This window comes from Acinetobacter sp. YH12131 (assembly GCF_013418635.1).
Taxonomy (GTDB): domain Bacteria; phylum Pseudomonadota; class Gammaproteobacteria; order Pseudomonadales; family Moraxellaceae; genus Acinetobacter; species Acinetobacter towneri.
Window position 1 is genome coordinate 1 of sequence record NZ_VPBQ01000018.1, and the last position, 48,064, is coordinate 48,064.

Sequence of the window (48,064 nt, forward strand, 5' to 3'; positions counted from 1 at the left end):
TCAACAATACAAAAAATTTCTGTAAAATCGTACATGGTAGTTAGAGCCTTTGGGTTGTGTCGTAACTTTCTAAATGGCTCTAACTACCTTTTTTTCAAGGGCTTTTCTTATCCGTAATTCGGGTTAAGTAATATTGCTGAACACACTACTGAAAGAACTAAATAATTTTTTTCATGTTTGCTTCCTTCTAAGCGTAAAAACTACAAATGTATATTGATGCCAATTTGAAATCCGCGACCAGGTAATGGTGCAATATATTTCAATGGTGAATTTTGTGGGCGTGCCTCTTCATTTAATAAATTTGAGCCATGTAAGAAAAAGTCAAAACTGGCATTTTTTAATGCAACTTTCTTTTTAATCGACATATCTAACAACTGATAACTTGGTAAAGCAACCTCATCAAAAATATTTTTACCTAAATATTTAGGCTGATCATAATAGGTACTCGTCACATTTACAGACCAATCTAACCAATCCCAAGTTAAGCTCGCCCCATAACGATTTGTTGGCATATTGAAAAAATACTGCCCTTCATTATTAGAGTCTGTATTGTCTGTATTTAATTGGGTCTTATTCTTCACTAAATCAGCGAAAGCTGAAACACTTAAATCACCGTATTTTTGTAGTGAAAATGTATGTGCTGCATCCACCTCAAAACCAGTAATTATCGTATCTGTTTGCGTCCAATATTTTAACGGTAAACGATTACGCATCGACATTCCTGTATTGCGTAAATATAAATAATTATCAAAATTCATTTCATACACTGTGGTTTGTAAACGTGATGCAGAATTAGAAAAAATTGCCGTTAATTCTTTCGCTTTTAGTTTCTCAACTTTTAAATCTTGATTGCCTTCTTCTTGAGCTAAAACCGAATAATGCGGCTGACTACTATATAACTCATTAATTTCAGGTGCACGTTTAGCTGCACTATATTTTGCTTTTAATTCTAAATAATCTGTTAATCGAGTCCCCACACCAACAGAAAAACTGTTTAAATCAAAATTTCTATTTTCTAATGTTGTATTTTGTGCATTCCGTGCCAATTTAAAGCTTTGATCCTGAATTTTATGCTGCAATCGCTCGGCGCGATAACCTGCATCCAAGTAAAAACGATTAAAATCCAGCTTTTGTTGAATAAAATACGCAAAAGTTTCACTTTTGACATTCGGTAAATACTTTAAATCCCCTGCTCCTGTTACATCACTGTTAAAGTAAATCGTTCCTATTTCACCACTCAAGGTATAATTATTCAACAACTTCAATGGCGTTGTTGAATACTTAATTCAGCCTGTTGAGTATTAAATTGATACTGATTGGCATTTTCCGCCGCAATATATTCACCCGAACTATTATTGAGTTTTGCTGCTTTAACTTGTATCGACTCTACAAAATTTGCAGGCTGCTCCCATAGTGCATCTAGCACAAAACGGTTCTGCTTGGTGTGTACACTAACTGGTAACAACTCAGTATAGCTACTTTGAAATGACTTATTTTCTAAAGAAAAACCCGGCACACCATATTGACTGCTTTTATGATCTGCACTGAAACCAATATAGCCTTGCTCCATAAAATAAGTTGTGCCAATCGCATAATGATCTTGTGTTGAGGCTGAATTGGCCAATTTTTTATAATAATTGGGTGTAACATCCTGGTTTATTTTTTGAATTGCTTCCTTACTCTCACCTGCAACATAGTCGGGATTTGGTGTATTGACATAATCTACATATCTGCCATTTACATACCAAGTTGATACAGGTTTATCGGTATATTTAGCCGACTCCTGACTATCATAATAATCTGATAAATTACTTGGATTTTGTTGAATATGTTCAAGCACATAATTATTTAAATAAGGTTGATAACGCGTATTAAATATTTTTTCGATACGAGTATCTTTTTGACACTGGCTGGCTAAACCTGTGTTTACCCCACCACGCTCACCAAATACTTGCGTTTCACACACAGCCGCCTTACTTGCGCCAAGAATATCATACACATCTATTTCCTGCTGCGAAAATTGCAACGTGGTTGCCCAGTTTTTTTGATTATTCAATTCTATACGCATGCCTTTTGCATCAAACTGATTGAATCCTTTACGCAAAACAACTTCCATATAATGTGATTTGTTGGCAATTTCTTTGGGTATTAAACCTGTATCAATATCAACACTCCCACCAATTGCCTGCCCACCATGTCTCACTGCATCCGACCATTTATTTACAGTGATGTTTTGGCTGAATAAAGAATCAAACGGAATGGCTATATCACCACTCATGGTATTTAAACCTTGAATACTTAATCCATTTTCCATTACACCAACACGATGCCCGCTCAAACTACGAATGACTGGCGTACCTGCATGTGGCCCAAAACCACTGCTTTGTACACCCGATAAATGCTTTAAAGCATCTCCCAAAGTATTTGCCGTTTGAATTTTTTCTTTTCCCACAACATGGTCTGAGTTTTCTTGTTGTGCCTGCAAGCTTATGATTTCAAGTAAAGTTGTTTCAGCATGAGCTGTATGCATCATATAAAAAATGGATAAGCCGAGTAGCGTCAAACGCATTTAAAAATCCCCCAATACAATCTATTGTTATGTTATAACATTTCAATAAAGTGGTGTGATTTTTTTATCAACGGTAAATTTTTTATGCATCTAAATGCTGAAAAACAAATCGAATTTTAATAGTTTTTTTATACAATTCGCCTTATTTTGATCTTTATAATAAAGGTCACTTTTGTACATAAAAATAATGACTTATCTTAATAAATACTGCGCTAGTCTAAATTTTAGACAAAAAAAATCCCACATGGGAATGTGGGAAAACTAAGAAACTACAGCTATGTTTCGTTCATTTATTTTATCGTCATCTGACCGACAAACAGTGGCATAAAATTACTTTTTTAAGTCTATTTTTCACCTTTAACATATCCCATTGGATCCGCATCGAAGTATACGATTTACACCTAGATTATTATTTCCGATCTAACTCTACTAGACCCTGTCTTGCTTCTGTAATGATCAGCTGAATTTCTTCATTTTGCTTTCTCTTTTGTTCAAAATACACATAAATGCCTAGAGAAAATCCCACAGCTAAAATGATCAGCGTCATCATGATAATTGCATTATGATTCATTATATTTAGCCCCTTTAAACTTCCTCACTATTGTGAGATGCAAGGACTATACACAGCAATAACAAAAATGCTCAATTCCAATAAAGAAAATACACTGTTTTTTTTAATTTTATCTAAGAAAAACACTTTATTATTTAACAATATAATAAAAACCAAAATGTAACACGCATTCAAAAAATACGTTAAAATTCAATTATATTTTGTTCTATCTGTCATGATTATATTTTTAAGATATTTTAATTAATTTTCTCTCTATCTCAATTATCAGTCTGTTTAAATAAAAATTGATCTAAAAAACATAAGCTTATTTAAGCCATTACAGCCCGTTTGAAAAATGCTAATCTACAAAAATACCAACACAAATATGTGACGTAGTTAGCATTTTTAATCAATTCTTCAATTTTTACTTGTGATGTGAAATACAATTTTTTGCATCCAGTGACTAAAAAAACACCAACTTCGATACGCTCCACTGATGCTCAATCATTCTGCTGTTATATTGAAGCTCTGACTAATCTAGATTGAAATGACTTTAAATCACCAAAACTCTGACAATGATGGTTTGATGTTCTTCATTTTCCTCAATCAACTGTAAACGCTTTTGTTCTTTACTCACCACTTTAAAGCGCAAGTTTTGATATTCAATAATGCTTGGAATTTGGTCAAAATATTGTGCATCAGCATCAATTTCATCCTCAAATAATGATGTACCAAGTTGATAGTCCAAACTTTTTAAAACGATATATTTCACCGTTGTTTTCATCACAGCATCCTTTTTATTACTTTTTGCTTTACTTTTATTTGTATCACCGTTCATGCCATGATTAAACCTATAATTGTAAATTTTGCTGTATTTATAGGCAGTTAAATCGTGAACATTCTTATTTTAGCATTTCACTTTTTGATGTTTTTTTCGCACAAGTCGACAAAATTCAGTACACTTGAGCAACTTATTCTATTCACTTGCAGATTTATCATGCTCAAACAATGCTGTGCCATACTTGAACAACGCCAACAGACTGTGGCTTTTATTGAAAGTGCCAGCTCAGGTTACTTATGTAGTCAGTTTTCTATTTATAAAAATAGCGGTGCCAATATTTTACTTGGTGGATTAGTCAGTTACGACCCAAGCATTAAACGTGAGATTTTGCATGTGAATAGTGACTTAATTGCCACCTATACCGCTGAATCCGCAGAAGTCACACAAGCCATGGCAGTTCAAGGCAAAAAACTATTTCAACATGCTGATTTTATTGTGTCATGCACAGGGTTACTGAAACCAGGCGGCAGTGCCACACCAGAAAAACCTGTAGGGACATTTTTTATCGCCATTCATTATCAGCAGCAAACTTTTCAGTACAAATATTTTTTAGATGGCAATCCATTACAACGACTAGAACAGCTCACTCTGTTAGTCGCTCAAGACCTGATTGATCTAATGCAAGATACAAACACTTGTACTGCACCCTGAAGTAAACCTATCTTTTTAAGTCTCTATAAAAATTCTCATGACTGCCCAATTTTAAAAGATAGAGTGTCATGATTTCGTCATCACTCACAGAGTAAGCCAGTAGCACAAGCTGTTTGTCCATTTTAAATTTATAAACAAATACTCCTGCTAAATCCCCCACTTTAGCTTCTCCGATATCAGGATTATTCCAAACGGTTATTACGGCATTATCAACATCTTTTTTCTGCTGCTTGGTTAGTTTTTTCACTGTCCGTTCAAATAAGGGAGTTTGTTGTATATTCATTGAACTCAACCAAAGCTATATGGTGTTGTATTCCCTGCTTTGACATGCGCCATACTAAGCAACAAATCTGCTATATCTTGAAAAGTTAAATCGGGATTGTCTTGTGCGATTTTTCCAATTTTAGCCCAGTACTCAATTTGTTTAGTTGCACTTCTACTTTCAGCCATCCCGTAAATCTTTGCTGATTCAACAATATCGCTGTCGATTTTAACTGCTACATGTGACATTGCTTTTTCCTCATATTAATTATGGAATAAATTTTAGCCAATCATGCAACCATTTACAACCTTAAGAAACAAAATACAACAACCTTCTTTTATGATCAAATATTTAAAAATGCGCTATCGTACGCCCGATCTTTTTTAATTCTCTAACGCTTCAATAATTACTCATTGTATTTTTGACTACCCTCATCCAAACCTCAAAAAAAATAAGGTTCCATTGCTTAACAATGAAACCTTATCTTCAGCCTAAACTGCTGCATCACATGATGTTCATGCACGGTACAGCTTTTTAGACAACCAATTAAGCAGCCGAACGCTCTGCAATTGGTACAACTTTACGCAATTCTGGGCCTGTATAATCTGCACTTGGGCGGATAATACGGTTATCTGCACGCTGTTCCATCACGTGTGCTGCCCAACCTGTTACACGGCTCATCACAAAGATTGGTGTAAATAGTTTGGTCGCAATACCCATAAAGTGATACGCAGACGCATGGAAGAAGTCAGCATTACAGAATAATTTCTTCTCACGCCACATCACTTCTTCACAACGCACCGATACAGGATAAAGTACTGTATCACCTACATCTTGCGCTAAACGCTCAGACCAGATTTTGATGATGCCGTTACGTGGATCATTGTCTTTATAAATCGCATGACCAAAGCCCATGATCTTTTCTTTACGTTCCAACTTGCCTAGCATTTCACGTTCAGCTTCTTCTGGCGATGTCCAATTTTCAATCATTTCCATCGCTGCTTCATTCGCGCCACCGTGTAATGGGCCACGTAATGAACCAATCGCGCCTGTAATACATGAATGCATGTCAGACAAAGTTGATGCGCAAACACGTGCTGTAAATGTTGATGCGTTGAACTCATGCTCTGCATACAAAATTAATGACACATTCATGACTTGTTCATGCAATTCATTTGGTTTTTCACCACGTAATAAATGCAGGAATTGTGCGCCAATTGAATCATCATCCGTATTTTCTTCAATACGTACGCCATCGTGGCTATAACGATACCAGTAGCAAATAATAGCTGGCAAAGTCGCCAAGATGCGGTCTGCTACATCTTGTTGCTGTTCAAATGACTGTTCGGTTTCTAAGTTACCTAGCATTGAAACACCTGTACGCATCACATCCATTGGGTGTGAATCTGCAGGAATACGCTCAAGCACTTCTTTGAGTGCTTGAGGCAATGCACGTAAAGATTTCAATTTTGCTTTATAGGCAGCCAATTGCTCTGAAGTCGGCAATTCACCAAAGAAAATCAAGTATGCAACTTCTTCAAACTGACAGTTTTCTGCCAAGTCTTGCACATCATAACCACGGTAAGTTAAGCCTGCGCCACTTTTACCAACAGTTGAGAGTGAGGTTTTACCTGCCACTTGTCCACGCAATCCTGCGCCTGTGAGTACTTTTCCTTCAGCCATTTTTTTAATTCTCCTGTTTGAACAGCTTGTCTAATGTATTTTCAAAAGTATGATAATCAAGGAATTCGTATAATTCTTTACGTTGTTGCATTTTGTCTAAGACATTCACTTGCGTGCCATCTTTACGAATGGATTGCATCACTTCAAGTGCTGCTTTTTGCATAGCACGAGTTGGTGAAAGTGGATACAACACCATGCGAATGCCCTGCTCAGCCAATTCTTCAGTGGTGTAATAAGGGGTATCACCAAACTCGGTAATGTTTGCCAATACAGGTACACCTACGGCATCACATACAGTTTTATACATGGTAATATCAGTCATAGCTTCTGCAAAAATTGCATCTGCACCCGCTTCCACACATGCGCAAGCACGGTCAATAACCGCCTGTAAACCTTCTTTTTGCAAGGCATCAGTACGTGCCATGACTACAAAGTTTGAATCGGTTTTCGCATCAACAGCCGCTTTAATACGATCAACCATTTCTTGCTGGGTTACAATTTCTTTGTTTGGACGATGTCCACAACGCTTTTGTGCAACCTGATCTTCAATATGAACTGCAGCAGCACCCGCAGCAATCATTTGTTTAATACTGCGGGCAATATTGAATGCACCGCCCCAACCTGTGTCAATATCCACCAATAATGGTGTATCAACACGCTCAGTAATACGACGTACATCTTCCAAGACGTTGTCTAAACTGGTCATGCCCAAGTCAGGTAAACCGTAAGAATAGTTGGCAACACCTGCACCAGATAAATAAATGGCTTTATAGCCCACTTGTTTTGCCATCATGGCAGCATAAGCATTTACCGTGCCGATAATTTGTAATGGCTTTTCGACTTCCAAGGCTTGTCTGAATCTTAAGCCCGCAGATGTTTGTTCTGTCATCTTCCTTTCCGCTTTTCTTACTATATTTTTCGAGATTCGAGTATATCGAGAATGCGAGATCACGCCATGGCTTTTTAGAATCTATACTCTAAAACTTTAGTCAAATAATTTTCAAATTTATTGCACAATAAATTTTCGTGATGTTGGTTATTCTTTATTTTTGATAAACACAGCTTTTCAGTACACTAAATGAGCAAAATTTAAACTATTTTCTAAAAATATGGCTTTTTCAGCTCAAATCATGCCATGTGCAAGTACACTTCGACACAGCACGCTGTACATATATTTGTTATAATGACAATCTCCCTTCTATTTAATTGATGATTTTTTACTCAATATGCACGAACTCGCCCATTTCGCTCCTTTAGGTAAAGATATACCACCAACCAAGCGTGGTCATGAGCGATGTGTAGCGTTATTAGTCAGTGCAACTGAGCTATTTTTAGAGCGTGGTTACGATGCCGTATCCTTAGATGATATTGTGCAACACGCAGGCGGTTCTAAAGCGTCGATCTATAAATACTTTGGCAATAAAGAAGGGTTATTCAAAGCTATTTGTGATTATCGCCGTGATAAATTTTTTCAGGATATTCACATTCCCTTTGAACAAATTGATTCAAATTTACGTGGTTATTTGATTCAAACCTTATTGAATTTTTATCATCATATTTTGGAACCAGAAAATGCAGCCTTTATGCGTCTGGTATTAGAGCAAAGTCAGCGCAATCCTGATATTGCCTTACACATACATGAGCGCGGCCCTTTGCATGTGCAACTTTGTATTGCCAAAGTATTGGAACATGCCAGTCAGCAAGGTTTAATTTGCTGTGAACAGCCTATTTATTCTGCACAACTGTATTTTGGTATTTTAAGAAATTTTGAATGGCGTATCATCATGGGTATTCCAAAACAAGAAACAGAACAAGAAACAACCAATTATGTAAGTTATTGTGTAGATCGCTTTCTAGACGCTCATCAAAAAGCTTAGATTTTTTGCAATTTCTGCATCCTATAGTATATTAGCCGATTCCCTTTTTCACTTAACCAACCAACAACTAATTGTTGTTTTTTCTCATTCAGCAATTATTGTGGAGTAACGAATGGCTCTACGTCACTTTCTAACATTACGCGATTTATCGACTTTAGAACTGAATCAAATTTTGCAACGCGCCATTGAGCTCAAGCGTAAACAGCATAACAATGAAGTTTTCCAGCCTTTTCCTGGCAAAGTCATGGGTATGATTTTTGAAAAATCCAGCACCCGAACCCGTGTATCGTTTGAAGCTGGCATGAGTCAGTTTGGTGGTAGCGCAATCTTCTTATCATCACGTGACACGCAATTAGGTCGCGGTGAGCCAATTGAAGATTCTGCTCGCGTCATTTCAAGTATGCTTGACATTGTGATGATTCGTACCTTTGGTCACGACATTGTAGAACGCTTTGCTTCTTACTCTAAAGTTCCTGTGATCAATGCCTTAACTGACGATCATCACCCATGCCAACTCCTTGCAGACATGCAAACCTATGTTGAACACCGTGGTTCAATTGAAGGTAAAACTGTGGCGTGGATTGGTGATGGCAACAATATGTGTAACTCATATATTGAAGCAGCACACATGTGGGGCTTTAATTTAAAAATTGCGACACCGAAAGGTTATGAGCCAGAACAGCGCTTCCTGTCTGAATTTGCACACTGCGTAGAATTGGTCGATTCTGCTGAGGATGCAGCAGTGAATGCTGATCTGATTGTGACCGATGTTTGGGCAAGCATGGGACAGGAAGAAGAACAAAAAATTCGTGAAAAAGCGTTTGCAGACTATCAAGTGAATGAACGCCTGATGGATTTAGCACATCCTGATTGTTTATTTATGCACTGCTTACCTGCGCACCGTGGTGAAGAAATTTCTGAAAATATGCTCGATCACAAAAATGCTGTAGTGTGGGATGAAGCAGAAAATCGCTTACATGCTCAAAAAGCATTGGTTGAGTTTTTATTGAATGAAAATCTTAAAAAAGACTAAGCTTTAAAACCCGTCTTAAAAATTCGCAAAACTTTGATGAGTTTTGTTACAAACAGCACCAAAAGGTGCTGTTTTTTTATTTGGCTCGCTATAATCTTGAGTTATGGTCTATTTTTCTAAAATTTCTAAAAGAGCCTAGATGAACAATATGATTTATAAAACACTTGCTACAATTACGCTGTGCACCACTACACTGATCGCGAGTGCTTCACTCTATGCCAAAGCCAGTGAATTAGATCAATATTTAGTCCAACAAAAGATTTTAAGTGCAGATTATAAAATTCAAAATGTTGCTGCATTAAATGAAATTTTAGATGTCATTAGTGATGAAGATTCTCGTACTATGCCTTATCAGGTCGATCAAAATACAGTGATTGAACAAAGTACGGCGACAGACAAACAAATCAATATTCGTGGCATGATTATTTCACCTGACTTCAGGCAGTTTGTAGAAAGTACGGGTTATTACAATGTCAAAAATATGATTAAACAAAACTTAATTCATAATTGTGAATCTATTTTTGAGCATCAGTTCCAACGGGTAAATCCCTATGTATTGAACTTAAAACTCAGTGCAGAAAAAACCCAGTTTAATGTGCAATTGGCAAATAGCGAGTGCCAATTTAAAGCAGACTGAACTGTATTTAAAACTAAAACAACCTCAGCTTTAAGATTTAATGCCTAAGGTTTAATGCGTAAACCCAAATATAACCTAACGTATTAAACCTTGCGGTTGTAAAATAATGATCAATGCGCCTAAAACTACTATCATTCCACCGAACATATCCCAACGTGTTAAATTGACTTGATCTACATACTTTAACCAAATCAAGGCTGTACAAATATAAATACCACCATAAGCCGCATAAATTCGCCCCGATGCCGCAGGATGCAAACTCAACAGCCATACAAAAGCCGCTAAAGCCAAAACTGTTGGCACCCAAAGCCACTGCGATTTTCCCTGATTCAAAATTAAATAAGGAAAATAACAACCTAATATTTCCATTACTGCTGTTATAAAAAACAAAAGTACGGTACTGGCAATTTTTGTGATCTGAACATCCATAAGCGACTTTACTTAAAAGTGGAATACATAAAAAATAACCCATGTTGAACATGGGTTATTTTCATTCATGGTGATGCAATATAAAAGTTAAGCTGGTTCAGCAGTTTGATCTTCAAATACTTCAAGTTTCAAACCAACCGCTTTACCATTCTCTTTCTTCACAGAAACAGCGACATTACCGCCCTGTTCAGCCAATTCACCGAATAAAATCATTTCTGCTAATGGTTTCTTCAAGTGTTCCTGAATCAGGCGTTGCATTGGGCGTGCGCCCATCAAGCGATCATATCCATGCTCAGCCATCCATTCACGTGCATCTTGATCAACCTCAAGAATGACTTTTTTATCATCCAATTGAGCTTGTAATTCAGTTAAGAATTTATCTACTACATTTTCAATCACGGTAGTTGGTAGAGCCTTAAATTGAATCACACCATCTAAACGGTTACGGAATTCTGGTGAGAAGGCTTTTTTCATTGCTTCTTGGTTGTCATTACTGTTGTCTTGATCCATGAAACCAATGCTCACGCGGGAAATACTTTCTGCACCAATATTGGTAGTCAGTACTAAAATCACATTACGGAAATCTGACTTACGACCATTATTGTCGGTCAATGAGCCATGATCCATAATTTGCAGCAATAAGTTAAATACATCAGGATGTGCTTTTTCAATCTCATCTAGCAACAACACACAATGCGGGTTTTTATGAATCGCATCGGTAAGTAAGCCGCCCTGATCAAAACCTACATAACCCGGAGGCGCGCCAATTAAGCGTGAAACTGCATGACGCTCCATATATTCAGACATATCAAAGCGTACTAATTCCACACCTAACAATTTGGCCAACTGCTTGGTCACTTCAGTTTTACCCACGCCAGTAGGGCCAGCAAAAACGAAGCTACCGACTGGTTTGTCTGGTGTTTTTAAGCCAGCGCGTGACAATTTAATTGCAGATGCCAAAGCTTCAATGGCTTCATCTTGCCCAAACACCACACGTTTTAAATCACGCTCTAAATGTTCAAGTACGCTCTTGTCATCTTTAGATACAGTTTTAGGTGGGATACGTGCAATTTTCGACACGATATCTTCAATGTTTTCAACTGTGATTAAGGTGTCATCCTGCTCGGCTCTTAAACGGCGCTGTGCACCTGCTTCATCAATCACATCAATGGCTTTGTCTGGCAAGAAACGGTCATTGATAAATTTAGCCGATAGCTCTACCGCAGACACCAAGGCTTTATCGTCATATTTTACATGGTGAAATTCTTCAAATTTGGATTTTAGCCCACGTAAAATATCAACCGTTTCTGAAATTGAAGGTTCATTGACATCAATTTTTTGGAAACGGCGTGACAGCGCATGATCTTTTTCAAATACCTGACGATATTCTTGGAATGTAGTCGAGCCAATACAGCGTAGAGTGCCATTTGCCAACGCAGGTTTGATTAAGTTTGACGCATCCATAGTGCTGCCCATGCTCGAGCCTGCACCAATAATCATGTGAATTTCATCAATAAACAAAATTGCATCAGGTTTCTTTTTCAAGGCATTTAATAGTTGTTTTAAACGCTTTTCAAAGTCACCACGGTATTTCGTACCCGCCACCAATGCGCCAATATCTAAGCTATACACTTCTGCATTGGCCAATGGTGCTGGTGCTTTTCCATTCACAATTAACCAAGCTAAACCTTCGGCAATTGAAGTTTTACCCACGCCTGGGTCGCCTACCAACAATGGGTTATTTTTACGACGACGACATAAAATTTGTGCGGCACGCTCAATTTCTTTTTCACGGCCAATTAAAGGATCAGTTTTACCCTTTTGAGCTTCGGTATTTAAATTCAGCGTGTAAAGCTCAAGTGGGCCTGCATTGGCAGAGCTTGAACTTTCACCATCTAACTCTTCAATTTCTTCTTCAGCTTGTGTTTCATCTTTACGTGTACCGTGTGACAGGTATTGCGTTAAAGTCAAACGGTTAATTTGATGACGTTTAAGCAAATACACCGCAAATGAATCTCGCTCAGAGTACATTGCCACTAAAATATCTGCACCTTCAACGGTGCGGTCACCACCGCTAGATTGCACATGGAAAATACCACGCTGCAAAATACGGTCAAAACTTTCGGTTGGATGTGGCGCCTGATCACTATTTTCAGCAAGTTTAGGGGTATGTTGTTCTACATATTCTTCTAATTCTTTACGCAGCACCACAACGTCTGCGCCACATGCTTTTAACGCATTAACCGCAGAATCGTTATCTAATAAAGCCAATAATAAATGTTCAACCGTTAAGAACTCATGTCTCTTTTGACGAGCCATGCTAACAGCCAAACGTAATGATACTTCTAATTGACGACTGAGCATGCAACCCCCTTAATCTTTAGGCTCAATCTGACAAAGTAATGGATGACCTTGTGATCGAGCGTAATTATTGACTTGGTTCGCTTTCGTTTCCGCAATGTCCCGCGGATAGACCCCTGCGACACCTTTTCCTTCATAATGTACAGTTAGCATTACTTGAGTCGCTTGGTCAAGATTCATTGCAAAGTATTGTTGTAAAATTTCAATTACAAAGTCCATTGGGGTGTAATCATCGTTCATTAAAACGACAGCATACAAAGGTGGACGCTTTAATTGTGGTGGTGCAGTCTGTACTGCAATGTCGCCATCATCTTCATGCCCTTCATCATCCACCGCCAAACGTGGGCTTAAATGCCAATCGACATAGCCAGATTGATGAAAATTATTTTTAATTTCGTTTAAACAAATAGATCGTTTCTGGGTTCGCATAAGTTTTACATATCACACATTATTGAGCACTGGCTTCTGCTTGCGGAATTTCAGCAATAAATGCTGAATCGGCTTCCACAGCTTTGCCCTTACTCCAACTGAAACGCTTGATGACAGGCGTTGAGCCATTCACACGGACTTCAATAAAATCTGGATTAAAGCCTTTTGGCATTGTCCAGCGTCCCGTTAAACGCTCATAATTATCAAAATTAAAATTACTGTCTTCCATCGGAATAACCAGTACTTCTGTGCCCTGAATTAAACGCAACTCGACTGTACCGCTTGCACGGCGTTTATTTGGGCTGACTTGTACTAAATCGACCTGATATTCATAGGCATTTTCAGGTAAAGGTTTTACCCCTAAATTCTGTACAGTCAGACTCAAACCTCCACGCTGACGCAACACTTCACGATAGATCGTACTCATTCCCTCAGTACGTTGCTTATCTTCAGTTGCTTGCGTAAATGCTTGATACAAATCATTGGAGTTACTGACCGCAACATCGCGTTCTTGAACCGCAGCATTTAAGCTCTTATTCAGACTTTCCAAACGCGTTTTTTGTTCTTGCACCACTTCAACCAGTTGTTCTGCATCGGCATCGTAACCAACCACAGTTAAGCCCTGACGATGCCCGACTGAATAGCCCAAAAAGCCACTACCTAAAATTAAAATGGCAGCACCAATTGCCAAAGGCGCATTGCTTTCAAGAAATGGCTTTTTTTCTGGCGGTGTAGATGAGGGTGTCATGCTTGAATTCGACTGTGACGTGGTTTCTGTATCGGTGTTATGCATCGTCATCTCTTGTTTTGATTCATTCAAAGCACACATTTAAATCGAAATCTAAATGTGTGTGAAGTTGAAAAACGTGTTCTTATGGTAATAAACCAATCACCTCAAGTCCTGCATGTTCTGCAAAACCAAACATGAGGTTCATATTTTGTACTGCTTGCCCTGCTGCACCTTTCACCAAGTTATCTTGTGCCACCAAAAGTACTAATTTTTTCGGTTGTGGCTTATACAATGCGATACGCAACTGGTTAGCGCCACGTACTGAGCGTGTTTCTGGTGAACTGTTGGCTGGCATGACATCTACAAACTGTTCATTGGCATAAAACTGCTCATACAGGCTTTGTAAATCTGCTGCATCACCTGCATCAGTTAAATCTACATAAATGGTGCTGAGCATACCGCGAATCATAGGTACTAAATGCGGTACAAACACAATGTGATTAAACACATCTTTTTGACCCGAAATATTTTCCAATGCTTCTACAATTTCTGGATGATGACGATGCCCCGCAACGCCATAAGCCTTAAAGTTGTCGGCATTTTCAGAGTAAATCATGCCCAAACTGGCTTTACGCCCTGCACCAGATACACCCGATTTTGCATCAATAATAATACTTTCAGGTTTCACTAAAGCTTCAGCTTGTTTAAATAATGGCGCTAAACCAAGTTGCACTGTGGTTGGATAACACCCTGGGTTACCAATCACCTGTGCTTGTTTAATTTGTTCCCGGTTGAGTTCAGACAAGCCATAAACTGAATCTTTTAAAATGTCTGGGCAAGCATGTTGCATGCCATACCATTTTTCAAACTGTGCTAAATCTTGCAAACGGAAATCTGCTGCTAAATCGACTACTTTGGTATTGGCTGCAACAAGTTCCGCAGCATGTTGCATGGCAACGCCATGCGGTGTAGCAAAGAACACCACATCACACTGTTTTAATTCTTCGATGTTTAAATCTGAGTAGCATAGGTTTGTGTGCCCACGCAGGCTTGGGAACATATCATCTACACGGCGACCCGCTTCTGTACGTGAAGTCAGTACATTTACTTTTACATTTGGGTGTCGTAGCAAAAGACGCAATAATTCAACGCCTGTATAACCTGTACCACCGACAATACCAACTGAAATCACGTGCATTACCTCAATTCAAAAGCATGTTTAAGCTAACGCTATAGTATGACAGGAAGTTTTGGTTTTCTAAACTGTTTTACTAGGGTTTTGGGGCTTTTCTTTATTCTGTTGATTTTATAAAAGATGATTTGGATTGTAGTCAATACGTGCAACACCTTTGCATTGTAGTCTTATCATGTGGGTGTTGGCTTTTTTATTGATACCACCACCAAGGCAAAGACGTTGTTTTTAACTGTTTGCGATGCTGCAAATAGTGCGCATCATGCCGTTGTACTTCAACCCAAAATGCAGGACTATGATCAAAATGTCGTGTATGCGCCAACTCATGCACAGCAACATATCGCACAATTTGTTCAGGAAACAACACCAAGGCGCTATTGAGCATAATATGCTGTTGCGTACTGCAACTGCCCCAACGGGTTTTCGGTTGACGAATTGCGCACTGTTTAAATGGCAAAGCAATTTCATGACTGACTGTTTGCAAATATATCGGCAACATTTGTTTGGCATAAGCAATAACAAAGGCTTTTAAATATGCCGCAGGTTGGCGGTCACTAACCCATAGGCAATGCTGTTTTAAATCTAAAATAAAACTGTGTTTTTGTGTTTGATAATGAATATTTAAAGGCTTAGCCAAATTAAAAAGTGATAACTGATTTGGCAATTCACGCCGAACAAGTCCTTGCTGCGCCTGCTGTTTATGCCAAGTTTCAATCATCCACTGTTCAGATTGCTGCAAAAAATCCTGAATTTGTCGCTGAGTACAATATTTCGGTACAGTTAAGCGAATTTGATGCGGCTCGACACGCAAACGTAAACGTGTTGCTTTTGCATGTGGTGTGATTTGAATTTCAGGTAAGTCGGATAATGTCATTGTTGTTCTTTTATTAAATCCTCCCCGACCCCTCCTTTAATAAAGGAGGAAGAAAAGCCCCCCATTAAAAACAAGGGACTTGGGAGACGAATTAAACCGCAGTACGTTCTTCAATGCCGTTATTGGTCGCTACAATTGCAATATCTGCTTTATTGATGGCAAAAATACCATTGGTCACAACACCCGGAATATCATTCAAGGTTTTTTCTAATTCCAACGCATTTAAAATATTTAAATTATAAATATCTAAAATCACGTTACCGTTATCAGTTACCACACCTTCACGGTAAGCAGGATCGCCACCTAAAGCCACAATTTTACGTGCTACCGCAGAACGAGCCATTGGAATGACCTCGATTGGCAATGGAAACTCACGTCCTAACTGCTCTACCCATTTTGAATCATCGACAATACAGATAAACTTACGTGCAATAGAAGCCACAATTTTTTCACGGGTCAACGCTGCGCCGCCGCCTTTAATCATGTGCATGTGACGGTCAATTTCATCTGCACCATCAACATAAGCATCTAAACTGCCCACAGAGTTCATATCGACCACTTCAATACCAAGTTTCTTTAAGCGCTCCGCAGTCGCTTCAGAACTTGCCACAGCTGCTTCTAATTGTAATTCAGGCAATAAATCAATCAGGAAATTCACTGTACTGCCTGTACCTACCCCCAAAATCCCGCCTTTAGGCAAATGTTTTAATGCTGCTTTGGCAGCCGCTTGCTTCTTTTCATCTTGGGTAGCATACAGACTCATGACTTCACTCAACTATTTTTGACATTTGTTGCCGATTTTACAGCGCAAATGTGCAGGGGTTTGTTACAATAACCCCCTATTTTAAACTGTTAGATGGAAGATTAACATGCTGTCTCGTTTGGTTCGACAAATTTTACAAGCAACGGTCTACGATGTTGCAATCGAAACCCCACTCGACGCAGCGCCACGAATTAGTGAAAAACTGAACAATAACATTCGCTTTAAACGTGAAGACTTACAACCTGTATTCTCTTTTAAATTGCGTGGTGCGTATAACCGTATTAGCCAATTACCCAAAGACCAACTTGAACGTGGTGTAATTACTGCCTCTGCAGGCAACCATGCGCAAGGTGTAGCATTGTCTGGGCAAAAACTGGGCATTCGCGCCATTATCGTTATGCCTAAAACCACGCCAGATATTAAAGTACAAGCGGTAAAACGCTTGGGTGGCGAAGTGGTATTACATGGTGACTCATTTGATGTTGCCAACAAATATGCAATTCAACGTGCCCAAGATGAAGGCATGACTTTTATTCCACCGTATGACGATGAATTGGTCATGGCAGGTCAAGGTACGATTGCCAACGAAATTTTGCGTCAATGGCGCGATGTCGAATATGTTTTCGTTGCTGTTGGTGGTGGCGGTTTAATTGCAGGTGTTGCAGCCTACTTGGGCGATGTCGCACCGCATGTCAAAGTCATTCCTGTAGAATATGATGAATCGGCTTGCTTAAAAGCGGCTTTTGAAGCCAATGAACGGGTTATTTTGCCGCAAGTGGGTTTATTTGCCGATGGTACTGCTGTCGCACAAATTGGTGAGAAACCGTTTGAAGTTTTACAACTACAAAAATCAGATCAATCAGGCCCAATTGTTGAGCGCGATGTAGTTTTGGTGAATACCGATGAAATCTGTGCGGCAATTAAAGACACCTTTGATGAAAACCGCAGCATTGTAGAACCTTCAGGTGCAATGGCTTTGGCAGGCATCAAAAAATATGTCGAGCAACACCAATTGCAAAATAAAAATATTGTGTCAATTGTCTGTGGCGCAAACATGAACTTTGACCGTTTACGCTATATTGCGGAACGTACTGAACTCGGTGAACATAAAGAAGCAATTTTTGCCGTGACCATTCCAGAAGAAAAAGGTGCGTTCCTTAACTTCTGCCGTGCGCTGCAAGGTCGTAATATCACCGAGTTTAACTACCGCGCCAGCGATGCTACTGCTGCACAAGTCTTTGTCGGCATCAGCTTAAAATCTGGTGAAAAAGAACGCCACGATATTTATGAGTTACTCAAAACCCAGTACGATGTTGATGATTTGTCGGATGATGAAGTAGCAAAACTACACATTCGTTATTTGGTCGGTGGTCATGCCGATATTGAAAATGAACGTCTATTCCGTGTGGAATTTCCAGAGCGTCCGGGTGCATTACTGACTTTCTTGGAGCGCTTAGGCCCAACCCATAACATCACCCTGTTCCATTACCGTAACCACGGTGCAGCGGAAGGTCGTGTATTGGTCGGTTTAGAAGCTTCGGATGCCAAACAGAACCCAGATGGTTTAATTGAAACTTTGGAAAAGATCACTTATCCATACCAAGAAATTACCAACAATTTGGGTTATCAGCGTTTTTTAAAATAAAAGATTTTACGCGCCAAAAAATACTAAAGACCGCTAATTTCAGCGGTTTTTTGTCATATAACCGCGGTATAAAGCCTTAAAATATTTTAGTATATTGGAAGAATAATATAATTTTCAGGATGATGTTATGGCGCTATTTGCAGTCATTGGTTTAGGTAGCTTTGGTGCAACTGTGGCTACACAATTGGTCAAACTCAACCATGATGTCATTGGGATTGATAGCAATAAAAAATTTGTAGAAAACATTGCCGATCAAATTACCCATGCGGTGATTGCTGATGCAACCGATGAACACGTTTTGGAAGAACTGAATATTCAAAATTGTGATGCGGTCGTGGTCGCGATTGGGGAAGATATTGAAGCTAGTATTTTGTGTGTCTTAAATTTAAAGAATTTGGGTATTTCTAAAATTTACGTCAAAGCCAAAAGCAAAGCACATACCATGATTTTAACCCATTTAGGCGTAAGCAAAATCATTCACCCTGAAGAGGATATGGGCGTCCGTATCGCGCAATCGCTGAGTTATCCTATGGTGAGTCGTTATATGAGCCTAGACGACAATCACTATATTGTAAAAGTAAAAATTAAAGACAACTTGCATGGTACACGCATTCATAGTCTGATGTCACATGCACCCGAAGTTAAACTTTTATTATTTAAACGTGCCGAAACGATTTTCTGTACGCTTGAATCCAATTTAATGTTACAAACAGATGATATTTTGGTGGTTGAGGGACAACTTGAACCATTAAAACGCTTATCTAAACAATTTAAGTCAGAATGAAAAAAATAGCAAAACAACCGATTAAAACTGTCAATTTAAGCCCGCCCAGTCTTTTGGCGCTGGGCTTTTTAAGCTTTATTAGCATTGGCACAATCTTATTAAAACTACCCATTTCCCATCATGGTGAGATGAGTTGGATTAATGCCTTATTCACTGCTACATCTGCAGTGACGATCACTGGATTGTCGGTAGTCAATATTGGCGATGCTTATACCGTATTTGGGCAAATGGTCATTATGTTGTTATTACAATGTGGTGGCTTGGGTTTTATGACCTTTGCAATTTTAGCGGTTTTAAGTTTGTCATCCAAAATTGGTTTAAAACAACAAATCATGGCGCAAGACACCATTGGGCAAACCAACCTGTCTAAAGTGTCGATGACCATTAAAGGCGTGTTGCTCTACTCATTGTTTTTTGAAGGGATTGGCACGGTTATTTTAACCTTGGCATGGATGCAGGATTATCCATTTAGTTCTGCTTTTTTCTATGCGGCTTTCTATAGTGTTTCAGCCTTTAACAATGGTGGATTTTCATTATTTCCCAATAGCTTAATGAGTTTCGCAGATCAATACCTGATTACCTTAACTATTAGTATGCTGTATATCATTGGCGGTATTGGTTTTGTGGTACTCATGGATATTAAACGTGCCAAACGCTGGAAAAAACTCTCACCCAATAGCAAGCTGATTTTATCGACCATTGCTGGTTTAAACTTTGTGGCCTTTCTGCTGATTTGGGCGATTGAAGCCAATAATCCACATACCCTTGCAGCCATGAGTATTGGCGATCAAGCCCTCAATGCATGGTTTCACGCTACCGTTCCTCGCTCATCAGGCTTTAATAGTCTAGATGTCGCAAGTATGCAAAATAGCTCGACCTTGCTCACCATGCTTCTGATGTTTATTGGTGGTGGTTCGCTCAGTACCGCAGGCGGTATTAAAGTTGGCACATTTATTATTGTCATTTTAAGTGTGATCAGTTTTTTAAGACGTTCAGATGAGGTGCGTGTGTTTAATCATGCTGTACCTGAACGTACCACCTTTAAAGCTTTGGCGGTGATCAGCATCACAGGTATGTTAATTTGCCTCGGTTTGTTTAGCTTACTTGCCCTTGAACCGAAACTGAATTTTTTAGACCTGTTGTTTGAGGCTGTATCTGCAGCGTGCACGGTGGGTTTATCCCGTGGTGTTACAGGTGAATTACAACCTGCCAGCTTAATTATTTTAATGTTGTTGATGTTTGCAGGTCGTTTAGGGCCGCTGACTTTAGCTTATTTAATCGCCACACCACAAAAAAGCCGACTTAAACATCCAACCGCAGATATTCAAGTTGGATAAAAGCTGGATACGATCCGACTTCAAAAACAAACGCCAATCTTCAAGATTGGCGTTTTAAATTCAGTTAAAAACGTTTTTGAATCAATGCTAGGTAATTAAAACCAATTCATTAATGAAACACCTAAACCCACATAGGTTGCACGGTGATTATAGTCAATCAAGCTTTCGCCATAACCATCAAACAATTGGAAGTGACCACGTAACTTACCACTAATCGGGAAAACCCAATCAAATTGTGCCGCACCGTGCGAGTCATCACCACCTTTTAGGCTATGACGTAACATCAAAGAAAAGTCATGCTCTTTCCAGCGATAAAATGCCAGCATGTCACCCCGCCCGATATAATTTTTAATATCTGGGTTGTTGTCATCAGCGCGGTCTTCTTCAATGCGATACCAAGGACGTAACATCAAAGCAAAATTGTCTTTTTCAAAACCAAGATTGAAAATTACTCGATTCCAGCTACGTGACAAAGGGTCTGAACGACCATTGGACTGGTGATTCAGCGTTAGCCCCATCAAACGCCCATGTAAACCAAAAAGCTGATAATTGGTACGGAACATTAAACTGGCTTCTGGCTCATAATTAGTTTCACGAAATGGACGTGACTCATCACCATTGTAAACTTGCCAACGAGAAGACTGGGTATATCCTAACCAGACATCACCATTATTTCCCAGCAAGTTCTCAACCGCTTTGGTTTTTAAAGAGAGCTGAAATTTACTTTCCATTGAGGTCAGGTTTTGCTCCTTACCCACGGGAACGGTATATTGCTCATTCAAGCTTTGTGGACGTTCATTTTTATCGGACGTCCAAAAAGTAGGCATCAAATACACAGGTTGATAAGCACGTAAATTCCATGTGCCTAATTTGCTATCGGGTGAAAGCTCCCAGCGCTTATCCAGTAAAGATACATTCGGATCAAGCTTTGGTACATCAAATGAAAATAAATTACTCACACCCACTGCAATTTTTTCTTTCACAGTTTCAGGTGCAGGAGCAAGTGCCTGAGCGGCTTGACGTTCGCTAATCAGCGCTGTTTTTTCTGCTTCAGGAATTTTAAACAGAGCATCGTAACACACCAAACGATCAGCATTTGACTCTAAAGCCACACAGGCTTCAGGTGTTGCAGGTGCAACTAAGCTAGCTGGGTCTTGTGCATAGGTTTTCGCCACAAACACAGTGCTGAGTGCGGCAACACTCAGCGACAGTCCTGTGCGTTCAAACAGTTTGAACGCGCTCATAAATCCCCCTTAGTTTTCGTTGTTATTTCACGTATCAGTTCACTTGTTTAATTTCAAAACCAAGTTCGAGCAATGCTTCACGTTTTGACACAGGTGCGACTACGGCTTTAGATGCTTGCTGCTGACGCAAATATTGCTCCGCAACACGTTTTAAATCGTCTAAAGTCACCGCCAATAAACGCTCACGTAATACTGTGCGGAATGAGGGTGTACGCGCGTGCAATAATGCATAACATGCAGTAATCGCTTCACCTGCAGGCGAACCTGGTTTATCCATACTAGCAATTAAACCTAAAATCGCTTCTTCTAGTTGATGCGGCAATTGCTCTGCATTAAATAACCAATCAATACTCGCTTCAAAGTCTGCGAAAGTTTCTGCCAAGCGTGGATCACGATAACTGTAAAAACGGAATGAACATGCATTGCCATCGTAGCTTGCACCGCCACCGTAAGCACCGCCTTTTTCACGGATTGCGCTGTGTAAGAAACCATTGCGCAAATATGCAGCCAATACCATCAAAGGTGCAGCATCAGGATGCGACACTTCCACCGCAGGATACGCAGCCGCACAGAATTGCACATTGGCTTGAATCAACCATGCTTGATCTTGCGCTGAATCATCTACAGGAACTTGAGTTAAAGCAGCAGGATTTTCTGCAACAGTAAGTTTATCCCAAACTTCTTGGATTTCTTCAACCAAACGATCGGATTGATGTTCTTCACATACTAACAAAAATTGCTTAGGTGCTTGCAGTAATTTATGGTGAATCAACTGCAATTCAGCAATTAATTTGGCATATTCGGCTTCATCTTTTTCAATTTTTCCGACCAAATCTGCCAACCAGTTTAATGCACCTAAACCTGTATTGTTGTAATCACGCTGCGCTAAAGCACTATGCTGACGTCCCGCAATTTGCATAGCATAACTATGCCCTGAACCCGACAAACGTGACTGCCAACGGGTTTTACGTTGTTGTAACAGCTCAATAATGCGGTCTTTTTCATCAAAGCGTAATTGTTCAAATGCCAGTTTCAGCAAGCGGATGGCTTCAAGATTATTCACCAAAGACTTAGTGGTTAAAGTGAGCCATGCACTGATCTGATTTTTGTCATCGACTTTAGAGCGTAAAGATGCGCCCATGCCCAAACCACCGCTGACTGCGGTTTGTAGCTGTTGTAATTCTAAATAGTCGTATTCACCTGCACCCACTTCGCCCATCAAAATAGACAGCAAATTAAAATATGGCGATTGAACAATTTCATCAGGAATTTGAATCAATACTTGCTGATAGTAAATTCCATTGGTTCCTGCATGATATAAATTTAAAGGATAATCAATGCGGTTACTGATAATTTCACGCAACTCACCCTGCACAATATGCAAAGCTGCAGGCACATCTTCCAAACCAACTTTTGGCAATAAATTCAAATCATCTGGCGTATCTTGACGGACTTTTAAAGCTTCCGTTTGCGCGACGATTTCTGCTTTTTGCTCATCTGTGAGTTGTGCGCCTATCTCAGCCAGACGTGCTTTTTCAAGTGCAGCATCTTTGGCCGATTTTTCTGCATCTGGAACCAAAGTCATTTGAACACGGTGCGGGTTATCAATTAAATGCGTCTGAATTAGCCGTGATAACCACATTGGATCTTTAAGTTCTTCTTTGACTTGCTCAATCGCAGTATCTACATCCCACACCTGAATTGGGTCATTGTGGTGAATTGCACTGCTTAAACCATTTAAAATCAAGCTCAACCCGTATGGCATACCATCGCCATTAATTTCACGCTGATGCAATTCAATTTGATGCAAAATTGCATCGACCAATGCCGTATCCACAGGCTGTGCAGCCACGTCTTGTAAAACTTTTAAAACGCCCGCCTGAAATTCTGCTGCATGTTCAGGGTTAGAACCTTGCACACCACAGAAGAAGGTCATTTCAAAGTTGGAATCATCCACGCCCATCAATGGCCCTGTAGATTGTGCATGCGCCCAAGTTTCCAAATAATGACGCAGTGGTGATGCAGAATTTTCAAGTAAAACACCTTCAACCAAACGCATACCTAAGCGTAATTTAATATCGCTTGCTTCAGGCAATAACCACGCCAAAACATGATAAGTTTTATCTTTCAGTTCTTCTGCATCGACTGCATAACTTTCAGTCACTGCCACTGGCGCAGCTAAACGACGCTCAGGCTTCGAATACAACGTTTCGCCCTGTTCAAATTTCGCCAAAGCCAACTGTTCAAACTGTTCTTGTAAATCGTATGCAGGCGTATTGCCAAAAGTCATAAATACCGCATTACTTGGGTGATAATGTGACTTATAAAAATCTACCAATTCTTGATAGGTTAAATCTGGAATATCTTTCGGGTCGCCACCTGAATTGTAGTGGTATGTTGTTTCAGGGAATAAATGATAAGCCAATTGGTGATAAAGCTGATCGGATGGCGAACTCATCGCACCTTTCATTTCATTAAATACCACGCCTTTATAAACAGGCTCACCATTTTCCAACTCAATACGAATACCTTCCTGAGCAAAATCGAGAGGATTTAAATTGGCTGCAAAAGCCGCATCCATATATACCGAAAGTAAGTTTTGAAAATCTTTTTTGTTTTGTGTCGCAAATGGATACGCCGTCCAGTCTGCAGCGGTAAATGCGTTCATAAAGGTGTTTAATGAACGACGAATCATTAAAAAGAACGGGTCACGTACAGGAAATTTTTCTGAACCACATAGCGCAGTATGCTCTAAAATATGCGCCTCGCCTTTGGAATCCATTGGTTGGGTGCGAAATGCGACTAAAAATACATTTTCATCATGATCTGTCGCCAAATGATAATGCACCGCACCTGTAACTTTATGTTTATATTCAGACACTAAAATGTCTAAGGCTTCAACATGGTGTTGACGTACCAACTGAAACGCAGGATGTACAGTCTGGGAAATGGTTTCAGTGACATCTACAGTCATGTGATCTCCTAAAAATAAGCAAATAAAAAACTAAAGCCATTATAGCTTTAGTTCTTTAGATAATTCACGTTGAAAACCCGACTAAATTGATTGAAATTTGCAAAGTATCAACAAAATGCTGCGCTGCACTGGCTGTAGCATGAGCAAAACTAGATCAGGTATTTAAAATAACTATAGTTTGGATGATTTTCGACATACACATAATTCTGTTTTTGATAAAAATGCGCTGCCGATTTGGTATCAGTGTTTAAACACAACGCCGAAAAATTAGCACGTGCTTTTTTCTCTAAATGTTGCAAGAGCTGTTTACCTACGCCATGTTTACGATAATTTGGCAAAACATAAAAACGACGTACACGTCCAATACGACTTTCAATATCTTGCTCATTCCATTGCTGGTTTAAGCCACCACATGCAACCAATTGATCACCATCGTAAACAAACAATAAAAACTCACCAGGCTGATTAAAGCGGTTTTTACCACTTTCCCATTCTTCAATTAAACGATGGACAAAATCAAAGCCTTCTTGAGCAGCATGTTTGGCCAAAGTCTGAATTTGCGTTGGTAACTCTTGTGCTTCTTTAATTTCGATGTTCATCTAACCTTCCTGATAACTCTGCTAAACCCCTATTTTTCATCAATAACATTCATTCAGCTGAATTTTATTCATGAAACTACAGCAATCCTGAGCATTGGTGTAAACTTAGCGTTTTTAATTTTGACTGTGATTTAAAGACATGGCAACTGTTGACCTTTTTGCAATTGGTAATGCATTAATTGACCAAGAATTTCAAGTCTCGGATGACTTTCTCATTCAACATAGCTTGCAAAAAGGTACTATGCAATTAACCGATGGTGAAACACAAGCAAATTTATACAACAACTTAATTAAAACACAAAGACATAAAGGCCAAGCTTCGGGTGGTTCTGCCGCAAATACCACCGTTGCATTTAGTGCTTTAGGTGGTCAAGCCTTCTATGCCTGCCGTGTTGGTAACGATGAATTGGGTGATATTTACCTCAAAGGCTTAAATGAAGCAGGTATTCACACCACAACCAAATCGGTCAGTGAAGGCGTTACAGGGACTTGTATGGTACTTGTGAGTGATGACTCTGAACGTACCATGCACACTTACTTGGGCATTACCGCAGAACTTTCTGCTACACAAATTGATTTTGAGCCACTTAAAACAGCAAAATGGCTTTATATCGAAGGTTATTTATCTACTAGTGATACTGCACGTGCTGCGGTAAAACAAGCGCGTGAAATTGCCAAAGCCAATCAGGTTAAAATTGCACTGACTTTATCTGATCCTGCCATGGTGCAATATGCGCGTGAAGGTTTGGATGAGTTACTAGATGATGGTGTGGATTTGATCTTCTGTAACCAGCAAGAAGCCATGATGTACACAGGAACGGAAACGGCTGAAGCGGCATTAGAACAACTAAAACAAAAAAGCAAATACATTGTCATTACATTGAGCGCACAAGGTGCCCTAATTTATGATGGCAACAACGCTTTTTCTGTACCAGGTCGTCAAGTCACTGCTGTTGATGCCAACGGTGCGGGTGATGCCTTTGCAGGTTCATTCCTGTATGCACTCAATGCAGGCTTAGGTTTCCAAACTGCAGCTCAACTTGCCATTCTGATTTCAAGTGAAGTGGTTTCTCAATTCGGCCCTCGTCTTGCGGTAGAAGATTACGCTAAACTTTTGCATAGCATTCAAAAGGAATCTGCATAATGAATAAAATTTGTATGATGGAAGACATTCCTGAGCGTGAAGCACGTGCCTACGAAACGCCAAATGGTGACACAATTTTTATCACCCAACGTGATGGCATGTATTACGCTTACCAAAACGTCTGCCCACACCTACAAGTGGAATTAGAATTTTTAGAAAACCAGTTCTTAGACCGCGACCAAGAATATATCGAATGCTCAACGCATGGTGCATTGTTTATGGTTGAAACAGGTGAATGTATTTCTGGCCCTTGTTTAGGTCAATCACTTGAAAAAGTCGAGATCAGCGTTCATTCAGATGGTGGGATTTACTTGATCAACGACTAACTTTTTTGCAACTTTCAGAAAGAAGCGAAAAGTTCCAAATCTTAGCTCTATACAAAACCAGATCATTTATCTATACTCTCTAAGCAGAGTTAGATCAATGATCTGCATCTAATAACATCACCTATAAATATTTCAACACGTGAGTTTAGCGCATGCATGAGTTTTTATCTGATTTGAACTTAATGCCCTTTCATCTCAGCCTAGTTGTTTTATTGCTACTCAGCACTGTCGAAACGATTGGTTATTACTTTAATTTTCGCCCAAGTCAGTTGCTCAAACGTGCATTTTCACAACGAATTACAGAATCGCCACTTTTAGATGTTAAATTTTCTAAAGTACTGATTTTTGTTTTTTTACTGATGAATTTCAGTGTTGCAGGATATTTTTTACAGTTTTTGATTTACTCACAACAACAACATTTCGTTCCTGCTTATTACATTATTATTCCAGCGTTTATTATTGCCATCTTTTTTACAGTCTTCATGATTCACTGTTTAGACCAAGTGATTAAGCCCAAATATAGCGTGCGCCAAGTCGATTTACTCGGACGTTTAGCCACAATTTCCAGTGGTAATGCCCGTCCTGGTTTTTCTGCACAAGCACGTGTACGTGATGAGTTTGGGCAACTGCATTATGTGCAGGTTGAACCTGAATTTGGTGAACTTGAATTTCAAGCTCAAATTATTATTGTGCGCAAAAAAAGATCTCACTATCTTGCCAAAAAAATTTCGGCATCAAATAACCTATTTAGCAATCAATAAGTTATTTTTTAAGATTTAAAACCAATCTTGCTGACCTAAGAAAGTTAAAATTTTTCACTCAAACTCAACACAATCTGTTTGTTTATAAACGATACATTTCATGTGATCTGAACAATATTTACACAAAATCATTATGAAAAAAATGCTGTTTACCCTAGACTAAGCCAAAGACAAAGCACCACTACATTGTAGGGAAATAAAAAAATATGCGGAATCGTCATTAAACTTTAACAAAAGAATGAGAATAATTATTAGCTGATAATATCTCTAATTTATTGCTATTTTTAGATTGATTTTTATTCATAGCAATTTAGTCTGATTTGCTTTTTTAAAATATAAGTATTTTAGTCAGATTTTGAATTATTAATTACAAGTGTTTCTGTCAAGTTTAAAAAATATTACTTTCCTCCATTTATTCTCTGCAACACCCAAAAACAAACTATTGATTTATAATAAGTTAACAATATATTTGCATTTTAACTGTGCCAGCTATTTTTTTTTGTATGTTTTTGTTTAATAATATAAAACACAGTTTAAAAAATAGGCTTATAAAAGTGAGCTTAGTTCCTAAAGATTTAAATAGAAAAGTAGTTCGTGAACTCACGATCATTTTAATAATTAAGGTCGTGCTGTTAATGGTCATCAAAAATATTTGGTTTGATGCCCCAACTATTCCTCAAAATTTTGATTCACAAGTTGCTGAGCGTATTGCTGGCAGTCCTTCCTCAATCAAGGAGACACGTTGATGATTTCTGAAAGCGTGGTCGATCTCTCGCGGTTCCAATTCGCAATGACCGCGATGTATCACTTTATTTTTGTTCCACTGACTTTAGGTCTGGCTTTTATTCTTGCCATTATGGAAACCACGTATGTGATTTCTGGTAAAGAAATTTATAAAGACATGACCAAATTCTGGGGAAAACTCTTCGGTATTAACTTTGCCTTAGGGGTAACCACTGGTTTAACCATGGAGTTCCAGTTTGGTACAAACTGGGCGTATTACTCACACTACGTGGGTGATATCTTTGGTGCACCACTCGCAATTGAAGGTTTAATGGCCTTCTTCTTAGAATCGACCTTCATTGGTTTATTCTTCTTTGGATGGGATCGCCTCTCCAAAGTGCAGCACTTATGTGTAACGTGGCTGGTTGCGCTTGGTTCTAATATGTCCGCTCTCTGGATTTTAGTTGCCAACGGCTGGATGCAGAACCCAGTGGGTTCTACCTTTAACTACGAAACCATGCGTATGGAATTGGTTGACTTCGGGGCGTTAATTTTTAACCCTGTTGCGCAAGTTAAATTCGTACACACTGTTTCTGCAGGTTATGTAACGGGTGCTATTTTCGTTTTAGCGATTTCAAGTTATTACTTATTGAAAAAGCAAGACTTGCCATTTGCGCGTCGTTCATTCGCTATTGCAGCAATTTTCGGTTTAGCTTCTACTTTATCTGTAATTCTACTTGGTGATGAATCAGGTTATGAATTAGGTGATGTTCAAAAAACCAAACTCGCAGCAATTGAAGCAGAATGGGATACTCACCCTGCTCCTGCAGCGTTCACTTTATTTGGTATTCCAAACGAAGAAACGCAAACGACAGATTACGCAGTTAAAATTCCTTATGTCATGGGGATTATTGCAACGCGTTCTATCACCGAAGAAGTGACTGGTATTAAAGACCTGATCGCAAACCACGAAGTTCGTATTCGTAACGGTATGGTTGCTTATCAACAACTTGAGCAATTACGTGCGGGCGACCAATCTCCTGAACTTAAAGCTGCATTTGAGCAAACTCAAACCGATTTGGGTTATGGTTTATTGTTGAAAAAATACACGCCAAACGTAGTAGATGCGACTGACGAACAAATTAAAATGGCTGCTGCGGATACTATTCCACACGTACCAAGTTTGTTCTGGGCATTCCGTGCCATGGTAGCTTCTGGTTTCTTAATGCTGTTGTTATTCGCACTTGCAACTTTTGCAGTGGCTAAACGCAACGCAGAAAGCAAACCTTGGTTATTAAAATTTGCGTTATTCTCATTACCATTACCTTGGATTGCAGCGCAAACAGGTTGGTATGTAGCAGAAGTTGGTCGTCAACCATGGACAATTGGTGAAGTACTTCCAACACACTTGTCTGCATCTTCACTCAGCACTGGCGACGTATGGGGCTCAATCATTGCATTGGCAGCGTTCTATACCGTTTTGCTGATTATTGAAATGTACTTGATGATCAAATTCTCACGTCTAGGCCCAAGCTCGCTTCATACTGGTAAATACCACTTCGAGAAAATTGAAGCTGCGAAAAAAGCCAATGAGGAGGCTTAAGCATGATCGAATATGAATTACTCAAAATCATTTGGTGGGTGTTAGTGGGTGTATTACTCATTGGCTTTGCCCTCACCGATGGCTTCGACATGGGGTCAATGGCGATCATGCCATTTGTAGGTAAAAATGACGAAGAACGCCGTGCTGCAATCAACACGATTGCACCGCACTGGGATGGTAACCAGGTTTGGTTCATTACAGCGGGTGGCGCGTTATTTGCTGCTTGGCCAATGGTATATGCAACAGCATTCTCAGGCATGTATTGGGCACTACTCTTAGTTCTGTTTGCCCTATTCCTGCGCCCAGTTGGTTTTGACTACCGCTCAAAACTTGAAAACACCAAATGGCGTACATCTTGGGACTGGGGTTTGGCTGTAGGTGGTGCAGTTCCTGCATTAGTGTTCGGTGTTGCGTTTGGTAATATGTTCCTTGGCGTACCATTTACCCTAGACGAAACTGTACGTTCAACATATACAGGCAGCTTCTTTGCATTATTAAACCCATTCGCTTTAGTGTGTGGTTTAGTCAGCTTGTCTATGCTTTGCGCGCATGGTGGTGCATGGTTAATGCTGCGTACCGATGGTGACTTACGTGCACGCTCTGCAAAAGCAACGCAAATCATGGGCATTGTGTTCCTTGTGTGTTTCTTGGGTGCAGGCGCATGGCTATACTTCGGTGGTATCGAAGGTTATACCCTAGTCACTCCATACGACACGAACGGCGTAGCAAACCCATTGGCTAAAGAAGTTTTAACCAATGCAAACCCAGGTTGGATGAACAACTACTCAGCGTACCCTATTACCATGATTGCACCAATTATGGGCATCTTGGGCGGTATTTTGATTATTCTTGCAGCAGGTAAAAACAAAGCTGGTTTAAGTTTCACAGGTTCATCTTTAGCGGTGATCGGTGCGATTTTAACTGCAGGTTTTGCATTGTTCCCATTCTTAATGCCATCAAGCCTCAACCCAGTTGCAAGCTTGACCATGTGGGATGCGGTATCAAGTAAAAACACATTAACTGTAATGACTGTTGCAGCATGTATCTTCGTACCAATTATTTTGCTATACACCACTTGGTGTTACTACAAAATGTGGGGCGTTATCACCAACAAGCACATTAAAGAGAATTCACACAGCCTTTACTAAGGCTGTGTCTAAGGAGAATAAATTATGTGGTACTTTGCATGGATTCTCGGTATTCTGATGGCATGCTTTGCAGGTGTCTTGAGTGCCCTGTATATTGAATCTCATCAAGACCTTGACGAGGAATAATTAGATGACAGACACTGCAGTGAACGCTGAAACAACAGTTCAAAAACCGAACAAGATTGCGATGGTTATTTCATGTTTATTGGCATTCCCACTCGCAGCTGTACTGCTTCTTCATCCAGCAGCAATGCTGGATGCCAACGGTGAATATAGCCACCGTGCCATGATGTTTATTATGATTGGTATTTCAGGTGGCTTTGTACACGGTGTTGGTTTTATTCCACGCTTTTGGTTTTGGAAATGGTTATTTAGCCCATTTGTGGCTTGGCCATTGATGATTTGGGGTTATTACACTTGGTTTCTTTAATGAGGTGTAAATAAATTCCTTGAAAAGAGCGCAATATGCGCTCTTTTTTATTGGCTTAATATTTAGGAGCCGCAGATCATTCCTCTGCATCTTCACCATATAAAACAGCGTATAAAATTTTGAAACTTACAATCTAAAAGAAGAACTAAGCTCAAAACTCAGGCAGAAAAAAGCCAAACACTACGGTTTGGCTTTTTTCACAACATATTTTCGCACTTGGCAATGATTATGCACCTTGCTTAAAGCATATTGTTATTTCGGCTCAATGGGTGCAAACGGTGCAACCACATCGGCATTCTGCGCACGATGACGCATGAAATGATCCATCAATACAATCGCAAGCATAGCTTCTGCAATTGGCGTTGCACGCACACCTACGCAAGGATCATGGCGTCCTTTGGTCAGTACATCCGTATCTTCACGGTTTAAATTAATGGTTTTACCAGGTGTAGTAATACTGGCTGTTGGTTTTAAAGCAATCGCAACACGAATATCTTGACCACTAGAAATACCGCCTAAAATACCGCCTGCATGGTTCGCCAAAAAGCCGTCAGTGGTCAGTTCGTCACGGGTTTCATGCCCAAACTGCGCTGCCACTGCAAAACCATCTCCAATTTCAACGCCTTTCACAGCATTGATAGACATCATGGCATGGGCAATATCGGCATCTAAACGATCAAAAACAGGTTCCCCCCAACCCACAGGAACTTTTTCAGCCACAATTTCCAGTTTTGCACCACAGCTTGTACCCTGTTCACGCAAAGACGTTACCAAAGCTTCAAAACGTGGTACAGCATCGGCATCGCCACAGAAAAATGGATTGTTTGGTACTTCGTTCCAATCTAGCTTTTCAGCTTTTTCTGTACCAATTTGAGTGACGTGACCACGAATCACAATTCCAAATTTTTCGAACAGGTATTTTTTTGCAATTGCACCTGCTGCAACGCGCATTGCTGTTTCACGTGCGCTTGAACGTCCACCACCACGATAATCGCGGAAACCATACTTTTGCGTATAGGTATAATCTGCATGCCCAGGGCGGAAAGTCTGTGCAATATTACCGTAGTCTTTCGATTTTTGGTCAGTATTACGAATCAGTAAACCAATTGAAGTTCCAGTGGTTTTACCTTCAAAGACACCTGAAATAATTTCAACTTCATCGGGTTCTTTACGCTGTGTCGCAAACTTAGACGTACCCGGTTTACGGCGATCCAAATCTTTTTGTAAATCTTCTGCAGACAGTTCAATCCCCGGTGGCACGCCATCGACAATCGCCATCAGACCTACGCCATGAGATTCACCACAAGTCGTTACACGGAAAAGTTGCCCTATACTATTACCTGCCACGTCCAACGACTCCTTATGCTTGAACAGATTGAATAAATAAATCGCGATATTGACGGCATTGTGCTGCAGTCAATGCAAAAATACCTGAACCACCTTTTTGGAATTTTAACCAGTGCAAATCAACCGTGTTGAAATTCTGTTTCATCGCCCATTCAGAATTACCTACTTCAATCACAATCAGACCATCTTCAGTTAAGTAATCTGCCGCCTGCGCCAACATTTTACGGACTAAATCTAAGCCGTCTTGCCCTGCTGCCAATGCCAATTCTGGCTCATGATGGAATTCTTCAGGTAAATCTGCCATATCTTCCGCATCAACATACGGCGGGTTAGATACGATTAAATCATACTGATTTTCGGCTGGGATTTTGGCGAATAAATCAGACTCAAGCAACGCCACTTGGTATTGTTTGTTGTGATGTTCACAGTTAATTTGTGCGACTTCCAAAGCATCTTTTGAAATGTCAGTTGCATCGACTTCAGCATCTGGAAAAGCATAAGCCAAAGCAATCGCAATACAACCTGAACCCGTGCACATATCCAAAATACGTTGTGGGGTTTTAGGCGCAGCATTGGCTGGTAAATTGTTATCTGCTTCACGCATTTGACCATTTTCATCTAGACAATATGGCGCAAAACGATTTTCAATTAGTTCTGCAATAGGTGAACGTGGAATCAAAACACGCTCATCTACATAAAATGGTTTATTAAAGAAATAAGCCAAATTCAACAAATATGAAGTTGGTACTTTTTCGTTAATACGGCGTTCAAGCAGACTTAAAAACTCAGCCACTTCGCTTGGTAAAAGTTTGGCATCTAAAATTTCTGGGTCTGCATTCCAGTCTAAAGACATTGTTTGCAATACCAATGCAGAGCTTTCTGCAAAATAATCTTCTGTACCTTGACCTAAATGTGCATCGTATTGACGTAATGCTGTAACCCCAAAACGGATAAAATCACGAATAGTGCTTAGGTTTTCAGCAGCTTCCTGCAAATGTTCAGGGCTAATTGTCGGTCGATCCACTTAAGGCGCTCCAAGGTCTAATTTTAAAACGCTTTATAATACCCTGTTTTACTCGGTTTTATAATGTTTAAGCAGTTTCCAAGTAATTTATTTACTATGGTTTTACTTATTTGATTCCCACAAACTGACCTTGATAATAATCAGCGCGCTCTGCTGTTTGCAGCAAAACACATTGTGCACGTTGTAATGCGGCAAAATCGCTTTGAGTCGATAAATAACAGCGTTGTTTTACACGGTTTTCCCAAAGTTGATGCTGTTGTTGAATATTACTGGCATTGCCTGCGCTGCGTTTTACATAGGCTTTATAGTGTTTTTTGAGTCGTTTGGTTTGTGCTTTTTGCTCAGTTTTAATACATTTTTGCGATTGGGAAATTTTGCCATAACTATTGTTCATACATTGCGTATAGCCTTGTGAAACGCCATTCGCCCAAACTTGAGCTGTACCCAAAGTCAGCATCCCCAATAGTGTAAATATCCAAACTTTCATATTTTCCCCTGAGCGCAGTCTGTTTTTAAAGCGCGGTAAATTTTCAATATTTTATAATTTTACAAAACCCAAATTGCTGCATTGATGCTACAAGATTCAGGTTAAAAAGCATATAGTCAATCCCCTGCTTTTTATGATTCAGTCTATGATAAATGCACAACAATCATTGAAAAATGTGACAATATCCCAATAATTGAATTACTCATTTTATAGATGAAACTTTCAGCCTTATGAGCTACAAACACAATAATTTGATGGCCATGCGCCAAAGCTATTGGAACGACAACCACTCCGAAGCAGTCTTGATTGAAAAACAATTTTTTCAGCAAATTTTGATTGAAAACGGCATTTTTGAAAATTCGTCATTAGATGATGCCAAATATCTATTTTTTAGTTTGCCCAGCGTGATTATTGTTAAGGGATATGCGCATGGTTTTTTACACGATTCTGTAAAATTGATGATTCTCAAATTTATCCAAGACAACAAAGCGCAATTGATGAAAAAAGCCGAAACCAAAGTGCAATATCGGATGTAAAAGTACTTTTAAGCCGTTTTTCATACTTTTTTCACGAGGAAACTCGTCGTTCAGCAAGTTGAACTTTTTTAATACGTTAAGACGCGCTAATATCCGTTACAATCTAATTTTCCTGCGTATTGCTGATTTAAGGATTGATTTTAATGTCAGATCAGAACGATAAGCTTAAACAACTCAAGACTTCCTCTATGGATCGACGCTTATCCATCGCAAAGGCATCTTTACTTGCAGGAACACGATGGGCAGCCTCGAATGCCACCTCTATGTTTTCAAGCGAAGAAGAAAAAGAACGTAAACGAAAAAAAGCCATGAAAGAACAAGCCGATTACTTGGTGGCTGAAATTGGCAAACTCAAAGGCTCTATCGTGAAGATTGGGCAAATGATGGCGCTGTACGGCGAACATTTTTTACCTGAAGAAATTACGCAAGCACTCAACACGCTGAATAACCAGACTGTCGCATTGGCATGGCCTGCGATTAAACAGCAATTACAGGCACAGTTAGGTTCCAAACTTGATGATCTCACCATTGATCATGAGCCATTAGGTACAGCCTCTTTGGCTCAAGTTCACCGCGCGACCCGCAAGTCGGATGGTTTGGAGTTGGTATTAAAAATCCAATATCCAGGCGTAGCAGATGCGATTGACTCAGACATGAGCCTATTTAGAAATATGCTCAAATTGACACGCATGGTGCCGCAAACCCGTGAATTTGATCAGTGGTTTGATGAAGTGCGTGAAATGATGCATCGTGAAGTCAACTATCAAATTGAAGCGGAAACGACACGTCGTTTTGCTGCCCGTTTAAAAGATGATCCGCGCTACATTGTGCCGCAAATTGTGGATGAATACTGTAGCGACCAAGTGCTGTGTATGACCTTTGAACGTGGCGTACCGATTAACAGCCCTGTCATGCTCTCATTACCTCAAGAACGCCGTAACCAATTAGGCGAAGCCTCTTTAGAAATTGCTGTGCGTGAAGTATTTGAATGGGGCGAAATGCAGACTGACCCGAACTTTGGCAACTACTTAGTTCGCTTAGGTAATGGTGAAGATATTCACGATAAAATTGTACTGCTCGACTTTGGTGCTATTCGTCAATTTGATCAACACTTGCTGACTGTGGCGCGTAATTTGATCAAGGCGGGTTATTACCACGACCCACAAATGATGGTGAATGCCATGACGGGTTATGAGTTTTTTGACAGCATCCCTGAAAGCATTAAACCAGATATGGCCAAAGTGTTTCTATTGGCAACCGAAGCCTTTAGTCACTTAGACAATAACCGCGATTTACCTGCAGGCGTGATGGATGAACAATCGCGCTATGACTGGAAAAAAAGTCAGCTGCATAGCCGTGTCATGCAACAAGCATCTAAATCGATGGCTTCGCGTTACTTTAGTGTGCCTCCTAAAGAATTTATGTTTATTAGCCGTAAATTTATTGGTGCTTACACCTTTATGACCGTGATTGATGCGAAAACCAATGTCCGCAAAATGATTCAAAAGTTTATTTAAGTCCCAACTTTTATTTCTTTGATCAAAGCTGTTATATAGACCTAAATGATTGTTGCCCACTCGATGCAATTGTCATTTAGGTCAATTTATTTTAAAAGCGTAGATTTCTATAAAATTAATAATCTATAAAAATCCACAGATTAGTCCAGTTATAAGAAAATTTTTACCGTTTATCTTTGACAATTCTGCATGTCAGCAATGACATAGTTTTTTTATAGTCTGCATGTCAGCATAAAAAACAAGCATTCTCTGTGTAGGACAACACAATCATGAGTCAAATGATAAACAAAGCCCAAGGATTCGGCTTAGCGCTACTCACTAAAATGGCATCGAGTGATCTGCTCGATCAATTCAAATTACGCAAATGGGTTGAACAATCTCTATATCACTCAGCCAAAGCAGGTTTTAAAACCTTTGAAACCACTCAAAAAAATTTTAAAAGCACACAAAAATTACCGCAACAACGACTGACACGTCAATCCAAAGATTTATTTGATTTGTCATTGAGTGAAGAACAGCAAATGCTGGTCGATGCCATGCAGCAATTTGCTACAGAAGTGATCTATCCATTGGCACATCAGGCAGATCATGATGCGAAATCCCCACAAGTATTATGGCAATACAGCACAGATTTAGGTTTGAACACCTATGCTCTGCCCGAAGCTTTAGGCGGTGTTGCCACTGAACAAAATATTGTCAGCCATATTTTAATTGCCGAACAATTGGCACGTGGTGACTTTGGCTTAACCGCAGGATTACTTTCCACATTTGGCGTAATGAATGCCATAACTCGCTGGGGTTCAGAACAGGTTCAAAATCAGTATTTATCTGCGTTTTCCGAAACAGACGCGAACCATCCAACGCCACTTCAAGCCACTTTTGCGATTCAGGAAAATACTGCTGCGTTTAATCCGTATCAGCTAAAAACCAAAGCGACTTTGCAAAATGGACAGTACCTAATTACAGGTGAAAAAACGCTGGTGATTTTGGCCGAAACAGCAGATTTATTTTTGGTTAGTGCAGAGCTAAATGGTCAAGCCGATGTGTTCATTGTGCAACGTGATGCTTCTATTCAATTTAAAGCAGCGCCTGCAATGGGCTTAAAAGCCTGCGAAACCGCGACTTTAAAGTTTAATCAGACACCTGCAGCACGTTTAGGCACAGATGATTTTGATTACAGCGCATTTTTAGATTTAGGTAATCTCATGTGGTGCGCCATGGCAGTTGGTTGCTGTGAAGCAGTGAAAAGTTATTGTATTCGCTATGCCAATGAGCGCACTGCATTTGGCGAACCAATTTCACATCGTCAAAGTGTGGCTTTTATGATTGCAGATATGGCCATTGAAATTGAAGCCATGCGCATGCTGTTGCTGAATGCAGCGAGTCTTGCCGAATCGGGTAAAAACTTTCATCGAGAAGCATATTTAGCACGTCTGCTCTGTGCAGAAAAATCTATGCAAATTGCCACCAATGGCGTGCAAATTTTAGGTGGTCATGGCTTTACCAAAGAACATCCTGTAGAGCGTTGGTATCGTGATTTACGTGCGACTGCAATTATGCATTCAGGCTTGCATGCTTAATCTCACACCATCAATAAACGATAGCCAGCTAGAAAAATAAGGAATACACCCATGAATTTACAAAATCCAAAAAAATTCAAAATGTTGGTCGATCAGGCACATGAAGTTGCTTTAAATGTATTACGTCCCATTTCAAGAAAATATGATAAAGCCGAACACGCCTACCCGAAAGAATTAGACATGCTTGCAGCCTTGGTTGATGGTATGAACCAAGCGGGCGATGGCATGAATGCAGGTGCAGCAGTCAACAAACGTGGTGACACATCTACAGGTAACAAAAATGGCGTAAATATGTCTACCGCACTGAGTATTGTCGAAATGTGTTATGGCGATACAGGTTTATTACTCAGTATGCCACGCCAAGGTTTAGGTAATTCTGCGATTGCTGCGGTGGCCAATGAAGAACAATTACAACGCTTTAATGGTGTTTGGGCAGCCATGGCAATTACCGAACCCAACTGTGGTTCTGACTCTGCGGCTATTCGTACCACTGCCACCAAAGTAGACAATGAATATATTTTAAATGGTGAAAAGATTTTTGTGACCTCTGGTGACCGCGCCGATGCCGTTGTTGTGTGGGCAACCTTAGACAAAAAACTGGGACGTGCTGCGATCAAATCCTTTGTTGTGACTAAGGGCACACCTGGCATGACCGTGGAACGCTTAGAACATAAATTAGGGATTAAAGCCTCGGACACAGCAACAATTCGATTTGAAAATTGCCGTGTTCCTGCGAGCAACCTTTTAGGCAATACAGAAATTGATGTTGCCAAAGGGTTTGCAGGTGTGATGGAAACCTTTGATAACACTCGCCCTTTGGTGGCAGCTATGGCCGTTGGTTGTGCCAAAGCCGCTTTAGAGCGGATTAAGGAAATTTTTAAAGACCAATTAGATGCAAATTATGCCACGCCCTATTTACAGTGTTCACATATCGCAGCACAGACTTATCGGATGGAAGCAGAATGGGAAGCCGCACGTTTATTGATGCTCAAAGCAGCATGGATGGCAGACAATAAACAGCCTAACTCACGCGAAGCTTCTATTTCCAAAGCCAAAGCTGGTCGCGTGTGTAATGAAATCACGCTCAGGTGTGTCGAGTTAGCTGCATCGGTGGGTTATAACGAAGATGAGTTATTGGAAAAATGGGCACGTGATTCGAAAATTTTAGATATTTTTGAAGGTACGCAACAGATTCAGCTATTGATTATTGCCCGTCGTGAATTAGGTAAAAGTTCGAGTGAGCTCAAGTGATTTTATGATTTAAGGCATATAGTAAAGTAAGATAAAAGACAGATTTTCATAGAAATATTGCTATAAATTTCTGTCTTTTTCGATATAAATTAATCTTCAGGTGAAAAAATTGCGATATATCTTGCTAAAACCTCATCCAAAACATCTGCGTGCGAGGATTCTAAAAACCGCGCGTGTCTAGCTTCAAAATCTAAAGCTCTAGGTTGATCACAACGCACAATACCTGTAGTTTTCCCACCAATAAGCTCTACAGCGAAACCCATATTTCGTGCAAAGTTTCCACCAGAAGTAATAGGCAAAACAATCGGCATTTTAGTAATAAGATTAAATGACTTAGGTGAAATAACAAATACAGGTCGCTTACCTTGTTGTTCATGTCCAAGTGTTGGATCTAATGAAATCAAATAAATATCGCCTTGATTCATTAGATTTCTTCTCGCCCAACTGCTTTTACATCATGCCACGCATCTTGCTCTAATGCTAAAGCTTGATGCTCTTGCAGCAAGTCAGCCAATTTATAAGCTGGCTTCGCTTTAGGTTCGACCACTAACTTACCATTCACAATGCTCAGAGAAACTTCCTTTCCCGCATCTAAACCTAAACTTTTTAATAATGTAGGCGGTACGGCAAGCATGACCGAACCACCTACTTTTCTCAAGTTTGTATGAATCATACCCACCTCAATATTATATAAATATATAACTTTATTATGCGCCAAAATGAGATGAAGTCAATTCATAGTAAGATGAGTGAAAATAGACATCTGGTATACATCTCAATCTTTCCTTTGAAAGATATATACAAAAGAAATATCAAAATGAATATTAAAAAATAATCTTAATAATTCAATCAATTATCCACCACACCAAATTTCTTAAAAATTCGTGCACGGCGTTTAGGCTGAATATTGGCTTTGTTTAAATTGCCTTGATAATGTTCAAATACACGTTTATCCATAATTTTAAACCACAAAGGTGGAATCATGGCAGGCAGCAACATGCTGGCATAACCGCTTGGTAATTCAGGCGCTTCATCAAAATGTCGCAAAGCCTGAAATGGTCGGGTTGGATAAGCATGATGATCGGAATGACGTTGTAATTGATACAAAAACAAATTGGTCACAATATTGTTATTATTCCAGCTGTGTTCAGGCATAGTGCGCTCATATTTGCCATGCGCATCTTTTTGTCTAAGCAAGCCATAATGTTCTATATAATTAATTATTTCAAACAGGCTAATGCCATAAAAAGCCTGTGTCGCCAAATACGGAATGATCCCAGTACCAAAACGCGCCAACAATGCAGCATGAAATGCCGCACTCATGCCCCAGCCTTGTAATAATTCATTGTCTTTCGACCAAAAACTTTTGCCTTTACGTTTTAAACGCTGAGTTTCAATTTGCAGTGCAGACTTAAACGAACCTTTTACCGTGCGGGGCCAAAACTCATAAAATGTTTCTCCCATACGTGAAGATGCAGGGTCTTCAGGTGTCGCAGCACGTTTATGATGCCCATACGGATGCTCAACCCGAAAATGGTTATATCCTGTTGGTGCTAAAGCCAAATGTGACAGTAAGTGATCTATTTTTGAAGATTTATGGCTGAGTTCATGCGCAGTATTGACAGCAATACCATTCACCATCCCCATGGAAATACCCAGAAAAATTTTATCGACTAACGAGGTTTGTGGCCGTCCAACCAAATAAGCTGCATAAATATTGGCGGCATATTGCAAAGGAATAAAACTTTTCACCAAACGCGAATAATACCGATCTTCCTCAAGTCGTTTCACATCTTCATTGCTTGGGTTATTGGCATCTTGACCAATTAAAGTATCAATTGTTGGAATAATCACATGCAATAATAAAGGGCCACCTAGAGCAAAAACTTTTTTCGCAGGCTTCGGAGCGAATTGATAACCCGCCAAAATCCCCATCCCCAATACAGGTAAAAATGGGCTGATCAACCATAAATAACGCTTTTTATCGAGTTGAGCCGCGCTTTTATAAGGAACATCCTGTTCCATCTCTTTAAGCAAATGAAGTGGTGCGTTCATCTTATTTTCTTCCTTCTACGCTGTTCTACCTATATATTTGAGGAAAGACACGAGAATGAACAGTTGCAGACGTCCAAAAAAGCTATGCAAAAGTCTTTGGCGCAAAAATGCGCTATATTGTCCTGAAATCACAGGTTTATTTTTTATAATGATTTATGCTTAAAATATGGATGCTTTAAGTAAAATTTTTGATGATATACATCTGCACCAATCAGAATATATATATTTAAATCCTCAAGGAGATTGGTCATTTCAATATCGTGACCAAGGGGCAATGCTGGCTTATGTAGTACTACAAGGCTCGCTGCATATCCATTTATCTGCACAGACACACCTTCACATTGATGCAGGTGATATTGTCCTGATTCCATCGGGTTGCAGTCATTACGCAAGTGCAACTGCAGACACTCACTGGACAGAACACTTTGATATTTCGGATTTATTTCAAATTCAGTCACAGCAGTCAATAAATTTTGGCACGATAAATCACACACAAGCTGAAGACGCATTTATTTTGGTGATTCAATGCCACATGGACACCACCATGGCAAAACCGCTTTTAAGTGCCCTACCCGAATATCTGCATATTCCGCATATCATGTGCAGCACAGCGCCCGAGTGGTTACAAATTGGCTTGCAATTTTTAGCGGTGGAAAGTCATCAAATCCGACCGGGACGGGATAAAATATTAGATCACTTGGTCAGTATTTTACTGATTGAATGTGTGCGTGATTATATTTTTCAGCTTGATGACTCAAATAACTGGCTCGGCGCTTTGGCACATCCTGAACTTTCCAATGCGCTCGCAGCTATTCATGGTCAACCCGAAAAAGCATGGACGGTAGAAAGTTTGGCAGAACAATGTTGCATGTCACGTTCTAAATTTGCCAATTTGTTTAATCAGGTGATTGGTGAGCCGCCTTTGGCATACTTACAACAACATCGGCTACGCTTGGCATCGCATTATTTACAGCAAGGACAATTGTCGATTCAACAAATTGCCCATCGTGTCGGTTATTCTTCCGAAACCGCCTTTAGCCAAACTTTTAAAAAGCAATTCGAGCTAACACCTAGCCAGTATCGGCAGCAGTTTCAAAACAACAATGCAATCACGAAATGAACAGTTTAACGATCTAAAATCGCCAAAATTGCTTGTGCAGGGTCTTCGCTGTTATCGGACAATAATTGCTTATGCATAGTGATATGTTGCATCACTTGAATTTGTGCAGTTTCGATATAAATTAACTTTTCAATTTCTGCTGCCAAACGCTCTGGTGTTGCATCATCCTGAATTAATTCCTGAATCACCTTTTTACCTGCAATAATATTTGGCAATGAATAATAAGGAATTTTCACCAACAGTTTCGCAATCCAGTACGTAATGCGATTGAGCTTATAAAACGTAACCATTGGACGATGTAATAGCATCGCTTCTAACGTCGCCGTGCCTGAAGCCAGTGCAATCATATCGGACGCATTCATTACCTGACGACCAATTTTGGATTCTGTGCCACGATTTTCCATCAATTGCACTTTGTCTTGTAATGCACTCGGATAAGACTGCAGTAACGCTTCAATTTGTTGTTTACGTGCATCATTAATTGCAGGAATTAAAAACTTAAACTGCGGATATTTTTGCGTCAAAATATAAGCCGCATCTAAAACTAACGGCCCTAAACGCTCAATTTCACCACGTCGGCTACCAGGCAATAACGCAATATGTTGTTGCTGTTGGTCTAAACCCAATTCTTGTTTTGCTGCAGCAATTGGATTTTCCAACGGCAACTGACTCGCCAAAGGATGTCCGACAAAGGCTGCAGGCACATCCCATTTTTTAAAAAAGGCTTTTTCAAACGGAAATAAACACAGTACCAAATCTATACTGGCTTTAATGCCATGTACCCGACCTTGTCGCCATGCCCATACCGAAGGACTGACATATTGCACGGTTTTAATCGGCAAGTTTTTCTGTTTTAAACTTTTGGCAAGACGTAAATTAAAATCAGGCGCATCAACTCCGACAAAGACATCGACGGGATGTTGAGTCCACTTTTCGACCAAACCATCCCGTACTGCAAAGAGTTTTTTCAAATCTTTCAGCACTTCAACAATGCCCATTACCGATAAAATATCCATCGGATAATAACTTTTAAAACCTTCCGCAATCATTTGTGGGCCACCAATGCCTTCAAACTCTGCATCAATGCCTTGCTCACGAAAACGTCGCATGAGTTGTGCCCCTAAAGTATCACCCGATACTTCTCCCACAACGATACCTATTTTAAGTTTCCGATTTTGCAAGCGTTTTGTCCTCTAAATTTTAATGGATATGAATTTTCGCATTTTAGCATAGCCACTGTATTTTGTAAGAAACAGAAAGTAAGCCGTGGCTTGAATCTGCGATCTTTTGCACTGATTTTCCACATTGACTATATCTGTTTTAAGAATAAGTAAATCATTAATCAAGACAACAGCTTATTGCCAAAAGTCATAATATATTCACGATTTTTGACTTCGGCATATCTTCATGGTTGGTCCTTTAGAGTTTATTTTGGCAGGTGTATTGGTCGGCTTCTGCGTGGGTGTGACTGGCGTAGGTGGCGGTTCACTGATGACTCCCATTCTGATCAGCTTGTTTAAAATTGAACCGCATATCGCAATTGGAACAGACCTACTTTATGCCGCCATTTCAAAATTCTGCGGCTCATTGGTTCATGCCAAAAAAATGAATATTGTATGGCCCATTGTCATTTGGCTTGCGGTGGGCAGTATCCCTGCTTCATTTGCGACCCACTGGGTTTTAGAGAATTATTTAAGCCAATCTACCCATTACAAAATGGTACTGACCGTGGTACTGGGCTTTATGTTGACCTTAACTGGCATCTCAATTGTGTTTCGCAGTCAAATTGAAACGTTTTTTAATAAATACCATAAACAAGAATTGCCCGATATGACCCAAGACCTTGAAAAGGTCAAACTACAGGCTGCAGATAAGCGTGCCCTCATTGTAATTATGGGAGTTGTACTGGGTGTATTTGTCACACTTTCTTCAGTGGGTGCAGGTGCTTTTGGCATCATGGCATTGGTGCTGATGTTCCCGAATCTACCGATGATTCGTATTATCGGTTCAGATGTCGTGCATGCCGTCTTACTTACCCTAGTTGCAGGCTTAGGTCACATGAGTTCAGGCAATGTCGACTTTCACCTATTGGTTTGGTTGTTGGTTGGCTCGATTCCTGCAATTGTGGTGGGAACTTTAGTCAGTTCACGTTTACCTGAAAAAGTGATTCGTAAAGTTTTAGGTATTACCTTATTTATTATCGGGATTAACTTTATGGTCAATCCTGTGAAATCAAAACCTATCAGCACACCAGAAACTGCAACAGCAGTTTCTGAGGCACAAGCCAGCCAATAATGAATGCTTTATCTGACAGGATTTTGCTAAAACAGACCGTTTAATTTATCTACCCGATTCATCACTTATTTTTTAAAGAAGTATTCATCTTTTTATAACAAAATACAGTGAAATTCATGTTATATTCAGACTATTAAACAATCTTTTGTATGATCAAACCAGTGACGGCAATGAATACTTTACAGTCTAATCCTCTTACACAATCAGACATCGATGACGTGAATATTGAAAGTATTCAGCCACTCGTGACTCCTGCAGAATTAAAAACTGAGTTACCTTTGACTGAAAATGCTTATCAAACCGTTCTTCGTGGTCGTGAAACAATCCGCAATATTTTAGATGGTAAAGACAAGCGTCTATTTGTGGTGATTGGTCCATGTTCTATTCATGACCCTGCTGCTGCACATGAATATGCAGATCGTTTAAAAGTATTAAGCGAAAAAGTAAAAGATTCTCTTTATATTGTGATGCGTGTTTATTTTGAAAAACCACGTACTACAGTGGGCTGGAAAGGCTTAATTAACGATCCAGACATGAATGACTCTTTTAACATTGAAAAAGGCTTGCGTCTTGGTCGTAAACTTTTACTTGAGTTAAATGAAAAAGGTTTGCCATGTGCGACTGAAGCACTTGATCCAAACTCTCCGCAGTATTATCAAGATTTAATTTCTTGGTCTGCAATTGGTGCACGCACTACAGAAAGCCAAACGCACCGTGAAATGTCATCTGGTCTTTCTTCTCCAGTCGGCTTTAAAAATGGTACAGATGGCGGCTTAACAGTTGCTACCAATGCCATGCAGTCGGTAAAACACGGTCACAGCTTCTTGGGTCTTAATGATCAAGGTCAGGTTTCAGTAATTCGTACTAGCGGCAACCCGTATGCACACGTGGTTTTACGTGGTGGTAATGGCAAGCCTAACTACGATGCAGGCTCTGTTGCAGATGCTGAAAATGCATTAAACAAAGCCAAAGTCAGCACCAAAATCATGATTGACACCAGCCATGCTAACTCAAACAAAGACCCATTCTTACAGCCATTGGTATTAAAAAATATCACTGAGCAAATTTTAGATGGCAATAAGTCTATTGTTGGGATTATGGTCGAAAGTCACCTGAAAGGTGGTCGTCAAGATATTCCTGAAAACTTATGCGATTTAGAGTATGGTAAGTCTGTGACTGACGGTTGTATCGACTGGGATACCACTGAAAAAGCATTGCTTGAAATGCATGAAGCATTAAAAGACGTTTTAGTGAATCGTTAAGATTTAAAAACGCCATCTTCATGATGGCGTTTCTATTTGTAGCATAGGAAATTCTGCGCGCATGAATGACATTGAAACCCAACTTAGCCAAATTAAAAATTTCCAGTTCATTCATGAGCGTTTGTTTTCTTCAGGTCAGCCTACGGCTGAAGAATTAAAACAAATTAAAGAATATGGTATTGGCACTGTCATTAATTTGGCTGAAAGTGATGCGGAACACGCCCTTCCCCATGAAGACAAAATTTGTCTGGATGTTGGACTAAACTATATTCAACTGCCAATTTCATGGGAAACACCATCCTCTGATCAATGTTTATTATTGCTCGATTTGGTCAATCATTTATTAGAAAGCCAAATGGTGTGGGTACATTGCAGCAATAACAACCACGTCAGTAGTTTAATGTATTTGTATCGTCAATATTTTATGGATGTGGATATTGCAACGGCTCAAGACTTTTTACATGATATCTGGAAACCCAATGAAACTTGGACAGGCTTAATTCACGCCGTTTCTTTGCAATTACAAGGTCGTAAAGCCACGCAAGATTTACAACAAGCTTTAGAATCTGCTGAACTTTCTTAATTCAGCAGATTGTATAGATAAAATTCTAACGCGATTATTTTGTATGAGAAATCAATACAATCGCTGTTGCTAAAATACCTTCCTGACGCCCAGTAAAACCTAATTTTTCAGTGGTTGTCGCTTTGATACTGATTTGTGTGACCTCAACATCCAATACATCAGCGACACTTTGGCGCATTTCTAGCGTATGCGGTGCAAGTTTAGGACGTTCGCACGCCACAGTAATATCGGCGTTATTCAGTTTATAGCCACGATCTAAAATGAGTTGATAAACCTGTTTAAGCAATACCCGACTATCTGCACCTTTATAATTTGGATCGGTATCTGGAAAATGCTGCCCAATATCCCCCAGCGCCAAAGCACCTAATAATGCATCGCATAGTGCATGCAGCACTACATCACCATCTGAGTGTGCTTTTAAACCTTGTGTATGAGGAATTTGAACACCTGCAAGCGTCACAAAATCTCCCGCTTCAAAGGCATGAACATCTAATCCTTGTCCAATACGAATCTGTGCAACCATGTTCAACTCCTGTAGAAATAAATCATTGAAATCTTGTATTCATACTTTCGATTTCGCTATATTAGACCTAGCGCAACATAGTGAAAGTATAAGCGATCATGCTGTTGAAATCTGAGATTCATCTTATCAAAAACTTAAGTACACTGCTGTTATTTGGCTGTTTATATTCATCTTTCTCTTATGCTCAAGGGATCGATTGTACGTCTACATCCAATAAAAAATTGGCGCAGGTGTGCACAGAAAATTTCTCAGAATTGCGTGAAAAATTAAGTGATCAACATTTAACAGCTTATTTGATGAGTGATGCGCCTATTCGCTTGTTAGAAGATACTCAGCAATTGTGGATCCAACGCTTACAGCAATGCAAAAGCTTAAATTGTTATACTCAGCAATTTGATTTTAGAATTGATCAACTGAATTTTTTCACTTCAATGAATCAAAGCATGACTCAACATTATTTAAAATATGAAAATGGTCAATTTGCTGCACAACCCGTACATTTACAAATTCATCAACTCAATAAAAACAGCATTAAAATTGAAGGTATTGCTTATCGCAATCCAAATAACCGCCTTGAAAGCCAAAGTATTGCCTTTTTAGCTTATACAACACCTGATCAAAAAAACAAAATCATCGACAATGAGCACGATTGCAGTTATGAGTTTAATTATTCTAAAGCAATCTTAAAAATTCAAACCAAACAAAAAGGTTGTGAACGCTTTGCGGGCATCTATCGTTTATACGATTAATGCTGAACATTGACATACTCCCACCACTTTCGTTTTCACTCAAGTGGGGGATTCTAAAAGCAAAGCTCTTAGGCGACTTCCTCACGGATTTCGCTTGCTTTCTGCTTCTTAGGGCGACCTTTACCGCATCCACCCT

The 48,064-nt window shown here is 39.6% G+C and carries 48 protein-coding genes and 1 pseudogene; 24 read left to right on the forward strand and 25 right to left on the reverse strand.

What is annotated here, in order from left to right:
* Nucleotides 1-200: 200 nt before the first annotated feature.
* From FTU66_RS13780 to FTU66_RS11385, 3 genes and pseudogenes are all read right to left on the reverse strand, one after another.
* A pseudogene (locus tag FTU66_RS13780) lies at nt 201-2,569 on the reverse strand (TonB-dependent receptor domain-containing protein).
* A 409-nt stretch (nt 2,570-2,978) separates the two neighbouring features.
* Nucleotides 2,979-3,140: a hypothetical protein gene (locus tag FTU66_RS11380; protein WP_004973471.1), complete on the reverse strand. Its 162-nt coding sequence runs from the start codon at nt 3,138-3,140 to the stop codon at nt 2,979-2,981.
* A 532-nt stretch (nt 3,141-3,672) separates the two neighbouring features.
* Nucleotides 3,673-3,903: a hypothetical protein gene (locus FTU66_RS11385; protein WP_026438431.1), complete on the reverse strand. Its 231-nt coding sequence runs from the start codon at nt 3,901-3,903 to the stop codon at nt 3,673-3,675.
* 213 nt (nt 3,904-4,116) lie between these two features.
* Here FTU66_RS11385 and FTU66_RS11390 point away from each other — a divergent pair, with 213 nt between their 5' ends.
* Entirely contained in the window at nt 4,117-4,611 is a 495-nt protein-coding gene (locus FTU66_RS11390; RefSeq protein WP_180112819.1) for a CinA family protein, read from the forward strand.
* A gap of 7 nt (nt 4,612-4,618) precedes the next feature.
* Here the strand turns inward: FTU66_RS11390 and FTU66_RS11395 are convergent, their stop codons facing one another.
* The 4 genes from FTU66_RS11395 to prpB form a co-directional block, all read right to left on the reverse strand.
* A complete protein-coding gene (locus tag FTU66_RS11395; protein WP_004973465.1) occupies nt 4,619-4,894 on the reverse strand; it encodes a type II toxin-antitoxin system RelE/ParE family toxin in 276 nt (91 codons plus the stop codon).
* Nucleotides 4,895-4,899: 5 nt separating this feature from the next.
* On the reverse strand, nt 4,900-5,121 hold the full coding sequence (locus FTU66_RS11400; RefSeq protein WP_004973462.1) for a hypothetical protein: 222 nt from the start codon (nt 5,119-5,121) through the stop codon (nt 4,900-4,902).
* Nucleotides 5,122-5,419: 298 nt separating this feature from the next.
* Nucleotides 5,420-6,556 carry a 2-methylcitrate synthase gene (gene prpC, locus FTU66_RS11405; protein ID WP_004973461.1) on the reverse strand — a complete coding sequence of 379 codons (1,137 nt, stop codon included), beginning with the start codon at nt 6,554-6,556 and terminating at the stop codon, nt 5,420-5,422.
* A 4-nt stretch (nt 6,557-6,560) separates the two neighbouring features.
* Nucleotides 6,561-7,445 (reverse strand): methylisocitrate lyase, encoded by an 885-nt coding sequence (gene prpB, locus FTU66_RS11410; RefSeq protein ID WP_004973459.1) that lies wholly within the window; start codon nt 7,443-7,445, stop codon nt 6,561-6,563.
* A 337-nt stretch (nt 7,446-7,782) separates the two neighbouring features.
* Between prpB and FTU66_RS11415 the strand changes: the two genes are divergently transcribed.
* The 3 genes from FTU66_RS11415 to FTU66_RS11425 all read left to right on the forward strand — a co-directional run bounded on the left by FTU66_RS11415 (nt 7,783) and on the right by FTU66_RS11425 (nt 10,103).
* A complete protein-coding gene (locus FTU66_RS11415) occupies nt 7,783-8,433 on the forward strand; it encodes a TetR/AcrR family transcriptional regulator (RefSeq protein ID WP_096901590.1) in 651 nt (216 codons plus the stop codon).
* 112 nt (nt 8,434-8,545) lie between these two features.
* A complete protein-coding gene (gene argF, locus FTU66_RS11420; RefSeq protein WP_004973455.1) occupies nt 8,546-9,466 on the forward strand; it encodes an ornithine carbamoyltransferase in 921 nt (306 codons plus the stop codon).
* Nucleotides 9,467-9,605: 139 nt separating this feature from the next.
* Nucleotides 9,606-10,103 carry a hypothetical protein gene (locus FTU66_RS11425; RefSeq protein ID WP_257222104.1) on the forward strand — a complete coding sequence of 166 codons (498 nt, stop codon included), beginning with the start codon at nt 9,606-9,608 and terminating at the stop codon, nt 10,101-10,103.
* Nucleotides 10,104-10,178: 75 nt separating this feature from the next.
* Here the strand turns inward: FTU66_RS11425 and FTU66_RS11430 are convergent, their stop codons facing one another.
* The 7 genes from FTU66_RS11430 to rpiA form a co-directional block, all read right to left on the reverse strand.
* On the reverse strand, nt 10,179-10,532 hold the full coding sequence (locus FTU66_RS11430) for a YnfA family protein (protein WP_180112820.1): 354 nt from the start codon (nt 10,530-10,532) through the stop codon (nt 10,179-10,181).
* Nucleotides 10,533-10,619: 87 nt separating this feature from the next.
* On the reverse strand, nt 10,620-12,896 hold the full coding sequence (gene clpA / locus FTU66_RS11435) for an ATP-dependent Clp protease ATP-binding subunit ClpA (RefSeq protein WP_168417362.1): 2,277 nt from the start codon (nt 12,894-12,896) through the stop codon (nt 10,620-10,622).
* A 9-nt stretch (nt 12,897-12,905) separates the two neighbouring features.
* Nucleotides 12,906-13,322 (reverse strand): ATP-dependent Clp protease adapter ClpS, encoded by a 417-nt coding sequence (gene clpS / locus FTU66_RS11440; protein WP_168417363.1) that lies wholly within the window; start codon nt 13,320-13,322, stop codon nt 12,906-12,908.
* Between the two features lie 19 nt (nt 13,323-13,341).
* Nucleotides 13,342-14,115 (reverse strand): DUF6776 family protein, encoded by a 774-nt coding sequence (locus FTU66_RS11445; RefSeq protein WP_180112821.1) that lies wholly within the window; start codon nt 14,113-14,115, stop codon nt 13,342-13,344.
* 79 nt (nt 14,116-14,194) lie between these two features.
* Nucleotides 14,195-15,250, reverse strand: a complete 1,056-nt coding sequence (argC, locus tag FTU66_RS11450) for an N-acetyl-gamma-glutamyl-phosphate reductase (protein ID WP_171062573.1) — start codon at nt 15,248-15,250, stop codon at nt 14,195-14,197.
* Between the two features lie 187 nt (nt 15,251-15,437).
* Nucleotides 15,438-16,118, reverse strand: coding sequence for a M48 family metallopeptidase (locus FTU66_RS11455; protein WP_004973431.1), 681 nt, complete (start codon nt 16,116-16,118; stop codon nt 15,438-15,440).
* Between the two features lie 91 nt (nt 16,119-16,209).
* Entirely contained in the window at nt 16,210-16,881 is a 672-nt protein-coding gene (gene rpiA, locus FTU66_RS11460; RefSeq protein ID WP_004973429.1) for a ribose-5-phosphate isomerase RpiA, read from the reverse strand.
* Between the two features lie 106 nt (nt 16,882-16,987).
* On the opposite strand from rpiA, the gene ilvA reads away from it, so the two are divergent.
* From ilvA to FTU66_RS11475, 3 genes are all read left to right on the forward strand, one after another.
* On the forward strand, nt 16,988-18,526 hold the full coding sequence (ilvA, locus tag FTU66_RS11465) for a threonine ammonia-lyase, biosynthetic (protein ID WP_019837302.1): 1,539 nt from the start codon (nt 16,988-16,990) through the stop codon (nt 18,524-18,526).
* Nucleotides 18,527-18,653: 127 nt separating this feature from the next.
* Nucleotides 18,654-19,310, forward strand: coding sequence for a TrkA family potassium uptake protein (locus FTU66_RS11470; RefSeq protein WP_180112822.1), 657 nt, complete (start codon nt 18,654-18,656; stop codon nt 19,308-19,310).
* Nucleotides 19,307-20,647 (forward strand): TrkH family potassium uptake protein, encoded by a 1,341-nt coding sequence (locus FTU66_RS11475; RefSeq protein ID WP_180112823.1) that lies wholly within the window; start codon nt 19,307-19,309, stop codon nt 20,645-20,647. The genes FTU66_RS11470 and FTU66_RS11475 overlap by 4 nt, the downstream gene beginning before the upstream one ends.
* A gap of 95 nt (nt 20,648-20,742) precedes the next feature.
* Here FTU66_RS11475 and FTU66_RS11480 read toward each other — a convergent pair whose 3' ends face one another.
* The 3 genes from FTU66_RS11480 to FTU66_RS11490 form a co-directional block, all read right to left on the reverse strand.
* Nucleotides 20,743-21,891, reverse strand: a complete 1,149-nt coding sequence (locus FTU66_RS11480) for a phospholipase A (RefSeq protein WP_180112824.1) — start codon at nt 21,889-21,891, stop codon at nt 20,743-20,745.
* Between the two features lie 34 nt (nt 21,892-21,925).
* Nucleotides 21,926-24,865, reverse strand: a complete 2,940-nt coding sequence (locus FTU66_RS11485; RefSeq protein ID WP_180112825.1) for an insulinase family protein — start codon at nt 24,863-24,865, stop codon at nt 21,926-21,928.
* A 149-nt stretch (nt 24,866-25,014) separates the two neighbouring features.
* Nucleotides 25,015-25,464 (reverse strand): GNAT family N-acetyltransferase, encoded by a 450-nt coding sequence (locus FTU66_RS11490; protein ID WP_004973417.1) that lies wholly within the window; start codon nt 25,462-25,464, stop codon nt 25,015-25,017.
* 139 nt (nt 25,465-25,603) lie between these two features.
* Between FTU66_RS11490 and FTU66_RS11495 the strand changes: the two genes are divergently transcribed.
* From FTU66_RS11495 to FTU66_RS11530, 8 genes are all read left to right on the forward strand, one after another.
* Entirely contained in the window at nt 25,604-26,608 is a 1,005-nt protein-coding gene (locus FTU66_RS11495) for an adenosine kinase (RefSeq protein WP_004973415.1), read from the forward strand.
* A gap of 14 nt (nt 26,609-26,622) precedes the next feature.
* On the forward strand, nt 26,623-26,934 hold the full coding sequence (locus FTU66_RS11500; RefSeq protein WP_179988655.1) for a Rieske 2Fe-2S domain-containing protein: 312 nt from the start codon (nt 26,623-26,625) through the stop codon (nt 26,932-26,934).
* Nucleotides 26,935-27,086: 152 nt separating this feature from the next.
* On the forward strand, nt 27,087-27,695 hold the full coding sequence (locus FTU66_RS11505; protein WP_096900848.1) for an OB-fold-containig protein: 609 nt from the start codon (nt 27,087-27,089) through the stop codon (nt 27,693-27,695).
* A gap of 554 nt (nt 27,696-28,249) precedes the next feature.
* A complete protein-coding gene (gene cydP / locus FTU66_RS11510) occupies nt 28,250-28,441 on the forward strand; it encodes a cytochrome oxidase putative small subunit CydP (protein ID WP_070155611.1) in 192 nt (63 codons plus the stop codon).
* The gene (locus tag FTU66_RS11515; RefSeq protein WP_096900849.1) at nt 28,441-30,021 is read left to right on the forward strand and encodes a cytochrome ubiquinol oxidase subunit I; all 1,581 of its coding nucleotides are present in this window, start codon (nt 28,441-28,443) and stop codon (nt 30,019-30,021) included. The genes cydP and FTU66_RS11515 overlap by 1 nt, the downstream gene beginning before the upstream one ends.
* Nucleotides 30,022-30,023: 2 nt before the next feature.
* Nucleotides 30,024-31,169 carry a cytochrome d ubiquinol oxidase subunit II gene (gene cydB / locus FTU66_RS11520; RefSeq protein ID WP_004973405.1) on the forward strand — a complete coding sequence of 382 codons (1,146 nt, stop codon included), beginning with the start codon at nt 30,024-30,026 and terminating at the stop codon, nt 31,167-31,169.
* Nucleotides 31,170-31,193: 24 nt separating this feature from the next.
* Entirely contained in the window at nt 31,194-31,295 is a 102-nt protein-coding gene (gene cydX / locus FTU66_RS11525; protein ID WP_004860610.1) for a cytochrome bd-I oxidase subunit CydX, read from the forward strand.
* A 4-nt stretch (nt 31,296-31,299) separates the two neighbouring features.
* Nucleotides 31,300-31,599 (forward strand): cyd operon YbgE family protein, encoded by a 300-nt coding sequence (locus tag FTU66_RS11530; RefSeq protein WP_004973403.1) that lies wholly within the window; start codon nt 31,300-31,302, stop codon nt 31,597-31,599.
* 252 nt (nt 31,600-31,851) lie between these two features.
* On the opposite strand, the gene aroC is transcribed toward FTU66_RS11530, so the two are convergent.
* From aroC to FTU66_RS11545, 3 genes are all read right to left on the reverse strand, one after another.
* Nucleotides 31,852-32,946, reverse strand: a complete 1,095-nt coding sequence (gene aroC, locus FTU66_RS11535) for a chorismate synthase (RefSeq protein ID WP_004973401.1) — start codon at nt 32,944-32,946, stop codon at nt 31,852-31,854.
* 13 nt (nt 32,947-32,959) lie between these two features.
* The gene (prmB, locus tag FTU66_RS11540) at nt 32,960-33,970 is read right to left on the reverse strand and encodes a 50S ribosomal protein L3 N(5)-glutamine methyltransferase (RefSeq protein WP_180112826.1); all 1,011 of its coding nucleotides are present in this window, start codon (nt 33,968-33,970) and stop codon (nt 32,960-32,962) included.
* 106 nt (nt 33,971-34,076) lie between these two features.
* Nucleotides 34,077-34,457 (reverse strand): DUF1311 domain-containing protein, encoded by a 381-nt coding sequence (locus tag FTU66_RS11545; protein WP_004973395.1) that lies wholly within the window; start codon nt 34,455-34,457, stop codon nt 34,077-34,079.
* Between the two features lie 230 nt (nt 34,458-34,687).
* Here FTU66_RS11545 and FTU66_RS11550 point away from each other — a divergent pair, with 230 nt between their 5' ends.
* The 4 genes from FTU66_RS11550 to FTU66_RS11565 all read left to right on the forward strand — a co-directional run bounded on the left by FTU66_RS11550 (nt 34,688) and on the right by FTU66_RS11565 (nt 39,341).
* Nucleotides 34,688-34,993, forward strand: coding sequence for a hypothetical protein (locus FTU66_RS11550; protein WP_154320717.1), 306 nt, complete (start codon nt 34,688-34,690; stop codon nt 34,991-34,993).
* Between the two features lie 143 nt (nt 34,994-35,136).
* The gene (locus FTU66_RS11555) at nt 35,137-36,510 is read left to right on the forward strand and encodes an AarF/ABC1/UbiB kinase family protein (protein ID WP_180112827.1); all 1,374 of its coding nucleotides are present in this window, start codon (nt 35,137-35,139) and stop codon (nt 36,508-36,510) included.
* Between the two features lie 269 nt (nt 36,511-36,779).
* Complete coding sequence (locus FTU66_RS11560) at nt 36,780-38,090, forward strand: acyl-CoA dehydrogenase family protein (protein WP_180112828.1); 1,311 nt, start codon at nt 36,780-36,782, stop codon at nt 38,088-38,090.
* A gap of 51 nt (nt 38,091-38,141) precedes the next feature.
* The gene (locus tag FTU66_RS11565; RefSeq protein ID WP_004973386.1) at nt 38,142-39,341 is read left to right on the forward strand and encodes an acyl-CoA dehydrogenase family protein; all 1,200 of its coding nucleotides are present in this window, start codon (nt 38,142-38,144) and stop codon (nt 39,339-39,341) included.
* A gap of 89 nt (nt 39,342-39,430) precedes the next feature.
* On the opposite strand, the gene FTU66_RS11570 is transcribed toward FTU66_RS11565, so the two are convergent.
* The 3 genes from FTU66_RS11570 to FTU66_RS11580 all read right to left on the reverse strand — a co-directional run bounded on the left by FTU66_RS11570 (nt 39,431) and on the right by FTU66_RS11580 (nt 41,396).
* Nucleotides 39,431-39,766 (reverse strand): type II toxin-antitoxin system PemK/MazF family toxin, encoded by a 336-nt coding sequence (locus tag FTU66_RS11570; protein WP_004973384.1) that lies wholly within the window; start codon nt 39,764-39,766, stop codon nt 39,431-39,433.
* Complete coding sequence (locus FTU66_RS11575; RefSeq protein WP_180112829.1) at nt 39,766-40,014, reverse strand: AbrB/MazE/SpoVT family DNA-binding domain-containing protein; 249 nt, start codon at nt 40,012-40,014, stop codon at nt 39,766-39,768. Before FTU66_RS11575 ends, FTU66_RS11570 begins: the two co-directional genes overlap by 1 nt.
* 176 nt (nt 40,015-40,190) lie before the next feature.
* Nucleotides 40,191-41,396 (reverse strand): alkane 1-monooxygenase, encoded by a 1,206-nt coding sequence (locus FTU66_RS11580; protein ID WP_004973378.1) that lies wholly within the window; start codon nt 41,394-41,396, stop codon nt 40,191-40,193.
* A gap of 166 nt (nt 41,397-41,562) precedes the next feature.
* Between FTU66_RS11580 and FTU66_RS11585 the strand changes: the two genes are divergently transcribed.
* Nucleotides 41,563-42,516 (forward strand): AraC family transcriptional regulator, encoded by a 954-nt coding sequence (locus FTU66_RS11585; RefSeq protein ID WP_096900855.1) that lies wholly within the window; start codon nt 41,563-41,565, stop codon nt 42,514-42,516.
* A gap of 5 nt (nt 42,517-42,521) precedes the next feature.
* On the opposite strand, the gene lpxB is transcribed toward FTU66_RS11585, so the two are convergent.
* Nucleotides 42,522-43,697: a lipid-A-disaccharide synthase gene (gene lpxB, locus FTU66_RS11590; protein ID WP_004973375.1), complete on the reverse strand. Its 1,176-nt coding sequence runs from the start codon at nt 43,695-43,697 to the stop codon at nt 42,522-42,524.
* A gap of 226 nt (nt 43,698-43,923) precedes the next feature.
* Here lpxB and FTU66_RS11595 point away from each other — a divergent pair, with 226 nt between their 5' ends.
* The 3 genes from FTU66_RS11595 (at nt 43,924) to FTU66_RS11605 (ending at nt 46,656) form a co-directional block, all read left to right on the forward strand.
* Entirely contained in the window at nt 43,924-44,811 is an 888-nt protein-coding gene (locus tag FTU66_RS11595; protein ID WP_004973373.1) for a sulfite exporter TauE/SafE family protein, read from the forward strand.
* Nucleotides 44,812-44,981: 170 nt separating this feature from the next.
* The gene (locus FTU66_RS11600; protein ID WP_042068745.1) at nt 44,982-46,073 is read left to right on the forward strand and encodes a 3-deoxy-7-phosphoheptulonate synthase; all 1,092 of its coding nucleotides are present in this window, start codon (nt 44,982-44,984) and stop codon (nt 46,071-46,073) included.
* Nucleotides 46,074-46,134: 61 nt separating this feature from the next.
* Complete coding sequence (locus tag FTU66_RS11605; RefSeq protein ID WP_004973370.1) at nt 46,135-46,656, forward strand: protein tyrosine phosphatase family protein; 522 nt, start codon at nt 46,135-46,137, stop codon at nt 46,654-46,656.
* A gap of 34 nt (nt 46,657-46,690) precedes the next feature.
* Here the strand turns inward: FTU66_RS11605 and ispF are convergent, their stop codons facing one another.
* Nucleotides 46,691-47,179 carry a 2-C-methyl-D-erythritol 2,4-cyclodiphosphate synthase gene (ispF, locus tag FTU66_RS11610; RefSeq protein ID WP_004973369.1) on the reverse strand — a complete coding sequence of 163 codons (489 nt, stop codon included), beginning with the start codon at nt 47,177-47,179 and terminating at the stop codon, nt 46,691-46,693.
* A 98-nt stretch (nt 47,180-47,277) separates the two neighbouring features.
* Between ispF and FTU66_RS11615 the strand changes: the two genes are divergently transcribed.
* The gene (locus FTU66_RS11615) at nt 47,278-47,928 is read left to right on the forward strand and encodes a hypothetical protein (RefSeq protein ID WP_180112830.1); all 651 of its coding nucleotides are present in this window, start codon (nt 47,278-47,280) and stop codon (nt 47,926-47,928) included.
* Nucleotides 47,929-48,064: the final 136 nt, after the last annotated feature.

Coding starts and splice junctions, on each gene's coding strand:
- FTU66_RS11455 (WP_004973431.1), bottom strand. CDS start 16,118: ATGACATTATCCGACTTACCTGAAATTCAAATCACACCACATGCAAAA.
- cydX (WP_004860610.1), top strand. CDS start 31,194: ATGTGGTACTTTGCATGGATTCTCGGTATTCTGATGGCATGCTTTGCA.
- FTU66_RS11505 (WP_096900848.1), top strand. CDS start 27,087: ATGCATGAGTTTTTATCTGATTTGAACTTAATGCCCTTTCATCTCAGC.
- FTU66_RS11415 (WP_096901590.1), top strand. CDS start 7,783: ATGCACGAACTCGCCCATTTCGCTCCTTTAGGTAAAGATATACCACCA.
- argF (WP_004973455.1), top strand. CDS start 8,546: ATGGCTCTACGTCACTTTCTAACATTACGCGATTTATCGACTTTAGAA.
- FTU66_RS11585 (WP_096900855.1), top strand. CDS start 41,563: ATGGATGCTTTAAGTAAAATTTTTGATGATATACATCTGCACCAATCA.
- FTU66_RS11430 (WP_180112820.1), bottom strand. CDS start 10,532: ATGGATGTTCAGATCACAAAAATTGCCAGTACCGTACTTTTGTTTTTT.
- FTU66_RS11475 (WP_180112823.1), top strand. CDS start 19,307: ATGAAAAAAATAGCAAAACAACCGATTAAAACTGTCAATTTAAGCCCG.
- FTU66_RS11395 (WP_004973465.1), bottom strand. CDS start 4,894: ATGAATATACAACAAACTCCCTTATTTGAACGGACAGTGAAAAAACTA.
- clpA (WP_168417362.1), bottom strand. CDS start 12,896: ATGCTCAGTCGTCAATTAGAAGTATCATTACGTTTGGCTGTTAGCATG.
- FTU66_RS11555 (WP_180112827.1), top strand. CDS start 35,137: ATGTCAGATCAGAACGATAAGCTTAAACAACTCAAGACTTCCTCTATG.
- ispF (WP_004973369.1), bottom strand. CDS start 47,179: ATGGTTGCACAGATTCGTATTGGACAAGGATTAGATGTTCATGCCTTT.
- cydB (WP_004973405.1), top strand. CDS start 30,024: ATGATCGAATATGAATTACTCAAAATCATTTGGTGGGTGTTAGTGGGT.
- FTU66_RS11390 (WP_180112819.1), top strand. CDS start 4,117: ATGCTCAAACAATGCTGTGCCATACTTGAACAACGCCAACAGACTGTG.
- prpC (WP_004973461.1), bottom strand. CDS start 6,556: ATGGCTGAAGGAAAAGTACTCACAGGCGCAGGATTGCGTGGACAAGTG.
- FTU66_RS11530 (WP_004973403.1), top strand. CDS start 31,300: ATGACAGACACTGCAGTGAACGCTGAAACAACAGTTCAAAAACCGAAC.
- FTU66_RS11490 (WP_004973417.1), bottom strand. CDS start 25,464: ATGAACATCGAAATTAAAGAAGCACAAGAGTTACCAACGCAAATTCAG.
- FTU66_RS11615 (WP_180112830.1), top strand. CDS start 47,278: ATGCTGTTGAAATCTGAGATTCATCTTATCAAAAACTTAAGTACACTG.
- FTU66_RS11480 (WP_180112824.1), bottom strand. CDS start 21,891: ATGAGCGCGTTCAAACTGTTTGAACGCACAGGACTGTCGCTGAGTGTT.
- FTU66_RS11580 (WP_004973378.1), bottom strand. CDS start 41,396: ATGAACGCACCACTTCATTTGCTTAAAGAGATGGAACAGGATGTTCCT.
- FTU66_RS11560 (WP_180112828.1), top strand. CDS start 36,780: ATGAGTCAAATGATAAACAAAGCCCAAGGATTCGGCTTAGCGCTACTC.
- FTU66_RS11565 (WP_004973386.1), top strand. CDS start 38,142: ATGAATTTACAAAATCCAAAAAAATTCAAAATGTTGGTCGATCAGGCA.
- prpB (WP_004973459.1), bottom strand. CDS start 7,445: ATGACAGAACAAACATCTGCGGGCTTAAGATTCAGACAAGCCTTGGAA.
- FTU66_RS11400 (WP_004973462.1), bottom strand. CDS start 5,121: ATGTCACATGTAGCAGTTAAAATCGACAGCGATATTGTTGAATCAGCA.
- FTU66_RS11570 (WP_004973384.1), bottom strand. CDS start 39,766: ATGAATCAAGGCGATATTTATTTGATTTCATTAGATCCAACACTTGGA.
- FTU66_RS11470 (WP_180112822.1), top strand. CDS start 18,654: ATGGCGCTATTTGCAGTCATTGGTTTAGGTAGCTTTGGTGCAACTGTG.
- FTU66_RS11380 (WP_004973471.1), bottom strand. CDS start 3,140: ATGAATCATAATGCAATTATCATGATGACGCTGATCATTTTAGCTGTG.
- FTU66_RS11605 (WP_004973370.1), top strand. CDS start 46,135: ATGAATGACATTGAAACCCAACTTAGCCAAATTAAAAATTTCCAGTTC.
- FTU66_RS11445 (WP_180112821.1), bottom strand. CDS start 14,115: ATGCATAACACCGATACAGAAACCACGTCACAGTCGAATTCAAGCATG.
- ilvA (WP_019837302.1), top strand. CDS start 16,988: ATGCTGTCTCGTTTGGTTCGACAAATTTTACAAGCAACGGTCTACGAT.
- argC (WP_171062573.1), bottom strand. CDS start 15,250: ATGCACGTGATTTCAGTTGGTATTGTCGGTGGTACAGGTTATACAGGC.
- FTU66_RS11595 (WP_004973373.1), top strand. CDS start 43,924: ATGGTTGGTCCTTTAGAGTTTATTTTGGCAGGTGTATTGGTCGGCTTC.
- FTU66_RS11515 (WP_096900849.1), top strand. CDS start 28,441: ATGATTTCTGAAAGCGTGGTCGATCTCTCGCGGTTCCAATTCGCAATG.
- FTU66_RS11600 (WP_042068745.1), top strand. CDS start 44,982: ATGAATACTTTACAGTCTAATCCTCTTACACAATCAGACATCGATGAC.
- FTU66_RS11385 (WP_026438431.1), bottom strand. CDS start 3,903: ATGAAAACAACGGTGAAATATATCGTTTTAAAAAGTTTGGACTATCAA.
- FTU66_RS11425 (WP_257222104.1), top strand. CDS start 9,606: ATGAACAATATGATTTATAAAACACTTGCTACAATTACGCTGTGCACC.
- FTU66_RS11545 (WP_004973395.1), bottom strand. CDS start 34,457: ATGAAAGTTTGGATATTTACACTATTGGGGATGCTGACTTTGGGTACA.
- FTU66_RS11500 (WP_179988655.1), top strand. CDS start 26,623: ATGATGGAAGACATTCCTGAGCGTGAAGCACGTGCCTACGAAACGCCA.
- FTU66_RS11550 (WP_154320717.1), top strand. CDS start 34,688: ATGAGCTACAAACACAATAATTTGATGGCCATGCGCCAAAGCTATTGG.
- FTU66_RS11575 (WP_180112829.1), bottom strand. CDS start 40,014: ATGATTCATACAAACTTGAGAAAAGTAGGTGGTTCGGTCATGCTTGCC.
- FTU66_RS11485 (WP_180112825.1), bottom strand. CDS start 24,865: ATGACTGTAGATGTCACTGAAACCATTTCCCAGACTGTACATCCTGCG.
- rpiA (WP_004973429.1), bottom strand. CDS start 16,881: ATGAGTCTGTATGCTACCCAAGATGAAAAGAAGCAAGCGGCTGCCAAA.
- clpS (WP_168417363.1), bottom strand. CDS start 13,322: ATGCGAACCCAGAAACGATCTATTTGTTTAAACGAAATTAAAAATAAT.
- FTU66_RS11495 (WP_004973415.1), top strand. CDS start 25,604: ATGGCAACTGTTGACCTTTTTGCAATTGGTAATGCATTAATTGACCAA.